This is a genomic window from uncultured Psychrosphaera sp., from assembly GCF_947500655.1.
Classification (GTDB): Bacteria; Pseudomonadota; Gammaproteobacteria; order Enterobacterales; family Alteromonadaceae; genus Psychrosphaera.
Window position 1 is genome coordinate 57,672 of record NZ_CANMSK010000010.1, and the last position, 57,671, is coordinate 115,342.

The following is a 57,671-nucleotide window of genomic DNA, read 5'->3' on the forward strand; positions in this document are numbered from 1 at the left end:
TCAATTAATATAACGCTTAAGCCTTGAGTGTCTTCATTGATAAATAACATTTCATCTGCAATGACAGACGTATTGATGTTGTATGGCGTGTAATCTTCATTATCCATAAATACATGCTGATCACCATCTACATAAGAAAACATAGATGCACGACGTGTAAGATCTGCAAAATTTAACATATCACTGTCTTTAAATGTTTCGTCAACCTTACCACCGGTAACTACATCGTACATACGCATACGGTATAAACTACCACCGGCTCTACCTTGTGGTACTGAGCGTTCAATATCTCTGACAATCATTACTCGACCGTTAAAATCGATCGCTGCATTCTTTTTTATATCACTAGCCTTTGGCATATCACTACTTCCTAAAAAATTTGCGAAAATTTACCACGAACTAAAGTTGACGCCAAACTTTTTAACCAACTCTAGCTAAAAATTTATTATAACCAGTGTTAGGTTTCGCTTTAAATTGATATTTTGAGACGATTCACTAATTTTAAGAGATGAGTTACTCATAAACTAAATTTTAGGTCTAGTAGTATAGTGCTATAGACTTTACTAATTACAATCAGGCAATGTAAATTGAGCGAACCAGAATTGTTTAAAAATCGCTTACTTACGACAACGGAGATAAACCATGATTACGTTTACCGTCAATAATGAAGTACGTGAGTTTTCTGGAGATCCTAGTACTCCCGTGCTTTGGTATTTAAGAGATGAATTGCAACTTACTGGACCTAAATTTGGCTGTGGCATGGCGCAATGTGGAGCTTGTACTATTCATCTTAACGGCGTTGCACAGCGATCGTGTATATTACCGATTGCCGCCATTTCAGGCCAAAAAATAACGACTATTGAAGGACTAAGTGAAGACGGTGAACATCCGGTACAGCAAGCATGGGTAGAACATAAAGTTCCTCAATGCGGTTTCTGTCAATGTGGTCAAATGATGCAAGCCGCTAGTTTACTCGCAAGTAACCCAACGCCTAGCGATGAAGAGATTGTACAAAGTATGTCGGGCAATATTTGTCGATGTGGTACTTATCCTCGCATTCACAAAGCCATTAAGTCTGCATCAAAAAGCATTGCTGGTGTTGAATATTACGTTCCTGAAAAAACAGGTGAAAAAGCATGAGCCAATATTTTGATTTAACTCGTCGTCGGTTTTTAAAATCTAGCGCTACAGTTGGTGCTTTAGTTCTTGGAACTTGTTTTGTAGGTGCGGTTCCTAGAGCAATGGCTGGAGTATTAGCAAAACCATCTGAGTCTGCAAAGGAAGCTAATTTATTTGTCGCTTTGCGTCCTGATGGTATCGTTGAAATTACTTGTCATCGCTCTGAAATGGGTCAACAAATTCGTACTGCCATTGCACAAATTGTAGCTGATGAAATGGAAGCAGCCTGGGATAAAGTGGTGGTTATTCAAGGTAAAGGCGACCTTAAATATGGTGACCAAAACACCGATGGATCTCGAAGTATTCGTTACAATATGCAACGCTTACGTGAAATGGGTGCAAGTGTTCGTTACCTTATGCGACAAGCCGCTGCAACCCGTTGGGGCGTATCTTTAGATTCATGTTCAGCAGTGCAGCATATTGTTAGCCATAGCTCAGGTAAAACGCTAACGTACGCAGAATTAGTAAATGATGTGTTAAACATTACCCCACCAGAGACAGATAAAGTCCCACTTAAAAAACGCAGTGAATGGCGTTACATTAATACTGCTATGGAACATATTGATTTAAAAGATATTGTGACAGGCAAAGCCACATTTGCAGCCGATGTATTAGAGCCTAAAGCACTGATTGCAATGATTGTTCGACCGCCCGTTGTCGGAGGAAAAGTTAAAAACTTTGATGCTAAAGCCGCAAAAGCGATAGACGGTGTAGTTGATGTAGTCGAGATCCCAGCGCCAAAAGGCGCGCCTTTCTTTCAACCTAAAGGTGGTATCGCTATTATTGCTAATAATACTTGGGCCGCTATGAAAGGTCGTAAAGCATTAAGCGTTAGTTGGGACGACGGTAAAAACGGCGACTATAATTCAGAAACGTTTAAAGAAAGCTTGTTAGCGACCGTATCTTCTCCGCAAACATCCATAAGAGAAGTAGGAAATGCTGCGGCTATCCTGGCCAAATCCACTGATAAACTAGTGGCAGATTATTATGCACCGCATTTAGCACAGGCGCCAATGGAGCCACCTTGTGCAACCGCGATGTATTACAAAGATCACGTAGATGTTTGGGCAGCAACGCAAAATCCTCAAGCGGATATGCAAACCGTTGCAGCTATGGTGGGGTTGCCAAAAGAGCAAATTAACGTTCACGTTACTATGTTAGGTGGTGGTTTTGGTCGTAAGTCCAAGCCAGACTTCTCAGCAGAAGCGGCTTACCTTTCGATGAAAACAGGCAAAGCCATTCGTGTTCAATGGACCCGTGAAGACGACATACAACATGGTTTCTATCATGCAGTTTCGGCTCAACACATTGAAGCCACGCTGGATGAAAATGGTGCTATTGAAGCCTATTTACACCGTACTGCGTTTTCGCCTATTACTTCTACGTTTCAAGAAGGCGCAACCAAAGCTGGTAGCTTTGAATTACGTTTAGGTTTTACCGACAATCCTATTAACACTCCTAACATGAAGTTAGAAAATGGTGAAGCGCCAGCCAAAGCAAGAATTGGTTGGATGCGTTCCGTATCCAATATTTTCCATGCCTTTGCCGTTCAATCATTTATTGCTGAAGCGGCGCATAAAGCCGGACGTGATCAAAAAGATTATTTGTTAGAAACGATAGGCCCTGACCGCATCTTAGATGTAACTGAGGAACATGCCGATTACGATAATTACGGTGGTGACAAAGCGGTTTATCCGTTAGATATAGCTAGATTACGTCATGCTATTGAGAAAGTAGCCCAAATGAGTAAATGGGGAAGAAAACTCCCTAAAGGTAGAGGCTTAGGAATAGCAGCACACAGAAGCTTCTTAACTTACGTAGCAACAGTGGTTGAGGTAGAAGTATCAGACTCTGGTGAGTTAAACATCATTAAATCATGGGCAAGTATTGATGCTGGAACGGTAGTTAATACCGACACTGTGATCAACCAAGTACAAGGTGGTTCTATTTATGGAATTACCGCAGCCATTAGTGGCGGCATAACGTTTGATAAAGGCCGTGTTCAGCAAAGTAATTTCCATGATTACCGCGTACCGCGCATGAGTGATAGCCCATTAGAAGTGGACGTAGAGATCATTCAAAGTGAAGCTCCTCCTGCAGGTGTTGGTGAGCCTGCTACTCCGGTTTACGCCCCAGCTCTATGTAATGCTATTTTTGCCGCATGTGGTAAACGTATTAGACAGTTACCTATTGGTGACCAGTTAAAAGCTTAAGCCATTAAAAACGATTGTGATGATCACCTCTGAGCTTGCATAAAGCTCAAAGGTGGTTTTATTTTTATATCTATTCATACATTTACGAGCAATCCCATACCATGCAATTAGCTAATACCCTCGACACTCATGATGTACTGTCTGCTTGGCAAAATTATAGCCACAACAGCAGATGGGCTATGGCCATTATTGTCGATTGCCAAGGTCATAGTTACCGTAAACGCGGCGCTTTTTCCCTTGTGAACCAAGATGGTGAACAATTAGGCATACTAAGTGGCGGATGTCTTGAAGCCGATATAAGGTTAATGGCAAGAAAATGTATTTCCTTAAACAAAGTTTTGACCAAAGAATATGATGGCAGAGATGAAACCGATAGCTCATACCAAATGGGCTGTGGCGGTATAGTTTGGGTTAAATTCATTCCTCTTAATGATGCAAACAATCATTTAAACCTAACTGAAGTACTCAAGGTTTTAGAGCAACGAGAAAGTGTACGTTATGGATTAGATCACAGCAGTGATAACAATCAGAAAAACCTACCAGCAGCTATTCGCAGTTATGTAAATAGTAGTCGTGACGCGCAATTAACCATTAAAATCACGCCCAAAATTCATTTGTTAATTTGTGGCGGTGGTAAAGATGTCACGCCAGTATGTCAGTTTGCTAAACAACTGGGCTGGAAGGTGTCGGTTTGGGATCCCAGAGCCGCTTATGCTAATAAAAACGACTTAATGGATGCCGATACCATTTTAAAAGAACCCTTCTCTGTATTATCTAATTATGCAACTGAGATGAAAGTTAATTTTGCAGTACTTATGTCACATAATGTCGAGTTAGATACACAAGCGTTAAGTAGCTTAGCTAGTAGTGAAATTAACCATATAGCATTGTTAGGTCCTAAAAAGCGATTTGAAGATGTAGTAGCTGGCTGTGACGTAGATAGGTCTAATATTAAACCTAATCTATCTGGACCTGCTGGACTAGATATAGGAGGCGATTTACCCACGAGTATTGCTTTATCTATTGTTGCTAAGTTTCACGGAATTGCTTTTAACAAGTTTTAGGTAAAGGCTTTTATTTTTTAGGGATGGAGATGAAGATCATTTAACTCATTCAATTGCTCTACGGTATCAATATCAAGCTCTGCATTAGGTAACGAAAGCACCTTAACATTAGCTGACGATTTAATTAGGTTTCTGGCTCCTTTATCATTTTGTAACTCAAGAAGTTTGGGGAAATATTGTTTAGGAAATATCGCTGGGATACCTCTGTGGTCTGCATATTCTGCACAAACAATAGAAGATATGTCTTTGTGCCAATGATCTATTAATGACTGAATATCCCCTTGCGTTATATTTACCTGATCTACGGTTATAAACATTATTCCTGCACTATTTATTCCTGCACTATCTTCACCGCAATGACGAACCTCAGAGCAGTAATTAACCGCAGCTTTTATTGAACTCGACATACCTTGTTGCCAATTTTGATTAAAAACCACATAGCTGTCTTTCGATACACTGGCTAGATATTCGTTAATAACAGTATGGTGCGCACCGGTAATAATTAAAGGTTCACACTCTATTGAATCCAATAAGGCAATACTTCGTTCAATAAAGGTTTTCCCTTGATATTTGGCTAACTGCTTAGGAGAGCCAAAGCGAGAAGCCTGACCTGCGGCAAGTAAAGCTATCGTAAGCTTAGGTTGGGTTTTATTCATGTTATCCACTTTTATTGCCGCTTAAATTCATTACATAGACTAAGCACAGTTTAAGTGCTCTGTTATAAGAAACTGCTTAAGACATTATTGTTTTTCTGTTAGTTTTAGTCTTGCCACTGGCCTTAATATTTCCCCAGTTTCGTTTTGATTTACCTTTGCTTTTGCCTTTAAAAGGCACGTTAGGTAAGCCTGAAAAGTCTTGCTGTTTTGCTTGACCAACCATAGTATTCAATACTGACAACAAAGGCTGCATAAAACTTTGATAATTTACTTTTTGTTCGCAAATATCGTTAAGTGTCGCTTCCCATTGGGCGGTCATATCTGGCGTAGTCGCTTTGTCCGGCAATGCTTTTATTAAGGTCTTACCTACTGCCGTAGACTTTATCGCCTTACCTTCTCTGACTAAAAAACCGCGATTAAATAATAAATCAATAATACCTGCACGTGTGGCCTCGGTGCCAAGTCCATCGGTTTCTTTCAGTACTTTTTTAATTTCAGCGTCCGTTACATATCTCGAGATCCCTGTCATTGCTGACAACAAACTTGCATCGGTAAACGATTTTGGTGGTTGAGTTTGTTTTTGTAACACTTCACCTTTTTCGCAGTGCAACACATCGTTCATAGCAAGCACTGGAATATGCTGTTCTTGCTCATCTGTTTTATTAGAGCTGCTACTGGATTTACCCTTGTTTTGAAATAACACCTTCCAGCCAAGTTGCTGAACTTCGTTTGCATTAACTACAAATATTCCACCAGCAATGGTTAGTTCTAAATGACAATGTAAATACTGATAGGCCGAATAAAATTGAGCGATGTATTGGCGACAGATCAAGAAATAAATGTTTTTCTCCATCTGGTTTAAGTTGATATTAGCGGCCGACTTTTCTGTGGGAATAATAGCGTGATGAGCCGTTACTTTTGAGTTATTCCAAGCTTTACTTTTTAAACCTATGTCAGCATTACGAGCCATCTGTGCAATGTTTTCATCACCAGAGATTAAATGTTTCATGATGCTAGGAACTTGCGATAACTGCTCTGTTGGTAAATAGCGACTATCTGAACGCGGGTAGGTAATAAGCTTATGTCTTTCATACAAACTTTGGCAAACATCTAACACCATTTTGGCATTTAGCGAAAACTGCTTAGCCGCATCTATTTGTAAATTAGACAAGTTATAAGGCAGCGGCGCGTTTTGTTTTTTATTTTGTTTGGTGAGTTCGGTTACCAGTGCGTCTTGATTAGTGATACGTGTAGCCACGTTATTAGCTAGTTCTTGATTTGTAACACGCTTTTCATCATCACAATGGGGTAAACAAGCTGCACTTGGTTTCCACTTAGCTTTGAAAATTTGATTTGTTTGTGTGTCGTCTTGATATTGAATATGAGCATCAACTTCAAAATAGTCGTGTGGTGTAAAATTATCTATCTCATTATCACGGTTCACCACTAAACCTAAAATAGGTGTTTGCACACGTCCTACCGACAGTACGCTGTTATAACCGCTTTTCTGACCTTGTAAGGTGTAAGCACGTGTTAGATTTATACCATACAGCCAATCCGCTCTAGAGCGCGCTAGTGCCGATATAGACAATGGCATAAAGCTCATATTAGATTTTAAGTTATTTAACGAACGTTTAACTGCTGAAGTATTTAAGTCGCTAATTAATAAACGCTGAACTTGCTGTTTTTTGGTTTTACTTACTTTTAAATAATCAATAACTTCATCAACAAGTAACTGACCTTCGCGGTCTGGGTCTCCAGCATGAATAATTTGACTGGCATTTTTAACTAGCGCTTTAATCGCGGTTAATTGTGAGCGGGTTTGTGATTTAGGTTTTAACACCCATTTCTCTGGAATAATAGGTAAATGTTCAGCGTTCCATTTTTTATAGTGGGCTTGATACACTTCTGGGTCGGCCTGCTCTAATATATGACCAATACACCAAGTTACAATATCACCGTTACCCACTTCAATATGAGTTTTAAGATTTTTATGAGGTTTTGGTAATGCCGCAGCTATCGCCCGGCCTAAACTTGGTTTCTCAGCTATATAAAGTTTCATAAGATTTACTCTTAATATACTAACTTAGTGAGATATTAGTACAGTTAACTGTTTATGTATACAGTACCCATAACTGTTTTTATAATTAATTTGTATAAGAGCATTAAACTTTAGATTCGGGCGGCTAAACAAACGATTAATCAATAACGATATATTTAATTAAAATACCTAAAAGATCAGCCTGCTTGAAAGGCTTATTGATAAAATCGAAAATACCTAATGCTGACGCTTTATCTCTGTCTTCCTTACCAACACTAGCACTTAAAATCACAATAGGAATATGCTTTAGTCTAGAGTCATGTTTAATTCTATGAGATGCGGTAAATCCATCCATATTGGGCATTTGGATGTCCATTAAAATAATATCCGGCATATTGTCAGTTAAATAATCCAACGCTTCTTGCCCGTCCCCTACCAACTCAGACTTAACGCCTAAAGAGGAAAGTTGTTTTTGAACTATCATTTGATTTACCTTGTTGTCTTCTACGACAAGGATATTCATATTAGAAAAATCAATATTTTGATTATCTGACCCATTTTTTATTGGCAGATTTTGCTTATCTACGGGGGTAGATTTACCTAATTTTAACCTTATGATGAATTCACTGCCTTGGCCTACTTCACTTATCAATTGAATATCACCATGCATCAATGCACATAGCTGCTTTACAATTGATAAACCTAAACCTGTCCCGCCATATTTTCTGGTCGTAGAGCTTTCTGCTTGGGCAAATGAAGTAAACAAACGTTCCTGATCCTCAAGCTTAATGCCAATTCCAGTATCGATAACTTTAACAATTAAGCATCGGGTATCATCAGAGTCGTCTATGCATTCCCCCCAAACTTTAACACCACCAGATGATGTGAATTTAATTGCATTATTAATTAGGTTAATAATGATCTGCTTAAATCTTAATTCATCCCCGTTAACCCATAGGTCAAACGACGAACAAAACTCACAAGTTAAAGTAATCGACTTCTCATTGGCATTTTTATTTAACATTTCAATAACTGACTTAGTCACTTCAGAGGGTTGAAACGCAATACTCTCCAAAGTAAATTCACCAGCCTGCATTTTTGACAGGTCTAATACATCATTCACGATGTTTAATAAAATATTGGAGGCATTATCAATTTTAGTTAAATAATCTTTAGCAACTTCATCATTTGTTTCACGTTTGGCTATTTCGGTAAAGCCCATAATGGCGTTTAGCGGTGTTCTATATTCATGGCTAATGTTTGCTAAAAACAAATTCTTTGCTTCATTTGCAGCTTGTAACTCATTATTTTTATTTAATAACTCGGCTGTACCTTCGTTTACTTTACGGGTTAAACTTGATTTGAAGGTCACAATAAAAAATACAAACATCACGCATATAACACCAATAATACAACCGGCGACCATAATGCTTAAATACCCCCAATTTATTAAGTTGCGTTCGAAACCCGGCGTACTAGAAAAAGACAACTTGCCTTTTTTATCAAACATCTCTACATCGACTGAATGACTGAATAAACTGTGTCGGCTTTGATCATTTTGAGTGTAAACACTATTTTTACCGTAGTTTAATTGGTAGGTGAATTCATCCACACCGTATTGGTTATAAATATCAGACAGTAAAATATCAACTTCAAAAACAACCTCAACGACACCTATAAAATCTTCGATATCCTGAACGTCGGTTGTATAAATAGGATAGTAGACGAGCATTGATGTTAATTTTTTTGGCTGTTGCGCCAATGAGGTCAATGGTGATAATGCATAACTTTTAGTATTAATAGCGTTAATAACGGTTTCGCTTACTATTGGGTGGGTCGATACATCTAAACCAATTGCAGCTTTATTAATCTCTAACGGCTCAACAAAATAAATAGGTATATATAAACTTTGTTCTGGAGCGGTCACCATTCCTTTGTCTGTTAACTTTTTAATAGATATGTTCATTAACATTTCTTTTTTTAAGGTAGACTCAAACACTTCCCTATCTTCACCTTTCACATAAGGTAACCAAGCTAACGCTCTTATTTTAGTATCAGTATTGCTAATTATATTTGTGAATTTATTAAAATCATCTCTAGTCACATCAGTACTGGCTTGGAATAAACCATCTAATGACTTTAGATGATGTTTTATTCTTGCTTGAGTAATATTAAATTGTTCAATAAAAGGTTGTGTTGTACGAACAAAATTTACTTTCTTATTTTCGTAATCATCATTTGTTACAAATGAAAATATAAAGCTCACCAATAAAAAGCAGCACACGCTGGTTAATATTGACGGCAATGCGTCCCTGGCTTTTTTAACAAACTCATTCTTATATAAAAACAAGAAAATAGGTGTAAAAAATACCACACTCATAATGTCGCCAATCCACTTAACCACACCAATATAGGATAATGTAGTTATATCGATATCAACGATAAACCATAAGCTCGCGACAAAGACTAAGTTAGACCCTAGGCTTGCAATTGGCCCAGTAAGGAGTAAAAATTTCAGAGTTTGTTTGGGTTTATTAATATTAATAGGTAGTTTACAAAAGCGTATGACCAAGAATTTACTAAAGACTGGTTGCAAAAGACTTATGATAGAAAAAAGAAAAATTGAATAACTAGGTAATGAATCAAAATCTGCATCTTGAGTCATAGTAAATATCGTAGAAAGCAATATCCCTAAAAGAACCGAACGACCAAATAAAAGGTACATTCCGAGTATGACACCTGATGCAGGCCAAATAATACTGACATAACCAAATGGTAAGGTAAAACTTGTACCTAACTTAACGAGTAAGAAGTGAATACAAAAAGAAATAAGAACTAACAATATTTGTTTCAAATTAAACTACTCATTATTAACCTACTGGCTATATTAATTGGGTTTTATTCATAGACTGCTATTTAAATTTAGTTTAATAGCAAAATAAAGTGACGCTATATTGTTATGTTTAACAAATGTAATCAAGCTGCTTTATTCATTAGTTTGAAACTACATTATTATTTTCATAAAAACACCATAAATCAAAGACTAACAAAACTGGTAACCAAAATGACACTTTAGTGTTACTGAACCAACATAAATATGAAACAAAATTGTCAAATTTCATTGTTAACTTAAGTCAAACCTTACAATGAGATTATTTATGAACGAACAATGGATCTTATATTTATTATTATGTGTTGCCACGACGTTAGTACTACGAAAAGTAGCTATTAGATTACGGTTATCAAAAGCCAAACATAAATCTATGCGAGGACACAGCAAATGGTCTCGTCGTATAGCGGGCTGGATTAAATTTTTTGATTATTCACCACAACAGTACTTTAGTATTGACGATGCTCCTCTAGATATTGTAAACCAACGCATTAAAGCTTTTGATGAGCTGACTAGCAAAGCCAAAACACAATCATCTAAAACCCTTGAACAATACAAACAAATTTCAAACGACATCTCAGATGTGCAATTTACCAGTATGTATCGTGTTCCCTTTCCGTTTAGAACTCATTTACCAGAAGTCTTTAAACTTGGTTCCATGATCAATGAAAGCCAAGGCGTTAAAGTCAAAGATCTTGATGACAATTGGCGCTATGACTTATCAGGCTCTTATGGCGTTAATGTCTTTGGCTATGAGTTTTATAAAAGCTGTATTAAACAAGGATCTGAAAAAGTAGAAGCCCTTGGTCCTGCTCTTGGTTCATATCATCCATTAATTGCAGATAATGTTAGTAAGATAAAAGCAATATCGCAATTAGATGAAGTATCTTTTCACATGTCAGGTACAGAAGCTGTAATGCAAGCGGTTAGAATGGCGCGTTACCACACTAAACGAACTCACTTAGTTAGATTGTGTGGTGCCTACCATGGTTGGTGGGACGGTGTACAACCAGGTATTGGTAATCGTCGTCAAACCAACGATGTATATACTCTTGCTGACTTAAGTGAACAAACATTAAAAGTGTTATCAACTCGTAATGATATCGCCTGCGTATTAATAAACCCTCTACAAGCATTTCATCCTAATGCCGACTCAGCATCAGATGCATCACTTATAGCCAGTGACCGAGCAACTCACTTTGATAAAGCCGCTTATACAACTTGGTTAAAACGTATTAGAAAAATATGCACAGACAGAAACATAGTGCTTATATTTGATGAAGTCTTTACTGGATTTAGACTCTCTTACCGCGGTGCTCAAGGTTATTTTGGTATTCAAGCAGACATGGTTACTTATGGAAAAACCTTAGGTGGCGGCTTACCGGTTGGAGTATTGGCAGGTAAACACGAATTAATGAAACGCTTTAAAGACTCACACCCTGTGGATGTGTCTTTAGCTCGCGGAACCTTTAATTCACACCCTTATGTATTAGGCGCTATGAACGTATTCCTTGAGCGCATTGCACAGCCTGAAATACAAAAACTATACACAAGTATCGAACAAACATGGCAGCAAAGAACCTCTAACTTTAACCAACGTCTTAGCGAAGCTGACTTACCAATTAAAGTCAGTAACATGCATAGCATACTGTCTATCAGTTATACCCAACCTTCGGCTTATAACTGGATGCTGCAATTCTACTTACGTGCTAACGGCTTAGAATTGAGTTGGTTGGGCACTGGTCGTTTTATTATGAGTTTTGATTATACCGATGCTGATTTTGATCAAGTCATTGAGTTATTTATTCAAGCTGCTGAGCAAATGCAAAAGGATGGATGGTGGTGGATCTCGCCAGAACTAACCAACCAATCTATTAAACAAAAGTTCTTAAAAAACATGTTAAACGCAAGTTTTCCACGTATTAACAATTTATTTGGCAAAAAAGCAGTCGGTGTAACCACACCAATTCACAATCAAACGACAGATAGCGATAAGGTGTACTAATAATGGATAAATTAAACTCCAACGCAGCGTCATATCTTGATTTAACAAACTCTTTTAGCGACTCACATATGTCGGAAAAAGGATTTAGACAATCATTACAAGATGAGTTTAGCCAGTTCATCTCAAAGCAAGAAGAGCGTTTTCCCATTGAAGATTGCTTAAAGATTGACTTACATTGCCACGATCATAACAGTGACATTCCAGATGAACTTTGGGGACGTATTTTACGTTTGCCTGAGACTTGGTTAAAAACCAAAAAATTAGTCAAAAATTTAAAAGCGAATGATTGTGACGCCATTACTATTACCAACCATAATAACGCACGTTCTTGCTGGGCATTACAAGAAAAAAATGTAGACGTATTAGTTGCGGCTGAATTCACTTGTTACTTTCCAGAGTACGAATTGTACATACATATTTTGACCTATGGTTTTAACCAAAAGCAAGAAAACATGCTTAACAAAAAACGTCAAAATGTTTATGAATTTGTTAAGTATGCAGCCGAACAAGACATTCCATTAATTGTGCCGCATCCATTATATTTCTATACCAAGAACGACAAGATAGATATTACTCTGTTTGAAAAAATGGCGGTTATGTTCACCCGTTTTGAAGTGTTAAACGGCCAAAGAGATCTTTGGCAAAGTGTATTAACGCTAAATTGGGTAGAGAGTTTAAATGCAGAAAAAATTAATCAGTACGCTAAAAAGCATGACTTAAATCTGGCTGACTACAATGTAGATCCAAACCAAGCCAAAATACTTACAGGTGGTTCAGACGATCACACGGGTATTTTTGCTGGCTTATGTGGCTCTTATTTATATATTCCAAACTTAAAAGAAAGATTAAAAACAGAAATGCAATCTGACTTAGCTTTGGAAGCTATTAAAAAAGGGAATATCCGCCCTTTTGGCACTGTTGGTGAAAACGAAAAATTAAGTATTTCGTTATTAGATTATTTTGCTCAAGTCGCCACAAAAATAAAAGACCCTGGTTTGTTGCGTATTCTACTACATCGTGGTGGAACCTGGGACAAGGTTGGTTGTTTTGTATTAAGTAACGCCTTGCTTGAGATGCAAAAGAACAAAAAAACCATGAAATTTTTTGAATGCGTACATGACGCCCTACAAGGCAAAAAGCCTAACTTATTAGTAAAGTGGAAAGTATCTAAAGACTATCGCTTTTGTATCGACTACTTAGAGCGTATTGCCGAAAGCAGACAAAGCTCTAACGAGGTATTTGTTAAAACCGTAACTGAGTCGATTAACGAACTATTCACCTTTTTAAATCAGCTTATTAAAGACCGTATTGCAAAAGGCATTAAAAAGAATGAAGGCTTTATACCAACAGGCTTAACTACGGAAGAATTAACTCGTAAGTTCGAAATGCCAAGTCAACTTACCGCCCTATTTTTTGGTGATGGTAAAAAACAAGACAACATCAGTAACGTTCAAATAGGACAAGTGTTGGATAATTTATCTTTCCCTGTACTTATCTCTTCTATCCTTGCTGGCGCGTCATTAGCCTCTACCCGTGCTTTGTATCAAAACCGTGACTTATTAAATGAATTTGCTCACTACGTTGGCAAAAATGCACATCAAAAACGTGCTTTATATTTAACCGATACATTAAAAGACAAAAATGGCGTATCAAATTCATTAAGTGGCAAGCTAGCTGAAGTACAACGAGCTAATTTACCGGTGGATTTTTTAATCTGTCATCCAGATGCACAATCAGAGTCACATCTACATGTAGTAAAACCTGTCGCCACTTTTGATATCCCTAAATACGGTGAGCAAGAAATACGTATTCCAGATTTGATGGAAATCTCCCGAATTTTCTACAAAGGCGGATACGACAGAATTGTATGCTCAACTGAAGGACCAATGGCTGCGGTGTCTTTGTTTATTCAGCAAATGTTTAACGTACCTAATTACTTCTTTATGCATACAGATTGGATAGATTTCATAAAATGCACCACCAATTTAAGTCAATATGAACGTGACCGAGTTCGCCGTGTACTAAGAGCCTTATACGAACAATACAAGGGTGTATTTGTGTTAAACAATGAACACAAAGATTGGCTAACTAGCTTTGAAATGCAGTTAAAACCAGAACAAGTACATTTAACTGCTCACCATGCACAAAAGCGTGATCATTCAATCTTGCCAGTCGCTAAATCAAGTATTGTTGAAGGCGCGACAGAAGACACTCCAATACTGTTAGTGGCCTGTCGTGTAAGCAAAGAAAAAGGCTTGTTTGATTTACCTGAGATATTAACTGCGGCTAAAAAACAAATTCCAAACTTAAAAATAGTGGTTGCTGGCACAGGACCTGCGACCGACGAACTTAAGCTTGCTTTACCAGATGCAACCTTTGTTGGCTGGCAAAATAAAACTCAGTTAGCGCAACTGTATTTAAGCTTAGATTTATTTATTTTCCCTTCTAAGTTCGACACCTTTGGTAATGTCATTCTTGAGTCATTTACCCATGGCATGCCAGTTCTTGCTTATAACTGTAAAGGGCCAAAGGACATAATAAATCACGATATTAATGGTTACCTAGTTGATGATATTAAACAGATGAGCGAAAAGCTTGTTGAGTATTTTTCTGATACTGATCAGCAAGAAAATATGAAAGCAGAAGCACTTAAACGTTCAAAACAATATCAAGCAGAACCCATTATGCATGAATTTTTATCTAATATGGGATTAGAGCTACCACAAGGTTATAACCAAAATGTTAGAAGCAAAGAGCTTAGTCCAAGCCAAAGTCACAGTAAAAAGCAAAATCAACCAGAACCTACTCTGGCAAAGGCTTAGATAATGAAAACGACTATGGATAAACCAACAGATAAACTCACGTTTGCCGAACAAATGAACTTCTTAGTCACTAATCGTTTACCAAGACGTTGGTTAACTTTGTTTATTGGCCGTTTTAGTAAAATTGAGAATCCAATTATCACTAAGTTGTCATTAACAATATGGCAATGGTTTGCTGAGGACTTACGTCTTAATGAAGCTAAAAAAGATAAATTCACTAGCTTACATGACTGTTTTACCCGTGAACTAAAAGATGGAGCGAGGAGCATTGACCACACAGCTGATGTTGTGACGAGTCCGTGTGATGCCATTGTTGGCGAATTTGGCGAGATTAAAGATGGCCAGCTATTTCAAGCTAAAGGCTTTCCGTATCAGCTTAATGAGTTGATACCAAACACTAACATCAGTAACAAATACAAAAACGGCAAGTTTATCACTCTGCGTTTAAAGTCCAGCATGTATCACAGATTTCATAGTCCAATTAACTGTGACGTAAACAAAGTGACTTACATTTCTGGCGATACTTGGAACGTAAATCCAATCGCATTAAAAAAGGTAGAACGTTTGTTTTGTAAAAATGAACGCGCGGTTATCGACTTACATACAGGCTCTGACCAGCACCATATAACCTTAGTGCCTGTTGCAGCAATATTGGTGGCATCAATGAAATTTAACTTCATAAAACCGACCTTAGATTTGTTGTATCAAGGACCCAACGAGATTGACTGCCAACAAAGTTTCACCAAGGGCGATGAAATGGGTTACTTCCAACATGGGTCAACCATCATTTTATTTGCAAGTAGCAATTACAAATTTTGTAATGAAGTAAAACAAGGAGCGCGTGTAAATGTCGGAAATGCATTACTCGAAGGACACCTAGTTTAAACATTTGAAGAATTAACAAAAATTTACTTTAACTTTAACAACCAGCTTAAAGCAGGACTTACTTTTAATTAGGAATAACTATGACATTTTTAGAAGAGTTAAAAAAACAACGTTGGGATGACCACCGTTTCTATCACCATAATCGTATTAACCAATTTTTACACTTGCTTAGCGCAATGTGTTTTATGGTGAGTTACGCATTAGTATTTTATTACCCAGCTGCTGCCGCCTTAGTTGGTTGGTTATTATCAATGATATTAAGACAGTCTGGACACTTCTTTTTTGAACCTTTGACTTACGATAAAGTAAATCAAGTATCTCATGAACATAAAGAAGAGATTAAAGTGGGTTACAACTTACGCCGTAAAGTTGTACTGCTGTCAATTTGGGCGCTAGTCCCTGTTGTATTGTTTTTTGAACCTACTTTATTTGGTGCATTTGAAGCCCACACAAACATTTATGACTTTATTAATAACATGGCAATCACTTGGTTATTTATTGGTATAGGTGCGGTTTTATTTAGAACCTTACATTTATTTAAACTTATGGGTGTTCAGTCTGGTTTAGTTTGGTTTACTAAAATATTAACCGACCCATTCCATGACTTTAAAATCTACCGTAAATCGCCATTACACCTGTTAAAAGGTGAAATGTATGACGATATGACTGACTGGTATGAAGAAGTCCCTGTTAGCAACTAGACGACTTATTAATAAAACGTCTGGACAATAAAACAAAAACGGCAACTTAATTTAAGTTGCCGTTTTTATTTACGTTATTACTTACGCTTTGGACGTTCACTATTCAAAAAGAAGTATTTATAGAGTGATTGCCGTTATCCATCCTTCAGCTTTTAAGGCTTCAATAATAAATTCAACAGACAAGGCGGCTAAAATCATTCCCATAATACGAACAAGAATAGAAGCTCCACCAGTACCTATTACATTAAGTATTTTACCTGATAACAGCATAAATATAAGCGTTATCAATAAAACTGAAAGCATAACCAAACCAGTTGTCACTTGCTCTGTAATAGTGTGAGCATGATTATCAGTCAGTAAAATCACCGCTAATATAGCTCCAGGCGTAGCAGTAGCCGGAATAGCTAAAGGAAATACTGCAATATCATGTTCGGCATCAACTTCAACCTCTGAAGATCCAGATGAAAATACCATTTGCAGACCAAATAAAAATAAGATTATTCCACCTGATAGCTGAAATGATAATAAACTTATTCCCATAGAAGTTAATAGTATTTGGCCAATACCAATAGAACCAATTAGAACTAATGATGCATAAGCAATCGCTTTAAATGCTGTTTTACGGCGAGCTTCCACTGTCATTTTAGCCGTTAATCCAGTAAATAAAGCCATAGTACCAATAGGGTCAATTGTCGCCCAAAGGATCATAAAATCTTGTAGTAGTTTGTCTAACATTGATGAGTTTCTCTTCGTTATAGGCCATGTAGCTGGCTGAAAAAGGATTTTGAGTAAAAGAACTAAAGAAAAGGATCCGTTAACTTTTCAGTTTTTGCATTGGAAATTTAACCATTGAGATTAAATTTTTATAATTACGAATAATATGAATTTATATCCTCCTGCAAATTATCCCTGACTAACTAATAGTACGTTAGTTACTTTATCCGTCAAACTAGAATTAATAGGTTAATGAACAATTAAACACAAATACAGCACAAATTAGAAATAATGAGTTGTATTTCAGGAACATACATTGTTTAATCTAAACAAGCATTATTTAAATGATTGTTAATTATGAGTTTTTTAAGTCGCTATTTTGTACTTTCAGATCATCATACTCCCCAAACACAAGTACCCAATTGGCGAGTAAGCACATTACGTATCATTATAACTTCCGGCATTCTTCTGTGCCTGATGGTTTTCGCCCATGCCTCTAGCACAATAGTTGAATTTAAACTTGCCTACCCAAGCCTGATTATTATTGGCTTTTTAGCTACCATGTTCTTACTTTTACTGACCAGCTATAGGTTTTATACTTTTAGTGCTCATGGTTTGCTACTTTCCATTATTGCCGGCTCCGCATTAATAAACCTATTTGTCAGTAACTTAGAGTTAGCACAAGTCGGCTCTATGTACATGTATGCCTGCCCTATTCTTGCACTAATGTTACTTGGCTTTAGAACAGCACTATTTTATTCACTGCTTAATATTGTGCCGTTTTACATAATTATCAATGATATTAACCTGTTAAATTTAATAAATACCACAGAACGGCTACCAAATGACGACTTATATGTCACCGGATTAATATTTTTACTGTTTAATATTTGTATACCTTTAGCTCTCGCTCGTACTATTTTAGCCGCCAAACATTTAAATAAAGCCGTACTCAGTTCTAACACTTACCTCAAAGATAAAAATGCTCTTTACCGAACTTTTTTTGCTGAATCAAACAAAGCTAAAGTGATTATCAATAACAAATCTATTATTACCGACTTTAACCAACTTGCCGCTAGTACATTTAAATTCACTGACAAAATTAAGGAATCCAATTCAAAGCTTCATCGTTTTTTTCCTGAATTAGATCAAGTGAAATGTAAAAAATCTAAGCATTTAATCAAATATAAAAACGCAAACTTTTATGTTACTTGCGAATCATTACCTGACTCAAATTATGAAGTTTATGAGTTTACCGATTGCACTGAAGAGCTCGAGATAAGAAAAACCCTTATTAATATGGAGCAAGAGAATAAACGTTTACGTTACTATGACAATTACACTAACTTACCCAACAGGGATTGGTTTGAATTGCAATGTGAACGAGTCATGGCTAAATACAACAAAGATTTTTATGTTGTCCTTACTCACAGCGCCAGTAATGAATATTTTAATTTAAAGTTTAATAAAAAAGACGCTAACTTTTTATTAACCTCTGCATATAAACGCCTGAAAAGTAATACTGAAGGCCCATTATTATGCGCTCATATAGGGCCTGGTCGACTTGCCTTTATTATTAGAGCTCAGTCGATAAAAGAGCTCAAAACCAAATTATTAACTGAAATAAAACAAACCTTAGACGAGGCTTACCCTTTATCAGGTTCAAAGTGTCATCAGTCATTTTTGTTTGGTTTTGCCAAATACGACGATAGCGTTAAAAACAGTGCGAAAGTTATTTCCAATGCAAATACCGCATTAAAACAGGCGAACATAAACACCCCATTTAGCGGTTACAGTGAAACATTTTCAAAAGAGTTTTTAGAAAAATATGAAATTTCAATGTTACTTGATGAAGCTCTACAAAATGCTGAAGTTGATGTTGCTTATCAACCTAAAGTTACCGCCAGTGGAGAGTGTATAGGTTTAGAAGCGCTTGCCAGATGGAACAGTCCAATATTGGGCAGTGTTGAACCAAGTAGTTTTGTCGCCATAGCAGAAGAATATAAGCTGATCAGTCGGCTAACAGATTTGGTGATCCAAAAAGTATGCTCTCAAATTTCATATTGGGCACAAGCTGGCGTTACCACAGTCCCTGTAGCAATCAATATTTCGTTGGTTGACTTTAATCAAGCTGATTTCCTACCTAGATTAGTTAAGTATTTAGCCGACTTTAATGTGAAACCAGAGCAGATTGAACTCGAACTCACTGAAACATCTCTTGATGCTAATCCAGCTCACTCTTTAAAACTTATGCGAATTTTACAGTCTTGGGGCTTTATTATATCGGTGGATGACTTTGGTGTTGGTTATTCGAATATTGCACGATTAGCAGACTACCCAATTAATAAATTAAAACTAGATCGCTCTTTGATAAAACAAATTACCAAATCTTCCAGACAAAAAAGTTTAGTTAAAGCCATTCATGTTATGTGTAAAGAACTTGATATTAAATGTGTAGCTGAAGGTGTAGAAACACTTGAGCAAGTTACTATTATGAATGAAATGGGCTGTAAGGAATACCAAGGTTTTTACTTCGCAAAAGCCATGTCCGCCGGTGCTTTTTCCAAACATGTTAAAAAGTTTGGCTTAACATTTAACAACAAAAAACAAACCGTTAAAGAGTCTCTAAACTAGAGACTCTTTATCTACTAGAAAATATAAATAAATTCACAGCTGAGGTGAGCTAGCCTCACAGCTTTTATCACTTAACTGTTTATCAAAAAACAAAGTTATCTCAGCCACTTCAACACCAAATTTACTCATAGCGGTTTTGTTAAATACTCTATATTCATCCAACATATACATCCAGTCATCCATAGTAAAATGATAAGTAGAGTCGTCTATAGGAACCGCTAATTGGTATTGCCATTGGAATGCAAAACCTGATTGCTGGCCATTAGCAATGCCAATCACATCTTCTGCCGAGCCTGTATAAGCACCATTTTCTAATTGAGTTAAACTCCAAGTACGGTAAGTTATCTCACCGTCGTCAAAGTAGAACTTCTCTTTTAGCGTGCCTTGTTCTTGTTGCCAACTAGCATCAATTTCCACACAAAACCGACGAGTCACTTCGTTAGAATAATCTTGGATCATGCCCCAAGCAATCATGTCACCATTGAAGTATTGTTTAATATCAAACTTTGGGTTTTGATCTTTGTAATGTGAAATATCGGTACTGCAACTTATTAGAGTTACTGATAAAAATACAGATACGCACACCATTACTAGGGTATTTAATGCTGTTTTCATTGCTCTTCCTTTCTTATTCATTACTTATGATTTATAGCTGATCACGAGTTCATCTATTAACAACTATTTACTGACAACTCCAATTAAGCTCTGTCTTAATTCTGGTTCACTGGTATCTGGTGATAACCATATTGCTAAAAACAGTTTATAAAATTCTTCATTATCAATGACACCAATATTCATATTGTTAAAATAAAACTCGGTACTTTGATTATTTCTGTATAAGGTTAATGAATCACCTGCACTTATATTTGGCCAAAGACTCTTAAGCCGTGGGATAAATGCCTCATAATCAGATTTTTTATACTTAAGGTGCTGCCACTGCTCTACCGTGCGCTTGATTAATTCATCCGCGCTAATGTCTTTTAAATATTCAATTTTAAAAATCACATCTTGATCTGAATTTTCTTCATAACGACCAGATTTAGTAAACAAATGGCTATTGTAAATATCCCAAAATAAAACTGAAAACTGTGCTGAGCCGACTTTATTAAACGCCAAAGTTTCTAACTCTTCAGGCAACTGGTCTTGTAATAGTCGTGCTAGTTGCTTTTGAGTTTCTATGTCCTTATTTGCTAGCGGTTTTTCTTCGGCTGCATTAATCCCAAATGGACTTAACGTTGCAGCTATAAAGCATATAAAAATAAATCGTCTAGTTAACATAGTTATCTCCTTTGCGTTTTATAAAAGTCCAACACTGATAAAACAGCAGCATTAATATTGACCAAATAGGTGCTAAAACAAAATAGGTTATATAAGGACCATAAGGTAATTCGACAGCTAAAAATGAAGCACCAGCCAAATAACTAAACGGTGGAAAAACAAAGCCAATGAGTAGTTGTAATCGTTTTGATTTAGCTAAAAATTGTAAACTATGGGCAATAGTTGCTGCAAAGGAAGCCCATAACATAACTAACCAAAGTGGGATAATGTGATGTTCTGGGAACTGGAATATTCCCGAAAGTGTCAGTACTGAATCAACCAAGATACCCGTTGCGGTAACCAAGCTAATTAACACAATTTCAGTACGCCATTGCTTATTTCCAGAGCGTTGACCTTGATACAAATGATATATAAGCCAACAAAGTGTTACCGGTATAAAATCATTACCGAGTAATACTAAGCCAAACCAAGACAGATTAAATCCAATTATATTTATTAACATACATCTACATTTTTTGGTGTTTTCATGAATTTGTAGATAATACGAAGCAAAAGCCAATTTAGATTAGATTTATATAAAAATAATAACAACTAAGCCCAGAAGCTGAGTTAAGCTGCAAAATCAAGACATATATTAAATTTAACTACCATTTATTTGCTGACGCAGCTTGCCAGTCATCCAAAAATATTTCAGGCACAGTGTCATTTTCTAATAAGCACCCTGGTGTTATTACTGGATATAATTTCTCATAGGTAGTGGCATTGGTTCTATCGAGTCGTCGATAAACATGGCTCATATTGAGCTCACTTTGCGAATGAAGACCACAAGCGCCCATTAATTCAGTTAAGTTAACCAAGGTTGCTTTATGAAAGTTAAACACGCGTTCGCCTTTGCTTTCTATGTCTAGAAATTTGTAGCGTCTTGGATCTTGTGTGGCTATGCCGGTAGGACATTTGTCCGTATTACAACTGCGAGATTGAATACAGCCCAACGCTAGCATCATGCCTCGTGCTGAGTTTACTGTATCGGCACCTAGAGCAATAATACGGGCAACGTGGAAGGCCGAGAATATTTTAGCCGATGCAATAACACGAACTTTTTCACGTAAACCAACACCAATAAGCGCGCGATTTACAAATACTACAGCTTCATTTAACGGCATACCTACAGAGTTAGTAAACTCGATTGGCGCAGCCCCCGTTCCCCCTTCAGAGCCATCAACCGTAATAAAGTCAGGTGTGATCCTGGTTTCTAACATCGCTTTACAAATCGATAAAAACTCACGTTTATTACCTATACATAATTTAAAACCAACTGGTTTGCCGCCCGATAATTCGCGTAACCTTTTTACAAAATACAATAATTCAGTAGGGGTATTAAATGCAGAGTGAGCCGGTGGAGAAACAACATCTTGGCCTAAAGGCACATGACGTATTTCAGCAATTTCAGGTGTTAACTTAGCCGCAGGTAGAATCCCGCCATGACCAGGTTTTGCACCTTGGCTTAATTTAATCTCAATCATTTTCACAACATCAAATTGAGACTTAGTGGTAAATTTTTCAGCATCAAAATTACCATCGTCATTACGACAGCCAAAATACCCTGTGCCTATTTGCCAGATAATATCGCCACCGTATTTAAGATGATGAGGACTTAAACCGCCCTCTCCCGTATTGTGAGCAAAGCCACCTAATTGCGCACCTTTGTTTAATGCCATAATCGCGTGTTTGCTTAACGCGCCATAACTCATGGCTGAAATGTTAAGTACTGACGCTGAATAAGGTTTCTCACAATCAGCACCAAACAACACTCTAGGGTCTTTATTTTCAATATGTACTGGCGACAACGAATGAGTGATCCATTCATAACCGGACTCGTAGACGTCAAATTGAGTACCAAATGGGCGGGTATCTTGTACTTTTTTGGCTCGCTGATACACCAACTCTCTAAACTCACGATTAATTGGGCTGCCACTGAGATTAGACTCAACAAAGTACTGTTGAATTTCAGGACGAATTGACTCAAATATATATCGAAAATGCCCAACTAACGGGTATATGTTTAATAAGGTATGTTTTGACTGCGCTAGGTCATATAAAAGAACAAGTAAGATGGGAGATAAAAGCAATGCTAGCCAATATAGCTCGGTCAGCAATAATGCTGAGAAAGTAAAAACACAGATAAATATAATTGAATTGCGAACGCCCATATTGGTTCCTGCCTGATCCGGTAGATAATAAATAAAATTACTTTTAACAACTTTACCCCATCAATGTAGATTTATCTTTGTTTAAAACGTTTTCCCTTAGTAATTGACTATAAATAAAACACGACAACCGAATACAATTGCAAACTAACAAGCAACCGAATTAAGTTGCATATTAAAATACAACCATATATGGTTGCATAAAGTGACTTTATTAATATATTGTGATTAACAGCTATAAATAATGGGTAAATACTAATGATCGCGGTCTTAACTGGAGATATCGTCAACTCGACTAAGATGTCTAAGCTAATCTATGCCGATGTAATAAAAAGCCTTAAAGGCTTTTTGCATGACGCACATAAAAACTACGGAGCCACTGGTGAAATTTATCGTGGTGATGAATTTCAAATTCAGTACCCTACTCCTATTCATGCGCTAAAAAGCACATTACTAATTAAGCTAGCCCTGCATTTATCCGAATATTCAACAAAACCAATACAGTGCACATTATCTCTCGCTTATGGCGATTATGAAACCTACGACGAAAAACCTAATACCTCATCAGGTCCTGTTTTTATTGAGTCTGGCCGTGGATTGAGTAAAACTCAAAGGGGTGAATTATCTATACACTTTCAGCAACAAAAGGCTCAGAGAAAAGAGCAGGATGATATTCTAGCGTTAACTAAATTATTAACTGACTTTTTAAACCACCTGCTCAACAGACTCACCAAAAGCCAAGCCCAGTTATTGTATCAATACATAGAACATGACTTTGCAGAACACCAAAAAATGGCTGAATTCACAGGAACTTCACGTCAGAATATAAGCAATAGGCTCGGCAATATTGGGGCTTATTTAGTTAGGGATTACATGGCGATCATCAACAATAAAATAGCTCTACTTGGAGGAAATAGCTAATGGAACTACTTTTACTCTTGTTAACCGCACACTTTGTTGCTGATTTTTATTTACCAGCACATAACGGGAATAAAGCACTTAAAGCCAATTCGTTAACGTCTAGCTTTAACTGGAAACATGCCTCCATACATGGCTTGATTAACATTGTTGTGTTTGTCTTTGCCTCTTTAGCATTGCCTGACTCTGTTATGGTAAATGTCAGCTTTTTAGCAATGCTTACCTTTGTCGTTATTACTTGTGCATCACATTTATTAACCGACAATTTGAAGTTGCATCAAAACCTGCATCAAAATAACGAACTGGTTCATTTATTGGCCGTTCAAACCATCCATATTCTACTTATCTGTCTGCTTTGGTCCTGTATTTCGGATTTCACATTACAGCAAGTTAACGTATTTTTTAGTCATATTTTAACGGCTAAAAATATGGTTCTTGCGGTTTCCTACCTACTAATTTGTAAACCAGCGTCAGTCATTATTGCACTGGCTTTAAAAAAGCACACCGATAGTTTAAACGACAGTGACAATGCAATTGAGCACAAAAAAGCTCAAGGAAGCGAGCTGAAAAGCGAAGAAAACAGCATAAATGTAGATTTAAGCACTCCAAATAAGAAAACGACAGGCTTACTCTCAGCTGGTGCATGGATTGGTTATATTGAACGTTGTTTAGCTATCTCGTTTATTTTTATGGGACAGTTTGCTGGTATCGGTTTCTTGGTTGCCACCAAGACCATATTTAGGTTTGGCGATTTAACCAAAAACAAAGACATGAAACTTACCGAATATATGATGCTAGGAACTTTGTTAAGTTACGCTATTGCTATCTTTGTTGGTTGGAATGCTCTGCAGATTTACAAAACTCTGTAGTCAAAAAGTAAAAGTATGACATAAAAACACGAAGCCCTTTTTTAGTTAAAGAGCTTATCTACCAGGAATTAGAACAGAGGACTTAGCGCGTTGCAGCTGTACTTAACTTACTCAGCACTGTCGATATTTTATTAACAACTTTATCGCAGCCTTCAATGCTATGACGCTGCTTAAGGTACTCTGGGTTGTTATATGAAAGCCAAACGTTTTGCTCTGCATCCTGCATAATTAAAACCTTTTGAGGCAAATCAATAGCAGTTTGTTGCGCACATTGCATCAATGGCGTACCTACTTTAGGATTACCAAATATAATAACCTCAGTTGGCCTTAATTCTAAATTAACACTTTCTGCATTTTTCTGATGATTAATTCTGGCAAAGATAGTCAACCCTTTATCTTTTAGTATCGACTCAAACTTATCCGCTGTTTCTTTAACTGAATAATGACTTTGGTATGTAACTAAGCCGTCTCCGCTTATCTTATCTGGTGTAATATTATTAGAGTCACCATCATAAGAGCTAAAGTCAGCAACCGCATAGCAGGATACAAATAGAAAAAGCGCTGTCACACAAATATTTTTGTTCATAAATCCACCTAGCTAGTTATTTTGTTAGTTATTTGAAATCACACTTCTGTTAGCCTTAAGCTAAAGCATAGTTCAAACTAAATCAACTTTACCAATGAATAGGATCAACCTTGTAATACTGTTTTAATTGCTGATAAAGCATTGGGTATTTATGGTGAAACTTTTCTGACTTTTCAAAAAATACTTCACTGGCTACCGCAAAAAATTCTGCTGGATTAGTCGCCCCATAATAATCAAACAAAGATGGGATCCCAGCTTTAGCTTGTTTTCTTAATAGCTCGTATTGACTAGAAAAAACGTCGGACCAATCTTTATAATTTTGTCCTTTACCTAATATTGGTGCACCGTTGGCACTGCCATTTTCTTGATCCAGTTGATGGGCAAACTCATGAATAACCACATTATGTCCATCGTCTGGTATATGAGCGCCATCTACCGTATCTTGCCAAGATAAGACAACCTTGCCAAAACCCCAGGATTCGCCAGCAAGTGCCGTTCTATGTCGATGCATTACACCACCGGCTTCAATACTTTGCTGCTCTTTAATAAAGGCACTAGGGTAAACTAAAATAGTACCTAGTTTAGGATAATAATCCGTCTTACGATTAAGTAACAACAAGCAAGCTTGTGCTGCTACCGTTATTCTTATTTCATCGGTTATAACTACACCATTACAACCTATAAATCGCTTCTCTGCCAAAAACACCTGAATATGCTGTTTAAGCTGCAACTGCAGATCCGCTGGCATCTGTCTAAAATACGGCATACGCTGTTGAATAATACTCCGCCACTCTTTCTTAAAAGGCAGCGCTCTAACTTTATCGCGCTTATACTCACGCCAATACGGCTTAGCAACAAGAGACCCTATAATTAACACAGCGATAACAAACAAGAGTAAATACGACAAAATAATAAACTTCAGTAATTGGCTTTGTATTGAAATGAGTGCGAGGAAGATGAATATCAAGCGTCAGCTGGTTTTTAATTTATGTTTTAACTTTATCCTTTAACTTAAATGCCACCAGAACAAATTACTAATGATAGAATGATCATTATTGTCCTTTTTAATCTTCATTTTAGGTTTATGTAGTAAATGGAATATATCTCTTCAAGTTTTTTTGGTCGTTGTTTTGGCCGCTTTATTGGTAATCCAACATTTATAGAAGTTAATAACAATGGCTTAACTTTTGAAATCAAGGGGGATTCAACCAGTATCTTATGGGAAGAGCTTATTGTTCCACCTATCTTTCAGCTCAGTTTTTTTGGTCAAATAGTTACATTTATAACCGCAGAGAAAAAACATGTATTTACCATGCAAGCTTACAGCTGTGAGTATATGCAAAAAGCCAACTGTGATAATTTTTGGGCATTAGCCAATATCAAACGTGTTGAAAATATATTAGCCAGCATAAAAAAACTCACCGAAGATCGATACCTACGACAATCTTATATTGACCAAATTAACGCTTTAGTCAGTGCAGAATATACTCGCTGGTTCCCTTGGATTAAATCAAGTAAAGCACTCGCCAAGGTGTATCAAAAAGTAAAACAATTATCCTATTACCAAAACTGGGATCAACAAGCTATAAGCGAGCAACGCGAAAGTTATATCAATCAACAACTACAAGAACATAAAACCTTTTTTGATACTGTCGAAACTAACCCTTTAACACCTAGCCAGCGTAGAGCCTGTGTTATCGATAACGACAATAATTTATTACTCGCAGGAGCTGGCACAGGAAAAACCAGTGTTATGGTTGGTCGTTCTGGTTATTTAGTCAATAGCTCACAGGCAACACACGATGAGATATTACTGCTAGCTTATGGTAATAAAGCCGCAGCAGAAATGGATGAAAGAATTAAAGACAAGTTATCAACCGATAAAATCAAAGCCGCTACATTTCATAGCTTAGGTCTTAAAATAATTGCTGAAGTGGAAGGCGGAAAACCAAGTTTGTCGGTCTTTGCCGAAGATGAAAAAACCAAATTCAAATGGATTCAAAGTTATTTTGAAAAACTGATCAGTGAAAGCGCCCACTACCGAAAATTAATTGTCGAATACTTTAGCAGTTACATTGAACTTGAAAAAAGCTACTTTGATTTTAACAATCTTGGTGAATATCACCAGTACTTTAATGACAACGACATTCGTACTTTTAAAGGCGAAAAAGTAAAAAGCTTTGGTGAGCTTTATATTGCCAATGAGTTATTTTCTGAAGGTATAGAATACGAGTATGAAGCTAAATATATTCATGATGTTAAAACCATAGAACGTAGACAATACCAACCCGACTTTTTTCTTCCTGAACTAAACATTTACATAGAGTACTACGGCACCGATGAAAACGGTGACACCGCGCCTTATATAAATAAAGACGAGTACCACCAAGGTATTGAATGGAAACGAGATATTCATCAGCAATTTGATACCGTATGTATTGAGCTTACTTACGCTCAACATAAGCAAGGTGAATTACTTACTTCATTACATGACTCGTTAAAGACATTACTCGCGGAGCAAAAGATTGAGTCCACACCAGTCTCAACTGAATTTAAACTGGCACAATTAAGTGAAAGTGGCCGAGTTACCGAACTTGCTACTACCTTTGGTAAAATGGTTGGGCTTTATAAATCAGCTTGTCTAGATGAAACATTAGAGAGCAAGGTTATTGCTAACTCCGCATCCCCAAAGCAAACAGAAAAAGCTTTGGTTCTACTCAAACCTATTTTAGAAGCTTACCAACTGCATTTAACATCCCATGCTGAAATTGATTTTGACGACATGATCAACAAAGCATTAAGTTATGTTCAAGCAGGAAAATTTCAATCTCCGTGGCGCTATATCATGGTAGATGAATTTCAAGATATATCTGAGCCTAGAGCACGCTTAGTCAAAGCATTGCGTGATAACAATCAAGGTTGTTCTGTTTTTGCGGTCGGTGATGACTGGCAAGCTATCTACCGATTTAGTGGTGCGGATTTCACGTTAACCACTGAGTTTGCCAAGTACTTTGGACCAACATCTCAATCGACATTAGACTTAACCTTTCGATTTAATAACCAAATAGGTAAAGTGGCCACCGACTTTATTAGTAAAAATCCAGCGCAAATTAACAAAACAATCGAGTCGTTAAAACAACTTGATGCGCCTGCGGTTTCACTGTTAATGAGAGACACCATAAAACCAAGTGGCGCAAATAAAGACCTGGTAGATGAAATAGAAAACGGCGCAATAAATGATGTATTAGGCGCTATTATATCATCACAAATAGACAAACCAACAAGCGTCTACCTACTGGCAAGAACCTGGGCTCTTTTACCTAATAAACTAGAACTTAATAAAATAAATCTGCAATACCCATTGTTAACCATTGAGTCTCAAACCTTTCATGCATCCAAAGGTAAAGAAGCCGATTATGTGGTCATTTTAGGAATGAAAAAAGGCAAACATGGCTTCCCTTCTGAAAAAGTGACTCCTGCACTTTTGGATGCCCTGCTAGCAAAACAAGAGAATTTTGAACACGCTGAAGAAAGACGATTATTTTATGTTGCATTAACCCGAGCCAAACATCGCGCTTACATCATTACCGATATGGCTAACGCGAGTCCATTTGTAACGGAATTAATCAATGAGCATGAAATTGAACAGAACGAGTTTCCCACCACCGTAAATCAAACCTATGTTGATGATATAAACTGCCTCGTTTGTGAAACTGGCATATTAAAAAAGCGCACCGGCAACTTTACTTCATTTTATTCTTGTTCCCACTTTCCACGTTGTGATCACCAAGAAAAACCTTGTGTTAAATGCGAAAGTCCAATGACACGTAAACGCTATCTAGGTTTTAAATATTGCATAAACGACATCTGTCAAAATGTAATTCCCACCTGTGAAAAATGTAATGCCGAAATGGTGTTGCGTTCAGGTGCAAATGGAGAGTTTTGGGGATGTAAAAACTATAAAGGCAATGAGCCAACAAGTTGTAAGAACAGTATCAATGAAGCTAATATTAACTGGCCTGAGTCCGTGGCATAGCTCGTGGCGAGTAATAGTCCGTAACATAGCCTTGCGCTTTATTATGCGCACTCACTTACATCAAGATAACGCCCCATAAAGTTGAGCACAATGGCTCATTCAACTTTAGGGGCACTAAATAGCTAATCCGTCTTTTCTAGTTTTTGATACCAGAACGACGCGCCCAAAATAAACACACCTATCCCCATAAACAAAATAACTTTTTGCCATAACAAGGCATATTCGGCATCAATTAACGCAAGTTTCACTATACCTAAAGATATTAACCCAAAGCTAAATTTTACTGTGGTTAACCGACGATCTTTAAGGAATAAAATTAGCGCTCCGTGTACTGCAAGTACAGGGGCAATTAATAAGTCCAATCGATAATGGTTTAAGCTTTCTAGCAAAATAAGGTAAGTAACCGCCCCAATAACATGAAGAATTAATTCACTGTTTTTACCTAAAACCACATTTATTATCGACAGCTTAAACCTTTGTTCTTTTTTATATAAAGCCGCGGCTATATAGATAACAGCGATTGAAGCATAAAAAGGATTTTTGGTTATTAACAACCAAGACGCCAAAAGAGTCATACCGCTAATTAAGTAGACCACAGTCTTAATCTCTTTATCTAACGTCCAAATATTAGAAAGATTAAATAAAGCGCCCCAATAAAAAGCCGCGAAAATAAGCGGGAATAAAGCGTCATTATAAATACTTGCGAGCCAAATAGGCACAGCCACCCCAATTGCCAGCAATCCGCAATTACACACATATTGATATAAGGCGCTGGCTTTTCGTTTATTTAATTGTTGTGCTAATACATAACAGCTAATAAACAAAACTAAGGTGATCGCACTGGCTAAAATAGGTAACGTACCAAGCCCAAACACTAAAGCTACACTGGCTAAGCCAATCAATACTTTAGCTTCTAATACGATAAAATTATGTTTGATTTTTTGTGCAAAAAATACAGCAATCATAGGTGGAAACCACAATATCATTAACACATATTGGTCAAGATTTCGTAGCGCTGAGCCTAACCAACAGACTGGAATAATTAAATAAAAGGCAATTCTTGCACCCTCTGCAATTGGTACCATTTTACTGTCTGGTTGATAACGACGATAGTATTCAGCAAATAACCATAACTGCGCAATAATTAAAACTACAGCCGATTTTATCGCTAACGGAAATGCATAAAAATGATAATTATTCGTTGCGATGCCAACCTGTAAAATATACAAAATAGGCACTAATACCAATAAAGCCGAGAATATTTCAATACTGGTTTGTTTGCAGGCTTTTGCCCGTAGCAACAGCGTAAATTGAATTAAAATAACCAGAGGCGCAGTCCAAATACCAAGCCACAAATGCGCACAAGCCAAAATTAAAACACTTAACCATATTGACTCAATAAGCATTAACAGAGGTTTGATTTTTTTTATTGTCAGCTGATTAAACAATTCACTGTCATTTATAAAACGCGACCAAATACCTATGATTAATACCAAGCTTAAACATAAGGTCCAGCCATCAATAGAAGTAAGCGCAGGTACAGGAAAATAAGGTACTAATATCGCAGCGCCATATAATAATGAAAGTCCAGTAAGTGACTGACCTTGGTTGATCACACTAGGTAAAGCCAAATGGCGACCAATGTAAAGTAAAAACAAACCTTCCACCGCCCAAGCTATTCCCCAATAGGCTTGACCAATAACACTAATAATTGCAAACACGCCCCAAATTGCCGCGACCAATACCATAATGTGAGTAAGGGGGTGCCTGATTTTATAAAACACATAACTGGCGCCAATAGATACTAAACAGTTGAACGCAAAAATAACGCTGAGTGAGTCAGAAAATAATGACGTAGTTTGGATAAACAGATACAGGTTGGTTCCCACCAGTCCAGCCCAAAATAGCAGTGATTGTTTATGTGTATCATCACGGTTTATTAAACTGAGTCCAACATAAGCAAAAAAGATCAGATAGAACGCATCAATAAAAAATGCCGACAAGTTAGCGGTATCTATATTAACCACCCACTCAAGGGCGAAAAATACAAAAATCAAACTTATGTTAGCCAACCATCTTCCAACATAACGGTAACTAATCACTAAGCTGCTAATGGTGACAAATGCCAAAGACAGTAAATAGTAATTTGGTTGCTCTACGATAATATTAGATAACATTGGCATCAAAGAAATACCAATAATGCCTAAAGCCGCAACAACTTTAGTATCGAGCCACAAGGCAATCGCGTGTGATGATAGCGCAATAAACAGATACAATACGGCAACAAGCATGTAAGGAATGACGTGATAGACACTACCGGCAAAATAAACGGTGCTATAAAGTAACAATAAACCTAATGAAACAATGGCGGTTGAAAACTCATGAAACGATGTTTTCCTTTTAACCACAATCCCTAAAGTCATAACCAATAGCGCAGCGACAAACATCAATAACGACTTCGCCCCAGCTCCCATCTGATCAATTAATAGCTGCATTAAATAACCAAAGCCAGCCAGTGTAAGTCCAATACCTAATATAGTTAGAGTAAAGATCCCTAACATGCCACGCTCTTTATAAGATTGATAAATCTTAGCGACCGGTTTAAACCATTCAAACAGAGTCGACACTATTACATTAAGGAGTGCAGTAAAGTATGTGCTGAAGAACTTAGAAATAACATCTACTTTTACTGGTTCATCAGAAACTGAGGTTTTGATATTTGAACGAGTGCTCGCATCTAGAGTTGGGCGAGATAACCAAGCTGATGGAATTTTTGTCGAGCTAGCTGACGGCTGTACTTTCGCTGATGGCTCTTCTTTCGCTGACGGCTCTTTTTTATCAGAGGCCTTTGATGATCCTTGTGTAACAGAGCTTTGTATAGCTGGACCGTTTATAAGCCTGCCATCGGGACCCGTTATAAATGTCTCATTTGTATGAGCCGCATTAAACGATGCAGAAGCTATAAGTGAATTATCATCCAATAAAGGATCTTGGGTGGTAGATGGGTTGGACAACTCATTGATCTTATTTTCAAGGCGATCAATGCGCTGTGTAAACTCGGCTTTTAATTGGCCAAGTTCAGACTTAAGCGTGTCTATGTCAGTTTTTGCCAAAAGTTACGTCCTAGTATTCAACAAGTTAGGCTGAGTATGCCATAAATACCCTAATAATTTCACTAGAATTGAGATTATTCAAGTGAATAATAATTCGGTCGTTACTTGTTTTAGCTTGCTCCTAATTTGACTATAACTTGATTAGAATTTTACTTAAAAAACATTAGATCATTTTATTAAGAATTAGATCCTACATTTAATATTTTATTTATTTATTTATTTATTTATTTATTTATTTATTTATTTATTTAAAACATTGCACAACATTTAAAGAACCATTGGTCATTTTAATTAAAAACCAACGGTCACATTGATTATAAAATTAACGTGAATTTAAGCTAAACCATCTAAAACACAAACTATAACGCTAAATCTTATTTAAATAGGATCTAAATTCAGGATCTTTTTCCCATTTGAAAACTATGCGTTATTCACCTTATATCACTCTACTATTAACAGCCCTTTGTACATTTGCATCTGACAATGAAATGGATATTCACCAGCTACCATAGCAGGAAGTTCAATCAACTTACTTTGCTTAAGTGATAACTCTTCACTGATTTCAAAGTCAGGAAATAACACCATGGCTCCACAAGGGCTTGTATCTTCTCTTACAAACTCAATTAATGCAGGTGTCCCTGCTTTAACTTTTATTCTAGCGGGTTGATAAATTCCGTTATTCACCACGACTTTAATTCGGTTTTCTTTGGTCGCTTCTGTCTCTGCAGGTTTGTATAACCAGAACCACCAAACAATTAATCCAATAAATAAAAATCCTACAATATTAATGATCATCATAATTGCTCTCCTAGTGATCTTTGGCTTTAAATAAGCGTAATCGGTTAGCATTACTTACAACAGTTAATGAGGAAAAGGCCATCGCCGCGCCTGCAATAACTGGGTTGAGTAGAATACCAAAAAATGGGTATAACACGCCGGCAGCAAGTGGAACGCCAGCAGCGTTGTAAATGAAAGCACCAAATAGATTCTGTTTAATATTACTCAATGTCGCTTTGCTTATAGCAATGGCATCTGCAAGCCCGTGCAAAGAGCCGCGCATTAAGGTTATATCGGCACTTTCAATTGCTACATCCGTACCTGTGCCTATGGCAAAACCAACATTTGCTAATGCCAATGCTGGTGCATCGTTAATACCATCCCCTGTCATACCAACAATTTCGCCTTGAGCTTGTAGTTCGGCTACCTTTCTAGATTTATCTTCCGGTAATACCTCAGAATACACTTGGCTAATTCCAACTTTTTTAGCAACCGCATTGGCAGTCGCACTATTATCTCCGGTGATCATCACCACTTGAATCCCACTCATTTGTAGACGTTTTATCGCCGCTATCGAGTCTTGCTTTATAGGATCAGCTACCGCAACTATCGCGACCAATTTTTTATTAATGGCAAAGTACATAGGCGTTTTTGCCTCATCTGCAAGATCTTGGGCTTGTGACACATAATCATTAAGGGCAACTTCATTTGTTAGCATCAACTTCTTATTACCAAAAAGTAAATGCTTATCATCAATATTGGCCTGCACCCCCATTCCAGTAATAGCCTGAAAGTCACTTACCTCGCCTAATTCTAATTTCCGTTCAACGGCTGAATCAACAATGGCCTGTGCCAAAGGATGTTCAGAGCCTTTTTCTAAACTGGCAAGTGTGGTTAAGATTTGATTTTCAGTGTAACTATCATCTGCAATAACAACATCCGTTACCTTAGGTGCGCCTTCTGTAATGGTGCCGGTTTTATCCAGTATCATAGATGTAATTTTAGAGGCCGTTTGTAATGCTTCACCATTACGAATAAGCACGCCCGCTTCAGCCGCTTTACCAATACCAACCATAACGGACATAGGTGTTGCTAACCCCAATGCACATGGGCAAGCAATAATTAATACTGTTGTTGCCGATATTACAGCAAATGCCACGGTAGGATCTGGCCCCCAATTAAGCCAAATTAACGCACTGGCAATCGAGATGATCATAATAGTAGGCACAAAATACGCGGCTATCACATCCGCTAAGCGGCCAATAGGCGGTTTGGAATTTTGCGCACGCTTCACCATATTAATGATTTGAGCTAAAGCCGTGTCTTTACCTATGTGAGTCGCTTTAAATAAAATAGAGCCTGACTTATTTAATGTTCCAGCAACCACCTTATCTCCCGTTACTTTTTCAACGGGCATAGGCTCTCCAGTTAACATTGACTCATCAATGGTGGAATGCCCTTGCATGACAATGCCATCTACTGGAATTTTTCCACCTGGGCGAATTCGAACAATATCGTTAAGTAAAACCTGCTCAATGGCGATATCAATTTCTTTATTGTCACGTACCACTCGCGCGGTTTTTTCTTGTAAACCAATCAAACGCTTAATCGCTTCGCTAGTTCGGCCTTTGGCTTTTACTTCCAGTGCTAGGCCCAAATTAATTAAACCTATGATCATTGCCGTTGCTTCAAAATACACATGGCGAGCCATTTCTGGTAAAGCCATCGGAAATAGCACAACTATCATGGAATAAAGCCAAGCGGTTCCTGTACCTAAGGCAATTAACGTATCCATATTCGCGTTATGGTTAACTAGTGACTTCCAAGCACCGACATAAAAATGCTTACCTGAAAAATACATAATACCGGCACATAACACACCAATGAATAACCAGACCACGCGCTCAAGGTTGGTTTCAACTGTCATTGGCCCACCTAACATACCGTAAAGCATCATTGGAATACCAAGGCCTAATGCAATCCACACCTTATTCATTAAACCTGAATAGTACTTTTGATCGGCTATTTCTTTTTCATCTAATAATTCGTCATCACTGGCGTCATTCGTACTTTTTGCTTTATAGCCTACAGCTTCAATCGCCTTAATAAGCACATCAGTAGCGACTGAACCATCAACAGAAACCGTTTGTAGTGCCAAATTCATTTCTGCACGGTTAACGCCATTAATATTCTTTAACGCGGTTTCAATTTTGCCGACACAACTTGCACAGCTAGCCCCTTCTATCACTAACTCTGTGGTGTCTTGCTTATTTGTTTTCATGCATTTCTCCATTGTTATCAGTTTCAGTCAGATTTGCTTTTGTACTCTTCAATGTTTCGGTTAAAGACTTAGCTGGGTTGATTTCTGACTGTATTGCCGAGAACGAGTCCATTAAGTGGCAGATACTTTGGCTAGTTGGGGTTTTATCCGGTAAATGATCCCACTCACCAATGGCTTGTTTCATTAACTTCATCAGAGCCTGAGCATCCAGAAATTGTTGCTCAACTTCAACCAGACGTTGTTTAATAATATCTCTGACTAATTTACAGCCTGTATGATTGTTGTCAGTTTCGTGGAAAATATTGGTAATGTCTTTGACTGAAAAGCCTAAATGTCGAGCCGTAAGAATAAATGACAAACGCTGCTGTTGCTGTGCGTTATAAAACATATAACCGTTAAGCTGGCTTTTTTGTGGATGAAGTAGTCCAATTTTAGTGTAATACCTCACAGTATCAGCCGTTGTGTTTAACGCTTTGGCTAAATTACTCACTTTCATTTTCGACTCCTGTTTTATACTGCTTTTTTAGACTGTATTTAACATCTGGACTTAAGCATAAACCTAAGTGTAACACCTAGGTCAACACTTGATTTTAACTTTTATTATTGGTGTGGGGAATTAGGACTTAGACAAAAACAAAAAAAGCCGATTAACGTTAATTAATCGGCTTTTGTGGACTCAAATGTAGTCAACTGAAGCTAAGTATGCACTTAAATGTAGCTCACTTAATATTTGAGTCTAAATTTAATCTAGCTTATTTCGCATCAATTACTTTTTGATAGTATTCTTCTTTTGCAATTTCCACACACTCTTCAAGTGTTTCTTTACTTGATGTGCTTTCTTTACATTTTTTATAGTCAGCATCGGCTCTTAATTCATAAATGCGGTATGCGGTATGAATTTTTTTTCCAGCTTTCATCGCACAATCAGTCGCACTCTGTTTACTGTCTTTATCAGTTTCAGGTAAAGCTGCAATACACTGCTTTGTAAGCGCTTCGCTATACTTAGCGGTAGAAGATCCAGAGTCAGTTGCACTACAACCAGCAAGAGCTGATAACAACAATAAAACACTTACTTTTTTCATACTAATTAATTCCTATTGATTATAATTTGTGTAATCGCCTTTTAGCTGCCAAAAGCCTAGTCGGGAGATTGAAATCTAGCAAGGTTAAACCTGACTTTATTTGCATTTAGTTCAATTTTTATTCCATAAATTCAATTAATTACAAAGTAAATCTGAAATACATTATTTATAACAACAGTACCTTGAATTACATATCAGCTAGAGCCATATATAAAAGTAATTACCAAAAGTATTTAGAGGCGCTATTTTGTTATCAAACATTCCTTTCTCATTATTAGAACTTGCCCCAATGCAACAAGGCGCAACGGTTTCTGAAACATTAAATAGAAGTACTCAATACGCACAAAAAGCAGATGAGCTAGGATTTAACCGATTCTGGTTAGCTGAACATCACAATATGGAAGGCATTGTATGCGCCGCCACGTCCATTTTAATTGGTCATATTGCAGGGAAAACTAAACGTATTCGAGTTGGTTCTGGTGGCATCATGTTACCCAATCACTCGACGTTAGTAGTTGCTGAGCAATTTGGAACATTAGAAAGTTTATATCCAAACCGAATCGACTTAGGCTTAGGACGAGCACCGGGTAGCGACCAAGTAACTAGCCATGCATTAAACAGCGACATGCGCCGCGCCGAACGATTCCCAGAAGAAGTTAGTGAATTACAAAAACTGTTAGGCCCTTATGACGGCACACATCCAGTACGAGCTATACCTGGAGAAAACACCAATGTGCCTATTTGGTTATTAGGATCAAGTTTATTTAGCGCACAATTGGCTGCAGAAAAAGGCTTACCATATGTATTTGCTGGGCACTTTGCGCCGCACTTTTTACAAGATGCGGTAGCTCTATATAGACGCGAGTTTAAACCGTCAGCTACACTTGCCAAACCATACTTTATGCTCGCCTTGCCGGTTGTGGCCGCAGACACGGACGAAGAAGCTCAATACTTATCCACGACATCAAAACAAAGAGTATTAGCACTTATGCGAGGCCAAGCATTATGGTTACAACCGCCTGTTGAAAGTATGGATGGAAAATGGAGCCCACAAGAAAAAGCTCAAGTTGATAACTTTTTAGCCTTAAGTGTGATTGGAAGCCCAACGACAATTAAGCAAAAGTTAGAAACGGTAGTAAATGATCTTGGTGTGGACGAGTTTATATTCACCAATGATTTATACGACAGTGAAAAACGCCATCACGCATTAGAGATACTAATGTCCGTAAAATCGTAAATTTGAATGATCTTAAGAAAAATATTCTTAAGACGAAGCTTCTTAAGCCCTTGTTTAATAAACAAGGGCTTAGCTAAATTTGTTCCCAATACTCCTTGGACGCCATTTCCACCAATCGGCTTTTGGTACGCTCAAATTCAAACATTAACGTACCACTATTATAAAGCTCACTTTGTGGCACATAAGCGCTAATAACTAGATTAACATTACCGTCATAACATTCATCCACCAGCGCGATAAATCGTCTAGCGGCATCATCCATTGGCGCTAAGACTACCTCGCGTTCACCCGTTGTAGCCGATGAAATATTAATGTTAGACCCATTATCTTCTGTGCCTCTAGCTTTAATTCGTTCATAAGACTGTCCACTCATAGGCGGGACATTAAACAGTAATATAGTTGAGAACTGTTTCGCTATTTCTACATAATCAAAATGGCTGCGGGCACCTTGGCATAACTCACCAAATTCAAAACAAATAGCGTGAACTTTAGCCTCATCGTCTTCTGGCTTAGTTATCGCAACGTAGTTTATCTGCCTACCTAAAACAGTGATTTGATTGTCAGTCGTGTTAAGCGGATCTTGCTCATTAGGTTTTTCTACTTTGCGGCTCACAGCTTTTAAATCCGATCCATTTAAGTAAAAGCGAGTTAATAAGTCCTGATGCAAAGCAATTTGTTCATACTCTGTCTTAGCTAAAACAAAATAATTTTGCTGATAGGTTAATGCGCGATGCCTGTGATCTTGCTCACCAGATAAGTGTAAGATCTGAGTATGTTGTTCTATTGCAGCAATAGCAGGTAAAAATCGCTCACGTTGCAAACCATTTTTATAGAGTTCTTGCGGCACACAATTACTGGTGCAAATGACAACCACATTTAACTCAAACAAATACTGTAGTAAATTCCCCAACAACATGGCATCACCAATGTCAGAAACAAAAAATTCGTCAAAACATAACACCTTATATTGTTTAGCAAATTGTTCGGCTATCAGTTTTAATGGGTTCTGTTTAGCGCTGGGCTTCTTACTACTGAGCTTTACGCTGCTTAGCCTGTTCAGCTGAGTGTGTACATCTTGCATAAAATGATGAAAATGCTGGCGCTTACCTATTTTTGCATCAAACGAACTTGATAGACTATTAACAAACAAGTCCATTAAAAACGTTTTACCGCGCCCTACCTTGCCCCACAAATAAATGCCTTTTGGTATAGCTAACTTGTTTTCACTCTTACTTTTGCTTATAGGTTTTTTCTCAGCTGATAACAAGCTCACATACAATTGCTGTAACAACTCCACAGCCTGTTGCTGTGCAACATCAAAGCTTATTTGATTTGCACTAACTAATGCTTGGTATTGGGCAAGTGGCGATTTATTTGGCATAGTCTTTTGCATACTCTTTTTGATTAGCCTTTTTGCTTACTCTATTTTGGTCTTTTTAGTTTTTTTTGGCATAAATCGTATTGAGGTAAATTTTAGGGTTATCAATTTCCTTTAACAAAACCGCATTAGGTAAGCAGTCGTCGTCCACGTGATCAGAAAAATCCGATTGACTGTCAAACACCAAAATATCAAAGGCCAAACGGTCTAGGCCATAAATACCACGGTGGATCATATCTGCTGAAAAAACTAAAACGTCTCCAGCCGCTAATTTAATTTTTGTGCCGTTAGGTAAGTTTTCATTACTTAAGCGGCCGTTTTCTTCATTACGCACATCAAGCTCTTCTGGTGTATCCCAACGTTTATGAGTTTCTGGAATTAACTCCATACCAGGCTCATCAAACAAAGGCACACGTAAATGCATAACTTGGGTTTCGGTTATGGCTTTCTTTTGATTTTCAATATCATGATCGTACTGACAATCACGATGCCAAAAATCTTTTAACTCGCTATTTGGCGGATCAAAAAACAACTGGGTATTCATAAAAGATGCATTAACGGGTATCACAGTATCTATTAACGTCATCATTTTAGGAGAGCTAATAAAGTTAAACAGCTTTACTCTGTTGTCGTCGGTTAAATACTCACTACCAGTGATTAAAGAGGAATTAAACGCCACCTCCTTATAAAACTCTAAATTGTCAGACTTCCAAGCATTATGAAAAGTTAAAATGACTTCCCTTAACGCCGCCATTTCTGCTGCACTAAAATAATCTCGCACCACAAAATAGCCAAGCTCATCGTACTGGCTTTTTAACTGCTGTGGTTTTAGCTGCTGTGGTTTTAGGTGATTAGTTGAAGGAGAGTTATCGGACATGTGTGGCATTAACTGATTTAACCTGTTTACTAATATAAGTTCTAATAATTTAAACTTTGCTAATTTAAACTTTGATAATTTAAGCTCTGTGCGCATTCTAGCAATTTATAGACAGATTGAGTATCTACCTATTAAATGCTTGCAAATGGAAGACTCACCTATTAAAGATTCACAGAGCATGAATTCATAAGGTATACTTTTAACTCGCCTTACTTAGTGATCCTAGGTGTTAGTTATTACAAGTCATCAACCTAGAGTAAATACCATCGACCAATTATTTCCCACTGTTGCCGTTTCAAACCTGCAACTTAAAATTGCTACATTCAACTTGTTTAATTATTTAGAACCACCTTATGCTTATTATGAATTTGAGCGTATTTACAGTGCAGAACAATGGCGCAAAAAACAAAAATGGATCTGTGACTATTTAACCGAGCATGAGCCAGACATTATTGGTTTTCAAGAAGTATTTAGCCCAGAGTCTCTGCAAGCATTGGTTAAAAGCCAAGGTTACCCGTATTTTGCAGTAATCGACTCTCCAGAGGTTATTGACGACTTTATTTACCGAAGCCCAGTTGTTGCCATTGCATCACGTTATCCGATTGTAGAAGCCGTTGCAGTAACACCAAATACTGAGCTGATGGAAACCTTAGCGATAGACAAAGACTTCTCCTTTAGCCGTAACGTTCTCAGAGCAACAATAGACGCACCGCACATAGGTAATTGTGACTGTTACGTTGTGCACTTTAAATCTAAACGTTCAATGATTGAATTTGATGATAAAAACTCAGATCTCGCGCCAGAAAAAAATATAATCGAAAGCTTAAAAGCACAAGTTGCCGGTAGTTGGGGCTCAACGGTACAACGCGGTAATGAAGCAAGCTTGTTAATGATTGCTATGATTGAGCGACGAGAAGCCACAAACAATCCCATGGTATTAATGGGTGACTTTAATAACACCTTACAAGATGGCGTATTAAGCCACTTACTCACCAACTCACTACGCTTTATCTCCACCTTCGACCAAGAAGCTTATCTAGCTAAATATACCTTAAATGATGCATGGGATTTATTTGAAAGCGTTATCAAAAATGAAGTAGTGGATGATCTTGTAGATGATAAAAAACCAGAAATTCAACGCACACCAACCCATTACTTTGGCGGTAGTGGCTCAGTATTAGATTACATATTATTATCCTGTGAGTTCGACGCCAGTTATCACAGCAGTCTTTACCAAGTAAGCCATTATGAAACTTATGATAATCACCTAATCAATCCTATTTTTGAACACGACGGTGAAAGTACTGATCATGGAGTAGTTATGGTGACGTTGGCACTCAGGACATAAGTGCGGGATGTTTTTTTTAGATCTAAATCAAGAGCTAGAAATCTGAGTTGCAGATACTGACATTTACTTAATTTTAATTCTGTTTTTACTCAATAGATCTTATTTCGCCCCTCGGCGGTCATCAAGTAAACATCCCTGTATTGGTGACCGCCGAGGGGCGAAACCTTATAGTTCAGAAAAATACGATATCAAAATTAATAGATTAAATAACTGTCAAATTAAGGTGGGCTGGCTTTTTATTTTACACTGACGAGAAGCTACAACACAAAATACGTAGCTACATATTTGTACAAGTTAACAGACTTGTTAGCACTTTACGATTTTGCCAATATAAGCCAGCTTTCCTTAGCTCCACCAGTTAGTTTTTCTTCGGCTTTTTCCGCTGCTTTCTTATGGCCTAAATATACGCTCTGATATATAAGATCGCCAATCTCACTAGCTCTTAAATGCTCGGGAAGTTCATCAAATATTTTATGTTTTCCTTTAGAGTTTTTATTTGATGAAGCTAGAATTGCATGCTTCAAAATATGCCAATCTGATTCTTCGTAGCCAGAGTTGTACATTTGATTTCCCATATGAGTGCTAACGCCCGCCTAATCCGCATTTCGCTGGCGGGCTTTTTGCGTTGTTTGCTAAAAGCGTGACTGCATAGCATTGTCGCTTTAAGGCGTTTGTTATGTGTATTTTAGCTAACAAACCGTTTAAAAGTTATTGGTGTAACTAACATGAAAATAGTTATCAAAAAGCATGTTACTAGACCAATACTTTGTAATAAATTAATGCCTGAAAAAAACATTATAATAGACAAAGCCAAAATTAATATTTGAGTAAATCCAATTCTTCGTCTTTTAGTTAAATCCCCTGAGCCTTTATAGACCCATAAAAGCAAAATCGGTAATGATAATATTAAGAGAATTAAAATTGGAAATATGATTCCTGAGCCACCGTGAGTCACCACATTCTCCTATACACATAACGTCGCAAATCACCGGCTGTTACAAAGTGGTGTGGTTCTTGCGTAGCGGAAACCGCGCCGCTTTTAGCCGTCCGAGTGCATTTGCCTTGTTATGCTTTTTGTATATTTTGATAGATGTCTTCCATTACACAGTTGTTGTGATCTTGAACAATAGTCTGTGATTTGAACAGTTCATAAAGTTCAAAGATGCTGATTGCAATGATAATAATCACTCCCATTCCAGTGAAATCAGTAAACAACAGTATTACACCTGTCCAAAAAACCACAATATTCATTAGGCCACGCCCCCATTTACCTAAATAGAAATGATGCAGTCCAGCAATGAATATATAGTTAAGAGTTGCATATGTATCTGGATCTTTCAGCTTCTTTTCCGATTCTTTAAAAAACGCCAGCCTTCTGTCGTCTGGTAATTCTCTGACTAATTTCCGAATCTTTTCTTCTTTTTCTTGAACTTCTTCTTTAGATGACATTTTCATTTCCCATTCATTCTGAACAGAGACATCTCCCTGTCAGAATTGGTTTCATTAGCGACCTAACGTAATAATCACGGCTTCGCGTTTCCAGAATAGCAAAAAACGCTTTTGCTCTATTATTTGGAAAGCTAATGTCCAGCCGTCAGCGGCCTCTTTGTTGAGAGCTATTTCCATCTTCTTTACTGGTATGCCTGATGCTCCTAGAAATATCGTGCCTAAACCACCTTCCACGATATGAAGAACTTTATACTCTTTGAAAGCCATTTTGCTTCCTCCTTATTTGTGCCTCATGGGTAAATATACTTCGTTCGTGAGAGGCATTTCACTTTGAAGCATAACGAGGCTGTAGAATTTCTCATTCTCAGCCAATCTTTTAAATAAAAACTACAATATTTCACATTCCTCTAAGATTCAATAACTTATTCTATTTTCAATGTCTATTACATAATTATTACATTGCCACCCACTTTAAATTAAATCACTAGACTTTGTAAAATTAAAATAAACTTATGCACTTTCTGACGTTATTATCTTAGTGCTTTAGTCTAAATTAGCGGTCTAAACTGAAAATTTCAGATGTACTTACGTTTTGGTTGAATGCCGGGCACCTAACGATTTCAGAGCATTCTGATGTGGTTTATGTCGTTGTTTTTTCAATTGTAGATTTATTAAGCCAGCAACCTTCTGCAACTCGATAAGTTTGGTCGTCGTTTTAGTTGTAAGTTCTCACTGAAGTTTTGCAATACATGCTCATTACCTACTGCACCATGGAATACTTTGGTGAATTGCTTGGTCATAATTAACCAATTGTCAGGCTCTATGTTTAGCCTATCCAGTAGAGTCGGTAAGTTGTTGTCTATATGTCCTGCTTTGTCTTCTCTTATGCAACGTCCTGTCATCTCTACTAATTCTATGTATTCTTTTAATTCAAATGGAATACCATTAAGTCTGTCTTTTCTTGGGTTACCAACGAATGGTTTTAATGTGTTTGGTTGGGTTTGATTAACTGCATGATGAATGCGTTGTTTTATGCTGGTGTAGCTTGAGGTTTCTGGTGTGGTTGCCATTTTTGCTCTTATTGGGTTTAAATCGACATATGCCATGCAGGCAAGTAAAGCGGGCTCATCTAACAAGGCTTGGCATTTGAAACGTCCTTCCCAGAACCTCCCTGTGCAGTTATCTTCTTTATTGGCTTGTCTTGCTATACCTTCATTTAACACACGCATAAACCAACTTATGTCCATTAGACGCTTTCTGTAAATAACCGTAGTTTGCTCTATGGCTAGAAGCTCTGATTTACTTAACGTATCAAGTTCATTTTCTGCCAAAGATAGGTACTTTTTTGTCAGTAATGTGCCTTTAAATACTTTATGCCATCTTTTTAATACTTCAGTTGTATTCCAACTAAGTGCTTGTTGTACATTCACATGTAATACAAGGTGAGTGTGGTTGCTCATGACGGCATAAGCACAGGCTTCAATAGAAATTAAAGTGGGTGGCCTTGTTATTCTTCTATATTTTATTTGATCACATACTCAGAGTAATTTTGATGGATTGATAAGGAAGAGTTGTGATAGTTCTTTAACCATAAAAATTTGTCTATGACTTTTTGCAATTTCTCAAGTTTTTCAGCATTTAGTCCAGTCTTCCTTGCTTCCAACTCAGTCAGTTTGTCTTCAACAGCTTTAGCATGTTTTTCAAAAAATAACTTTATATGCTGTACCGATAATAAATATTGATGTGGATTTTTCGCAACTAGTCCAGCAACCATTGGGATCCTCATATCAACTGTAGATAAATTGTATCCCAAATAATCAAGGTAATGCACTCCATCGCTATCTAGCTTAATTATATTATTTCCTCCGTACATAATTTTCGATAAGTCAGTTACGCTGTCTTTTAATTGTTTGTCCTTTAATACCTCTGGGCTGAAAGCAATTCGTGGGTAAATTGCTAAAGAACTTTCGGCTTTATAAGCACTTATCAACCCCTCACCTACAGCAAATTCATCTTTTATATAGCAGTACTTAGTCGAGATACCACCGCGAAGAAAAAGCCCTTTTTGCGAAAAGCAACTAAAGATAATTGCTTGCAATCTCATCAAAATAATGAAAAGAGCATTAGCCGAATGCATATATTTCATTTTGATTTTTTTTAAGGTCCGAACTTCTTTAGGGCTAAAAGTTATAATCAGAGAGTCTGATACAAAAGCATGTTTGACGTCATAATACTCATATAAATTAAACGCTTTATCTTTCTTATATTGTTCTTTGACTTCTGTCCGATTGGTGAAGTTTAATCCAGCTTTGTTTTCTTCCATGAACGCAATGAATTCTTTGGCTTTAGCTTCAGAATTAATAGCACCATTGATATCTCTATACCCCAACATATCAATAAATAACGTCCATTGTACTAATTTCACATTATTTCTCCGAATATAAAATATAACGCCCAAAGCATCCGCTAACTTTGTTTGTTATTTCTTATTCTCCGACTTACCTTCAACATAATTTATAAACGCAGAACAAACTACCAACATAAATTTTGCATCATGATAGTCATTATTATCTTTTTCCATTAAAGCATGACGAATCCCGCCTTCATCGGAGCTGAAACCGTACAAACTGCTAAATGCTGTTTTTAAGGCAGGATGCAACTCGATTTCACTTTCTAGCTTCTTAATCAGCTGACCAAGAGTCCCAGTCTCGACCCCAAGTATTTGTGCAACCAAACTTTCAACTGCAGAAACAGATTCTTTAATAGAATTTCGATAGTCAGGTTGATTCCTATCAGACAAAAGCTCGAGCGAACGACGAATATGCGTTGTTACCGGACCGAATTTGCTTTCCAAGGCATCTTCAATTTCTTGTATTTCTTGTTGCTCAGTAATTCTAGTTATAACTCCGTCAACGAAGCGATAAGCCGACATTTCTTTCTCAAAAAGATCGTTACAGGCTTTATAAAATGCATCCTTAAATTGATAGCGGTTATAATTGTTGGCAATAAATTCTATGAAGTCATATGCTTCATACCATTCACTCTCGAAAAAATGATGCCTGAGCTGAGATAAGACTTTACTCCAGTCATTATCAAGGTTATCTAATGGCTTCTTAAAATAATTAAACCAAAGCTTTGTACTGAGATAATAAAGCTCTTTATTGGAAGACTCTGAAATATAATAGCCGCCATGCATAGCAGATGAGTTGCTTGCGTCATCCCAGCAATAAAGTTTAAGAAGACTCCATAGTCCGCTCCTCAGAGGATCATCCATTGATTCAATTTGAATTATTTCCCTAACTGGCTTATATCCATATCTTTCAGAAAAGCTCATTCATTCTCCTTGAGAGATAACGAGGCTGTAGAATAACTCCTACAACCAAATTTAATTAAAAAGCGAGTCCCTAAAATAAACCATTTAAGGAATTAGGTAATGCATTTGGAATCCAAAAAACAGGCTGTTTTTCTTAATAAAGAGTTATTCTACGACCTTAACAGCTTGTTATAACTCATTCCATATATGTGTACTCTCTGCCTGATAGAAATGAACGGTACATGTACTAAAAGATGAAAGTGCATTTGCTTTTGTTCTTCTGTTCTCCCAAGAATTAGCGTCTCCATATATGCTTACGTATACATCTCTAATCCCACTTCGATCAACTTTATCAAAGATGTGTGTATCTGTTTCATCCATTGAATGTCCGTAAATCACAAGTGAATCACTAATTTTACCTAATTGGGTATAGCAATAATTTAAATATGGATTGTGCAATATTTTATCTAGTTTTTTGTGATGATTTGGTTCCGCAACAAAAATCGGAAAATTATTTTTATCCAAATTAGCTTTCACTTGATCGATGATGGTTTCGCCATACTCAGTATAAGTATGCTTTTTGATTACTCCTCCCTCATCGTAAAGATGAAGGCCGCCATGAAGAAAAAACACATTTTGATCAGTTTCTTCACCGGTCCATGTACGATTACCTCGAAATCCATCATCAGTTGTAAAGTTATCAGGTTCCAATTCATTCATGTTTCTAGCCCAGTACATCAGCAAGTCGTAATTTAAAGTAAAAATATTATTAAATGAATTTAAGAAGTTTCTGGCTAATTCATATTGTTCATTAGTTATATTATTTGGAACACTTGGGTGTGTATCTGCAATAGTAGTAACAAGTGTTGATTTCAGTTTTTCAGCATCAAGTTGAATACCTTCTACAAAAGCTGGATATTCATTAAATGATTGGCTGACATAGATACTAGAAATCATTGTTTGCATGACAGTTTCAAAGTCGTAAGTACCCAACTTATGAAAAATACTTTTTATTGCTTGATCTCTAGAGCCAAAATTTGCTGATGCAAGGAGGTTTTTATAATTGAAGATATTGTAATCCCAGGCTTGAGAAAAACCATTGCCCAATAAAAGACTCACCTCTTTATCCTCAATTTCTTCGAGGACTTGCGCAAATAATTTCAATTTGACTCCTTGAGTTATAACGCCCTGTTAACAGGCAAAAAATAGTTGGTTAAAATTAGCGACGAAGGAGCAAAACCAACTGTTTTTTGTCCTTGTTTAACAGCTTGTTATACATCATTGCTCGACACTTAGTTTAGTGGTGGTAATTTATTGTCACACCTTTGAGCATTTGAGTGAGCTAGAACCTTTCCTGCAGAAGTTATTGTCAGAAGTGTTGGTATGTTATCCCACCACTCTTTTAAAACCATTAAGCTTTGTCTTTTATCCCATTCAGCCATGAACGACTCGATATTTTTTTGCTTCAGAGTTCCGTCTTGAGAATAAAGATCATATACAGAGTTAATAGCTTTAATCTGCTCTTTAGTTAATTCTACAGGAACAAGAACTAATTGCCCCTCGTGTAAAACCCGTTGATGCAATGTGATAGATTCAATCTGTCTTCTATTAGAAACTATAAGCCTTTGAAAGCCAGCATTGAAACTATGGTCGGTTAGCAAATCTAGAGGTAACTGATTTGAATTTAGTATTTCAATTGCCTTTGTATAACTATCGGAATTTTTTTCAATTCCTACATCAGTGTAACCAGATAAAATTTCAGGGTAATACTGTTGAATCTTTTTTAGGCTACCAAATGAATTTAATCTTACTGCGCTCAATATATCCAGATGATCTAGCCACTCTTGGCCTACAGGTAGTTCACCATAAAGAATCTTCCCGAATAAGTCATTAAGTACATCTAATCCTTGAGTAATATTACCAGTTACTGGAAAGAAACTATTAACTGCATGGGCTACAGTTAAACCAAGTAAAGCGTCATCGGCAACTTTATCTACAATTCCCACCGCAAGGCTAATACCAGCACGAGCAATACGGTTTTCACCTTTTTGAAACCTATGAACAAGTAATTCGGATAATAAGTCGTAGTCAGCGGTTCTTTCAGTTGATGCTGCCGTTTTCTGAGCTTCAATAACTAGCAGTTGGAAACTTGGATCTGCAAAAGCCTCTAATGCACCATCGACCTGTTCCATTTTAGGCATGAGACTATTTTCGAATTCTGAAACTCTTGAGTTTGCAATTTCTAATGCTTCTTGGGTATATTCCTTTCTCAACTGCAAGTTCATTTCCTGAAAAACCTCACGTGCACGCTTTTCATCAATACCAAGTTGCATCACCATATTCTCAGCTTGGATATTCGTCGAGTTATCACCACCTTTTTGGCTCTGCCTACTCATCATCCTTTTTACCACCCAAACTTAAATTTCCACCGACTTGTATATTGGTTGAGTTATCACCACCTTTTTGAACTTGCTTGTTTCTTCGAGAAGAAATGAACCATCCGATGATCGCAATAGGTATGGCAATAGCAACCCCACTAAAAAGCCAGTCTTTATTTTCCGCAATCCATTCCATATGCACATACTCCTATGATGTATAACAATTTAATCAGAGGACGATTGCCTAAGTTTCTGACAACGCGGTTCCTCTTATTTATTTTCAACTATTAATATCAAACCTCTACAACATTTACCACACCTTTGTTACGTAACGACTCGGGTTTTTGTGATCCCCCAAGGATGGGCATTATTCCTGTTTTCTTGACTTGGTAGGAAACCCACCAACACTGTATATAAACGCAGCCATCAAGTGAGAGTGTAATGAAAACAAGATCGCCACTTTTAAACTTCTAACAAAAAGCGAACCGTCAGGTTCGTCCTGCTTTTAATCTTTGTTATTTTTCAGCTTTTTGCTCTTGCTTTTCCTCTCCATCTAAATATTCCCGAAATAAAATAAGTTTTCCAAAATATGAGACATTAATCCATGGATGGATGTAATTAGAACAACGCAGGACGCAGTTGTCGGGGACGTCGAATAAGGGATGGTGTTCAGGGACGAATGTACATCCCGTTTTTGAGGATGAAACTTAGTTTTATTGAGGATAAGAATATTGATAGGAGCGGCGCACTGTTTCATTATAAGAGCGCCTACCTTTTTGGCTGTTGAAAAAGGTATGGTCGAGTACAGGGATGTATTATTGATGGCCGCCATGGATGTACTCGCTTAGGTTGTCTATCTATTCATAAATACTAAAACTGACGACCTGCCACATCAGGGATGATGGGATGTCATCAATACAGGGATGTTTACTTGATGACCGCCGAGAGGTGAAACGGCTGTAGTCACGAGCTTTGAGTAAAAAAACCAATTAAGCCCTTAAAAATATTAAACCGATTATATCTAATCGCCCTAACCTTTAATCGCCTTTATATTTATGCAACGTCTTCTTAGGGATATGGCAATAATCATTGGGGAAACGGGTTAGTCTTTCCTGGTGTTCTTCATCGCTTTTTACATAATTAGTAAGCGGTAGAACTTCAACAACTATCTTATCGGCGTCATCACGGTTGGTTATGTAGTCAGTGGCGATTTCTAGATGGCGTGGTTGCTTACTGTATATGCCGGTTCTATATTTTTCGCCAACATCTTCCCCTTGTTTATTGACGCTGTAAGGGTCAATTATTTCAAACAAGTAACCGATAAGTTGATTTAGGTTAACTTGGTTTGTATCAAAGCTTACTTTTACGCACTCGGTATAACCGTCATAGCTGCTATTAGTTGTGTTGCTTGAACCATTAGCTCGGCCTGCTTCTGTTGCCTGTACACCAGGTAAGTGCTTCATAAACTCTTGCACTCCCCAAAGGCATCCGCCGGCAAAATAGATAGTTTCACGCTGGGAGTTGGTATTGTTACTCTGTGGTTTTATTGTCATATTTTTTATTATTTTTTATTATTTTTTATTAGCGATATTTAGCGTGAAGAAAATCTATTTAAGATGGCGCGTCGATAGATAAGAGTTGCGAATAATTATCATGTGTAATGTTTCTTCGCAGTAATATACAATGCCGATCATTACATATCAACCAGACTAAATTTTATCTTACGATAGCCTAGTTTGGTTGCTCAGACCGCCGAATTCATATACTAAGTGCTCTATGGATTTAGTAGAAGGATCACAGTTAAAGTAGTTGTTAAAAGTACAACTGCCACGATTCATTTACCGATAGAGCACACTGCCTAAAAGAGAAGATCTCAATGACCCGAGTTATACCAACCGCTTTGCTTACTTTATCATGCAGCATAGCCACTTATTCAGCTGCATCTGAAGAGACGAATGACGTAAATGAAATTGAAAAAATTACCATTGAAAGCTCTGTCACTGCCAATAAAGATGCGGTAGGTACGTTTGTTTCATTAGTGTCAAACCTAGAATATGATCCGCGTGTTGATTTACAATCTCGCAATATGGCAGAAGCTCAAGCCGATGTAACTATCCGTGGTGGTATTTTTGAAAATACCGGATTTCGTGTAGGTAGCGCGACATTACTCGACCCACAAACCGGACATTACTTTTCAGAAATTCCTATTGCACCAGAAATGCTGAGCGAACCTTATGTTCTAGCAGGAGCCGACAACGCCCTTTATGGAATGAACAGCTCTGTAGGTACTGTCTCTTTTGGTTGGAAAGCTATTGAAACTGCAGGTAGCGTTTCAATTGGTGCAGGTAATAACAACTTTAATTTACACCGAATTCACAGTGGTATCAGTATGCCAATGGGTGATACTAACGACTGGACTCTCGGTTTTGAAGGTGAATACTCTTTCTCTGAAAGTGACGGCACCATTGACAATGGCGACCATGATTTCAAACGCTTATCTGGCCGCGTTCAACTTGTTAGCACAACATCACAAACAGATTTATTTTTTGGCTCGCAAGATAAGTTTTTGGGTTGGCCGAATATGTACACGCCATTTAATGTTAATGAAACTGAAGATCTGACTACACAACTGTTAATGCTTAATCACAAACAAGATTACGGCACAGAGAGTACATTTGAGGTTTCAGCTTACACTCGTGATCACAAAGATCATTATATTTTCTCTCGTGAAAACCCAGCCGCATTTGAAGCTTTTCACGAAACTAAGGTGAACTCCATCGCCTTTTCTGGTCGTCATCATTTATCAAACCTGGACTCTCAATATAAGTCGTTTGCGCTTAATTACTCTTCGCAATATATGGAAGACGAGATTGAATCGACCACACTTGAAAACAATTTCACGTCTCGTAAATATTATAAAGTGAGTGTATTGCCTGAATACACAATGAGCTTACAAGACGATCAACAGCTAACCTTCCGCCTTGGTGCAGCTTATGACGATACCAACAGAGATGATTCTGCGGTGTCATTAATTGGTGACATCATCTGGAATTCAATTAATGGTTACGGCACAGCTCAAACGATTTACTTTTCTTATGCTGAAGCCAGTCAAGTTGCAGGTTATACCGCGATTGGTGGCAGTAACACAAGCGGCTTATTTAGAAGTAATTACGACCTTGAAAGAGAAACCACTGAAAACCTTGAACTTGGCTTTATTTTAGATGGCCAAAATTGGGATTTTGATTCTGCCATTTTTTATCGTAAAGATAATGACTTAACGGATTGGACTTATAGCTTAAATTCAACCTCTGCTCGTTCGGCAAACCCAGTAGATATTGAAACCTCAGGTTTGGAATTACTTGGCACAAAACGTTTAGAAAGTGCAGAGTTTATAGCGAGTTACACCTTCCTGAGTAAATCGGAAGATTATGGAATTACTGATGCGGACGCTAGCTTTTACGCATTAAATTACCCAGATCATCGCATAACATTAGGGGCTATTTGGCATCCTACCGGCATGCTTGAATTCCGTGTAGACAATGAATGGCGCAAGCAAGAAGAGAATATTTTACGCAATGGTGATGATGAAGCTTTATTCACTCACCTAACGTTAAAAGTTTCGCCTCCACAGGTTCAAGGTTTAGAAGTGATTTTTGCAGCAGATAATCTTTGGAATGAATCCTTTGAAGAAATACCAGGTACGCCAGGCCGTGGACAACAATTTACTGCTACCCTCAGCTATAACTGGTAGCGACTAACATCAATTATAAGTAGATAACCAAGACAACTATGTCTATGTTATCTACTTATGGTTAATTGCTGTTACAGCTTAGCTGTTTGTTTTCATATATTCACTTTTTAGCGTCGAGCATTTTTAGCCTCTTCACTTTTGAACCTCTTCTTTTTTTAGATCCGACCAAGAACGCCATAAATAAAATAGTGCAGGCAATACTAATAAGGTCAATATCACCGCGCTTAACATGCCGCCCACCATTGGTGCTGCGATTCTACTCATGACTTCTGAGCCTGTCCCTGTGCCATATAAAATTGGTAATAAACCAACAATTATCGCAGCGGCGGTCATCATGACAGGTCTAACTCGCATTCCGGCACCATGTAGCACAGCTTGCAAGATGTCGGCTTTAGTGGTGCTTATGTTTTTCTGTTTATGTTCATTGAGCATCTCTTGGTAAGCCTGGTTTAAGTACACCAACATGATGACGCCAATCTCTACCGCCACGCCAGCTAAAGCAATAAAACCAACCCCTACCGCAACCGAAAAGTTAAATCCTTGTAAGTACATTAACCAAATACTACCAACCATAGCAAATGGTAACGTGCCCATGATCATGGCAACTTCAATCACATTTCTAAAATTTAGATACAGTAGAAATATGATAATAAATAACGTTAATGGCACAACATACATCAACTTGGCTTTTGCCCTTTGCATATATTCATATTGCCCAGCCCAAGTAATCGAGTAACCCGCAGGTAAATCCAGTTTGTCGGCAAGGATTTTTTGCGCCGCCGATACATAACTACCTATGTCAACTGCACCCTCGCCTTCACTTTCAATGTCGATAAACGTCCAACCATTGAGTCGAGCATTTTCAGACTTTATGCCTGGTGGTCCATCTTCAATAAAGACATGCGCCACATCACCCAATGAAATACGCTGACCATTAGGTGTTACTATTGGCAATAACGACAAGGCCTCTGGCGAGTCACGGTGATCCTGCGAGTAACGTAAATTAACCGGATAACGTTCCAAACCTTCAACCGTTTTTGTTAGGTTAACGCCACCTATGGCACTGGCGACAACTTGCTGAATTTCAGCAATGTTTAAACCGTATCTGGCTGCTTTTTGACGTTGAATATCAACCTTAATATAACGACCACCAACAACCCGTTCAGAGTATACGGATGCGGTTCCGGGCACGTCTTTTAATAACACTTCCAGTTGTTTACCTATTTCTTGAATAACGGTTAAATCGGCTCCCGCGACTTTAATCCCGACTGGTGTTTTAATTCCTGTTGCCAACATATCTATGCGGGTTTTAATTGGCATAACCCAGGCGTTAGTCACTCCAGGTAATTTAACTAAGGCATCCAATTCTTGTTTTAAGCTCTCAAGCGTTACCCCTTCTCGCCATTGATCTTTAGGCTTAAATTGAATAAAGGTTTCAATCATAGTCAGTGGTGCTGGGTCTGTGGCGGTTTCCGCTCGGCCTACTTTACCAAACACGGTTTTCACCTCAGGTACGGTTTTGATCAATTTGTCCGTTTGTTGCAATAACTGCCTAGCTTGCCCTATGGATATACCGGGATAAGTGGTTGGCATATACATAAGACTACCCTCATCAAGAGGTGGAATAAACTCGCTACCAATTTTATTAAGGGGATATAAACCGATAAGTAAAACAACAAACGCTGTTAACAAAGTCATTTTAGGAAAACGTAAAACCGTTTTTAACGCGGGCATATAAACATAAGTTAACAAACGATTGACTGGATTTTTATGCTCAGCAAGTACTTTACCTCGAATAAAATAGCCCATTAATACCGGCACCAAAGTAATGGCTAACGCTGCAGATGCAGCCATTGCATAGGTTTTGGTAAATGCCAATGGCGCAAACATTTTTCCCTCTTGCGCTTCCAAGGTAAATACAGGCACAAAGCTCACTGTGATGATCAACAAACTAAAGAATAACGCAGGCCCCACTTCTGACGCTGACTCTATCACTACTTTCCAGCGCTGCTCGTTGCTTATTTTATTACTTGTTCCGTTGCTTATTTTGTTGCTTAGCTCGTTAGCTGACGTTTTACCATCTAGACTTAGCTCTTGAGATGACAGCTTCTCCATGTGTTTATGCATGTTTTCAATCATCACAATAGCACCATCAATCATGGCACCAATGGCAATAGCAATACCGCCCAAAGACATAATGTTAGCGTTTAGCCCTTGCAGATGCATAACAATAAACGCCGTTAAAATCCCAACTGGCAAGGTGATAATTGCGACCAAGGAAGAACGAACATGAAACAAAAATAATAGACATACTAAGGCCACAACCGCGAACTCTTCTAACAACTTAAAGGTTAAGTTATTTACTGCGCTTTCTATTAACGCCGATCTGTCATAAACAGGCACTATTTCTACGCCATCAGGCAAGCCTTTTTTAATTTGTTCTAATTTGGTTTTTACTCGCTCTATGACTTGTTGGGCATTCTCACCATAACGCATCACCACTATGCCACCTACGGTTTCTCCCTCTCCGTTAAGCTCGGCAATGCCTCGGCGCATTTGTGGTCCTGTGCCAATATCGGCAACGTCTTTTAACAATAATGGAATGCCGTTGTTGTTTACCCCTAGCGGAATATGCTCTAAATCCTCAATACTTTTGATATAACCTGTAGCCCTAACTATGTATTCGGCTTCAGCCATTTCAATAACAGACGCACCAATTTCTTGATTACCTTGTTTTATCGCCCTTTCAATATGAGATAACGGAATACCAAAAGCTCGTAATTTGTCGGGATTTATAGTGATCTGATATTGTTTAACCATGCCGCCAAGAACCGACACTTCCGAGACACCAGATACTGTTTGCAGTTCGTATTTTAAAAACCAGTCTTGAATGCTGCGCAATTGGCTTAAGTCATGTTGGCCAGTTTTATCCACTAACGCGTATAAATAAACCCAGCCCACACCAGTGGCATCAGGGCCTAATTGCGGTTTAGCGTCATTCGGTAAATTTGGGGTAACTTGCGATAAATACTCAAGCACTCTTGAACGGGCCCAATACAAGTCGGTGTCATCATCAAAAATAACGTACACGTAAGAGTCACCAAAAAACGAATAACCACGTACGGTCACAGCCCCTGGCACTGACAACATGGCTGTGGTTAGCGGGTAAGTCACTTGCTGCTCCACCACTTGCGGTGCTTGTCCTGGGTAATTGGTTTTGATTATGACTTGTACATCAGATAAATCTGGTAGCGCGTCAATTGGCGTTTTATTAACGGAATAAATGCCAGCCCCAACTAAAATACAAGTCGCCAATAATACAAAGAAACGATTGTGTACTGACCATTTAATAATAGAAGCAATCATATTTTAAACTCCTAAATTAGTTCTTTGAGTGGTTGGAATGATTTGAGCTTTTTGAGCTATCGGAGCCTTCAACTGAGCCTTCAACTGAATCATCATCGCTAGCTAATTCAGTCGCAAGAGTCGCTATTTTGGTAATAACAAAATTGCCATCGTGAACCTCAAAGGTAAATTCAACCTTGTCATTAATGTTAATTCCCACAAAGCTGACATTTTCCGCGGCGGTAAAGTCAACAGTAGCAGCGGCTCGCCCCCACTTTTTGATAGCAGAGCGACTTATATTGATCATGCCATGTTCAGCCATTAACGAATTAACTTTACCCGTTGCGGTTGCAGACAATACGTTAGGCATTTCCGTTTCAATTTCCATATCATGGTCTTGCATGCTGCTAGCCATCACTGTTGTGTCAGAATTCATATTAACCGGATCCATGCGCTTAAAATCAGATGACTTACTGGACTCTGAATCCAATAAAAATTGAGCCGAACTCACCACTTCATCACTTTGATTAAGCCCGCTTAATATCTCAACATAATCAGCACCATAACGGCCAACCTGAACGGCAATAGATTTAAAACGGCCTTGACCTAACGCCAATACTACTCGGTCTTGTCTGCCCGTTCGTATTAATGCTTCTTTCGGTATTTGTAATGTGTTGCCATCATCTTGATTATGTAAAACCAATTGCGCGAACATGTTAGGTTTAAAGTCATTGTTGTGGTTTTTAATCCTTATCCGTACTTTAACCGTACGGGTTTGCGGATTTAAAATAGGATAAATGTAATCCACGTTTCCTTGCCATACATTACCGGGTAAATAATCCAACGTGATAGTTGCAGGCATACCAATGGCCACTTGTCCGGCTTGACGTTCAAATACTTCCCCTTCTAGCCAAACCTCAGATAAGTCAGCAATAGACATAAGGCTTGAACCGGGTTTAACATATGCCCCCTCCCTGATACTTAAACTCTCCACCACACCATTTTGCGGTGCAAAAAAGGTAATACGTTGCTGTACTTGTTTAGTTTTTCTAAGCTCAGTAATGGCAGATATTGGTAATTGCAGCGCCATCAATCTATTTTGAGCGGCTTGTATCAGCCTGTTATTGTCACGTTCTAGTGCTAATAAAAACTCTTCCTGAGCATTCACAAGCTCCGGTGAATAAATGTCATATAACGCTTGGCCTTTTTTGACTTGTTCACCCACTGACTTCATATGCAGTTTTTCAATCCACCCTTCTACTCTTGGCTGAATATCCACTAATCTCTCTTTGTCATAGGTAATATAACCAACAGTATTAATTTCTGAATTCAGCGGTTTATAACTAACTTGTACCGTGCGTACACCTAAATTGTTAATGACATTGGAAGAGACTTTTATCGTTCCAGTTCCTTCATCTCGTCCTTCGCTTTCCCCTTTATTTTCATAAACAGGGACTAAGTCCATGCCCATTGGCGATTTACCCGGTTTATCACGACGATAATTAGCATCCATAGGGGCAGCCCAATACGCTGGCGCTTTTTCTGCGTTCTCTGCTTTATCATTACCGTTTCTATTGTTATTGATATTGTTAGTGTTATTGCCAGCAGACATATTTTGCATTGAAGAGTCTGAAGTGTGAAACA

At 37.6% G+C, this 57,671-nt stretch carries 43 protein-coding genes and 1 pseudogene (2 of these 44 cut by a window edge); 14 read left to right on the top strand and 30 right to left on the bottom strand.

Going from position 1 to position 57,671, the window contains the following annotated elements; genetic code table 11:
• A protein-coding gene (gene yeiP / locus Q0940_RS10070) for an elongation factor P-like protein YeiP (protein ID WP_299267807.1) crosses the window boundary here: on the bottom strand, positions 1-359 show its 5' portion. The gene continues 217 nt to the left of window position 1, outside the view; the window shows 359 of its 576 coding nt (coding positions 1-359); the start codon lies at positions 357-359; the stop codon falls past the left edge of the window.
• 283 nt (positions 360-642) lie between these two features.
• On the opposite strand from yeiP, the gene Q0940_RS10075 reads away from it, so the two are divergent.
• The 3 genes from Q0940_RS10075 (at position 643) to Q0940_RS10085 (ending at position 4,456) form a co-directional block, all read left to right on the top strand.
• On the top strand, positions 643-1,140 hold the full coding sequence (locus tag Q0940_RS10075; RefSeq protein ID WP_299267810.1) for a (2Fe-2S)-binding protein: 498 nt from the start codon (positions 643-645) through the stop codon (positions 1,138-1,140).
• Positions 1,137-3,392, top strand: a complete 2,256-nt coding sequence (locus tag Q0940_RS10080; RefSeq protein WP_299267812.1) for a molybdopterin cofactor-binding domain-containing protein — start codon at positions 1,137-1,139, stop codon at positions 3,390-3,392. The genes Q0940_RS10075 and Q0940_RS10080 overlap by 4 nt, the downstream gene beginning before the upstream one ends.
• A gap of 101 nt (positions 3,393-3,493) precedes the next feature.
• Positions 3,494-4,456 (top strand): XdhC/CoxI family protein, encoded by a 963-nt coding sequence (locus Q0940_RS10085; protein WP_299267815.1) that lies wholly within the window; start codon positions 3,494-3,496, stop codon positions 4,454-4,456.
• 17 nt (positions 4,457-4,473) lie between these two features.
• On the opposite strand, the gene Q0940_RS10090 is transcribed toward Q0940_RS10085, so the two are convergent.
• The 3 genes from Q0940_RS10090 to Q0940_RS10100 form a co-directional block, all read right to left on the bottom strand.
• A complete protein-coding gene (locus Q0940_RS10090; protein WP_299267818.1) occupies positions 4,474-5,112 on the bottom strand; it encodes a nucleotidyltransferase family protein in 639 nt (212 codons plus the stop codon).
• Positions 5,113-5,188: 76 nt separating this feature from the next.
• Complete coding sequence (locus Q0940_RS10095; protein WP_299267820.1) at positions 5,189-7,174, bottom strand: DNA topoisomerase III; 1,986 nt, start codon at positions 7,172-7,174, stop codon at positions 5,189-5,191.
• Positions 7,175-7,310: 136 nt separating this feature from the next.
• Positions 7,311-10,007, bottom strand: coding sequence for a CHASE domain-containing protein (locus tag Q0940_RS10100; RefSeq protein WP_299267823.1), 2,697 nt, complete (start codon positions 10,005-10,007; stop codon positions 7,311-7,313).
• Positions 10,008-10,311: 304 nt separating this feature from the next.
• Between Q0940_RS10100 and Q0940_RS10105 the strand changes: the two genes are divergently transcribed.
• From Q0940_RS10105 to Q0940_RS10120, 4 genes are all read left to right on the top strand, one after another.
• Positions 10,312-12,048 (top strand): aminotransferase class III-fold pyridoxal phosphate-dependent enzyme, encoded by a 1,737-nt coding sequence (locus Q0940_RS10105; protein ID WP_299267825.1) that lies wholly within the window; start codon positions 10,312-10,314, stop codon positions 12,046-12,048.
• 2 nt (positions 12,049-12,050) lie between these two features.
• Positions 12,051-14,870 carry a glycosyltransferase gene (locus tag Q0940_RS10110; RefSeq protein ID WP_299267828.1) on the top strand — a complete coding sequence of 940 codons (2,820 nt, stop codon included), beginning with the start codon at positions 12,051-12,053 and terminating at the stop codon, positions 14,868-14,870.
• 3 nt (positions 14,871-14,873) lie between these two features.
• Complete coding sequence (gene asd, locus Q0940_RS10115) at positions 14,874-15,755, top strand: archaetidylserine decarboxylase (protein WP_299267831.1); 882 nt, start codon at positions 14,874-14,876, stop codon at positions 15,753-15,755.
• A gap of 80 nt (positions 15,756-15,835) precedes the next feature.
• Positions 15,836-16,456 (top strand): hypothetical protein, encoded by a 621-nt coding sequence (locus Q0940_RS10120; protein ID WP_299267834.1) that lies wholly within the window; start codon positions 15,836-15,838, stop codon positions 16,454-16,456.
• A 117-nt stretch (positions 16,457-16,573) separates the two neighbouring features.
• On the opposite strand, the gene Q0940_RS10125 is transcribed toward Q0940_RS10120, so the two are convergent.
• Positions 16,574-17,191 carry a MarC family protein gene (locus Q0940_RS10125; RefSeq protein ID WP_299267837.1) on the bottom strand — a complete coding sequence of 206 codons (618 nt, stop codon included), beginning with the start codon at positions 17,189-17,191 and terminating at the stop codon, positions 16,574-16,576.
• Between the two features lie 336 nt (positions 17,192-17,527).
• Between Q0940_RS10125 and Q0940_RS10130 the strand changes: the two genes are divergently transcribed.
• Positions 17,528-19,804 carry a GGDEF domain-containing phosphodiesterase gene (locus tag Q0940_RS10130; RefSeq protein WP_299267840.1) on the top strand — a complete coding sequence of 759 codons (2,277 nt, stop codon included), beginning with the start codon at positions 17,528-17,530 and terminating at the stop codon, positions 19,802-19,804.
• Between the two features lie 33 nt (positions 19,805-19,837).
• Here the strand turns inward: Q0940_RS10130 and Q0940_RS10135 are convergent, their stop codons facing one another.
• The 4 genes from Q0940_RS10135 to Q0940_RS10150 all read right to left on the bottom strand — a co-directional run bounded on the left by Q0940_RS10135 (position 19,838) and on the right by Q0940_RS10150 (position 23,292).
• Positions 19,838-20,419: a DUF3833 domain-containing protein gene (locus Q0940_RS10135; RefSeq protein WP_299267843.1), complete on the bottom strand. Its 582-nt coding sequence runs from the start codon at positions 20,417-20,419 to the stop codon at positions 19,838-19,840.
• 63 nt (positions 20,420-20,482) lie between these two features.
• Positions 20,483-21,082 carry a chalcone isomerase family protein gene (locus Q0940_RS10140; protein ID WP_299267846.1) on the bottom strand — a complete coding sequence of 200 codons (600 nt, stop codon included), beginning with the start codon at positions 21,080-21,082 and terminating at the stop codon, positions 20,483-20,485.
• Positions 21,072-21,584 (bottom strand): DUF2878 domain-containing protein, encoded by a 513-nt coding sequence (locus tag Q0940_RS10145; RefSeq protein ID WP_299267848.1) that lies wholly within the window; start codon positions 21,582-21,584, stop codon positions 21,072-21,074. Before Q0940_RS10145 ends, Q0940_RS10140 begins: the two co-directional genes overlap by 11 nt.
• Positions 21,585-21,726: 142 nt before the next feature.
• Positions 21,727-23,292, bottom strand: coding sequence for an FMN-binding glutamate synthase family protein (locus Q0940_RS10150; RefSeq protein WP_299267850.1), 1,566 nt, complete (start codon positions 23,290-23,292; stop codon positions 21,727-21,729).
• Positions 23,293-23,547: 255 nt separating this feature from the next.
• On the opposite strand from Q0940_RS10150, the gene Q0940_RS10155 reads away from it, so the two are divergent.
• Both Q0940_RS10155 and Q0940_RS10160 read left to right on the top strand, forming a co-directional pair.
• Positions 23,548-24,210: a hypothetical protein gene (locus Q0940_RS10155; RefSeq protein ID WP_299267854.1), complete on the top strand. Its 663-nt coding sequence runs from the start codon at positions 23,548-23,550 to the stop codon at positions 24,208-24,210.
• A complete protein-coding gene (locus Q0940_RS10160; RefSeq protein WP_299267857.1) occupies positions 24,210-25,076 on the top strand; it encodes a DUF3307 domain-containing protein in 867 nt (288 codons plus the stop codon). Before Q0940_RS10155 ends, Q0940_RS10160 begins: the two co-directional genes overlap by 1 nt.
• An 82-nt stretch (positions 25,077-25,158) precedes the next feature.
• Here Q0940_RS10160 and Q0940_RS10165 read toward each other — a convergent pair whose 3' ends face one another.
• Both Q0940_RS10165 and Q0940_RS10170 read right to left on the bottom strand, forming a co-directional pair.
• Positions 25,159-25,662, bottom strand: a complete 504-nt coding sequence (locus Q0940_RS10165) for a DUF302 domain-containing protein (protein WP_299267860.1) — start codon at positions 25,660-25,662, stop codon at positions 25,159-25,161.
• Positions 25,663-25,750: 88 nt separating this feature from the next.
• Positions 25,751-26,572: a M90 family metallopeptidase gene (locus Q0940_RS10170; protein ID WP_299268015.1), complete on the bottom strand. Its 822-nt coding sequence runs from the start codon at positions 26,570-26,572 to the stop codon at positions 25,751-25,753.
• 183 nt (positions 26,573-26,755) lie between these two features.
• Here Q0940_RS10170 and Q0940_RS10175 point away from each other — a divergent pair, with 183 nt between their 5' ends.
• Positions 26,756-29,698: a UvrD-helicase domain-containing protein gene (locus tag Q0940_RS10175; RefSeq protein WP_299267863.1), complete on the top strand. Its 2,943-nt coding sequence runs from the start codon at positions 26,756-26,758 to the stop codon at positions 29,696-29,698.
• A gap of 122 nt (positions 29,699-29,820) precedes the next feature.
• On the opposite strand, the gene Q0940_RS10180 is transcribed toward Q0940_RS10175, so the two are convergent.
• The 5 genes from Q0940_RS10180 to Q0940_RS10200 form a co-directional block, all read right to left on the bottom strand.
• The gene (locus Q0940_RS10180) at positions 29,821-32,811 is read right to left on the bottom strand and encodes a DUF2339 domain-containing protein (protein WP_299267866.1); all 2,991 of its coding nucleotides are present in this window, start codon (positions 32,809-32,811) and stop codon (positions 29,821-29,823) included.
• 441 nt (positions 32,812-33,252) lie between these two features.
• Positions 33,253-33,609, bottom strand: coding sequence for a cupredoxin domain-containing protein (locus Q0940_RS10185; RefSeq protein ID WP_299267869.1), 357 nt, complete (start codon positions 33,607-33,609; stop codon positions 33,253-33,255).
• A 10-nt stretch (positions 33,610-33,619) separates the two neighbouring features.
• The gene (locus Q0940_RS10190) at positions 33,620-35,881 is read right to left on the bottom strand and encodes a heavy metal translocating P-type ATPase (protein ID WP_299267871.1); all 2,262 of its coding nucleotides are present in this window, start codon (positions 35,879-35,881) and stop codon (positions 33,620-33,622) included.
• Positions 35,856-36,365 (bottom strand): MerR family transcriptional regulator, encoded by a 510-nt coding sequence (locus Q0940_RS10195; protein ID WP_299267879.1) that lies wholly within the window; start codon positions 36,363-36,365, stop codon positions 35,856-35,858. The genes Q0940_RS10190 and Q0940_RS10195 overlap by 26 nt, the downstream gene beginning before the upstream one ends.
• A 256-nt stretch (positions 36,366-36,621) precedes the next feature.
• Positions 36,622-36,951 (bottom strand): hypothetical protein, encoded by a 330-nt coding sequence (locus Q0940_RS10200; RefSeq protein ID WP_299267882.1) that lies wholly within the window; start codon positions 36,949-36,951, stop codon positions 36,622-36,624.
• Positions 36,952-37,198: 247 nt separating this feature from the next.
• Between Q0940_RS10200 and Q0940_RS10205 the strand changes: the two genes are divergently transcribed.
• Positions 37,199-38,188 (top strand): LLM class flavin-dependent oxidoreductase, encoded by a 990-nt coding sequence (locus tag Q0940_RS10205; protein WP_299267885.1) that lies wholly within the window; start codon positions 37,199-37,201, stop codon positions 38,186-38,188.
• Positions 38,189-38,261: 73 nt separating this feature from the next.
• On the opposite strand, the gene zapE is transcribed toward Q0940_RS10205, so the two are convergent.
• Together zapE and Q0940_RS10215 are read right to left on the bottom strand one after the other, a co-directional pair.
• Positions 38,262-39,569, bottom strand: coding sequence for a cell division protein ZapE (gene zapE / locus Q0940_RS10210; RefSeq protein ID WP_299267887.1), 1,308 nt, complete (start codon positions 39,567-39,569; stop codon positions 38,262-38,264).
• A 55-nt stretch (positions 39,570-39,624) separates the two neighbouring features.
• On the bottom strand, positions 39,625-40,443 hold the full coding sequence (locus Q0940_RS10215) for a phytanoyl-CoA dioxygenase family protein (RefSeq protein WP_299268018.1): 819 nt from the start codon (positions 40,441-40,443) through the stop codon (positions 39,625-39,627).
• A gap of 265 nt (positions 40,444-40,708) precedes the next feature.
• Here Q0940_RS10215 and Q0940_RS10220 point away from each other — a divergent pair, with 265 nt between their 5' ends.
• Positions 40,709-41,791, top strand: coding sequence for an endonuclease/exonuclease/phosphatase family protein (locus Q0940_RS10220; RefSeq protein ID WP_299268021.1), 1,083 nt, complete (start codon positions 40,709-40,711; stop codon positions 41,789-41,791).
• Positions 41,792-42,105: 314 nt separating this feature from the next.
• On the opposite strand, the gene Q0940_RS10225 is transcribed toward Q0940_RS10220, so the two are convergent.
• The 10 genes and pseudogenes from Q0940_RS10225 to Q0940_RS10270 form a co-directional block, all read right to left on the bottom strand.
• Positions 42,106-42,354, bottom strand: a complete 249-nt coding sequence (locus Q0940_RS10225; protein WP_299267890.1) for a hypothetical protein — start codon at positions 42,352-42,354, stop codon at positions 42,106-42,108.
• Positions 42,355-42,856: 502 nt separating this feature from the next.
• Positions 42,857-43,240 (bottom strand): TM2 domain-containing protein, encoded by a 384-nt coding sequence (locus Q0940_RS10230; protein WP_299267893.1) that lies wholly within the window; start codon positions 43,238-43,240, stop codon positions 42,857-42,859.
• 54 nt (positions 43,241-43,294) lie between these two features.
• Positions 43,295-43,507 (bottom strand): DUF4177 domain-containing protein, encoded by a 213-nt coding sequence (locus Q0940_RS10235; RefSeq protein WP_299267901.1) that lies wholly within the window; start codon positions 43,505-43,507, stop codon positions 43,295-43,297.
• Between the two features lie 404 nt (positions 43,508-43,911).
• Positions 43,912-44,721, bottom strand: a pseudogene (locus Q0940_RS10240) (transposase); the annotation flags it as partial.
• A gap of 41 nt (positions 44,722-44,762) precedes the next feature.
• On the bottom strand, positions 44,763-45,665 hold the full coding sequence (locus tag Q0940_RS10245) for a hypothetical protein (RefSeq protein WP_299267906.1): 903 nt from the start codon (positions 45,663-45,665) through the stop codon (positions 44,763-44,765).
• Positions 45,666-45,719: 54 nt separating this feature from the next.
• Positions 45,720-46,574, bottom strand: coding sequence for an AbiJ-NTD4 domain-containing protein (locus Q0940_RS10250; protein ID WP_299267908.1), 855 nt, complete (start codon positions 46,572-46,574; stop codon positions 45,720-45,722).
• 168 nt (positions 46,575-46,742) lie between these two features.
• On the bottom strand, positions 46,743-47,717 hold the full coding sequence (locus Q0940_RS10255; RefSeq protein WP_299267911.1) for a DUF4917 family protein: 975 nt from the start codon (positions 47,715-47,717) through the stop codon (positions 46,743-46,745).
• Between the two features lie 128 nt (positions 47,718-47,845).
• Entirely contained in the window at positions 47,846-48,952 is a 1,107-nt protein-coding gene (locus tag Q0940_RS10260) for an LPO_1073/Vpar_1526 family protein (RefSeq protein ID WP_299267951.1), read from the bottom strand.
• Positions 48,942-49,127 carry a hypothetical protein gene (locus Q0940_RS10265; RefSeq protein ID WP_299267955.1) on the bottom strand — a complete coding sequence of 62 codons (186 nt, stop codon included), beginning with the start codon at positions 49,125-49,127 and terminating at the stop codon, positions 48,942-48,944. The genes Q0940_RS10260 and Q0940_RS10265 overlap by 11 nt, the downstream gene beginning before the upstream one ends.
• Before the next feature lie 841 nt (positions 49,128-49,968).
• Entirely contained in the window at positions 49,969-50,484 is a 516-nt protein-coding gene (locus tag Q0940_RS10270) for a peptide-methionine (S)-S-oxide reductase (RefSeq protein ID WP_299267958.1), read from the bottom strand.
• 323 nt (positions 50,485-50,807) lie between these two features.
• Between Q0940_RS10270 and Q0940_RS10275 the strand changes: the two genes are divergently transcribed.
• The gene (locus Q0940_RS10275) at positions 50,808-52,682 is read left to right on the top strand and encodes a TonB-dependent receptor (protein ID WP_299267960.1); all 1,875 of its coding nucleotides are present in this window, start codon (positions 50,808-50,810) and stop codon (positions 52,680-52,682) included.
• A 132-nt stretch (positions 52,683-52,814) separates the two neighbouring features.
• On the opposite strand, the gene Q0940_RS10280 is transcribed toward Q0940_RS10275, so the two are convergent.
• Positions 52,815-56,048, bottom strand: coding sequence for an efflux RND transporter permease subunit (locus tag Q0940_RS10280; protein ID WP_299267963.1), 3,234 nt, complete (start codon positions 56,046-56,048; stop codon positions 52,815-52,817).
• 16 nt (positions 56,049-56,064) lie between these two features.
• On the bottom strand, positions 56,065-57,671 hold the 3' portion of the coding sequence (locus Q0940_RS10285; RefSeq protein WP_299267966.1) for an efflux RND transporter periplasmic adaptor subunit. The gene runs 97 nt beyond the window's last position; the window shows 1,607 of its 1,704 coding nt (coding positions 98-1,704); its start codon lies beyond the right edge, outside the window; its stop codon occupies positions 56,065-56,067.

Bases quoted from the DNA above. Each gene is read 5' to 3' on its own strand.
- Q0940_RS10075 (WP_299267810.1), top strand. From the start codon at position 643: ATGATTACGTTTACCGTCAATAATGAAGTACGTGAGTTTTCTGGAGAT.
- Q0940_RS10080 (WP_299267812.1), top strand. From the start codon at position 1,137: ATGAGCCAATATTTTGATTTAACTCGTCGTCGGTTTTTAAAATCTAGC.
- Q0940_RS10085 (WP_299267815.1), top strand. From the start codon at position 3,494: ATGCAATTAGCTAATACCCTCGACACTCATGATGTACTGTCTGCTTGG.
- Q0940_RS10090 (WP_299267818.1), bottom strand. From the start codon at position 5,112: ATGAATAAAACCCAACCTAAGCTTACGATAGCTTTACTTGCCGCAGGT.
- Q0940_RS10095 (WP_299267820.1), bottom strand. From the start codon at position 7,174: ATGAAACTTTATATAGCTGAGAAACCAAGTTTAGGCCGGGCGATAGCT.
- Q0940_RS10105 (WP_299267825.1), top strand. From the start codon at position 10,312: ATGAACGAACAATGGATCTTATATTTATTATTATGTGTTGCCACGACG.
- Q0940_RS10110 (WP_299267828.1), top strand. From the start codon at position 12,051: ATGGATAAATTAAACTCCAACGCAGCGTCATATCTTGATTTAACAAAC.
- asd (WP_299267831.1), top strand. From the start codon at position 14,874: ATGAAAACGACTATGGATAAACCAACAGATAAACTCACGTTTGCCGAA.
- Q0940_RS10120 (WP_299267834.1), top strand. From the start codon at position 15,836: ATGACATTTTTAGAAGAGTTAAAAAAACAACGTTGGGATGACCACCGT.
- Q0940_RS10125 (WP_299267837.1), bottom strand. From the start codon at position 17,191: ATGTTAGACAAACTACTACAAGATTTTATGATCCTTTGGGCGACAATT.
- Q0940_RS10130 (WP_299267840.1), top strand. From the start codon at position 17,528: ATGAGTTTTTTAAGTCGCTATTTTGTACTTTCAGATCATCATACTCCC.
- Q0940_RS10135 (WP_299267843.1), bottom strand. From the start codon at position 20,419: ATGAAAACAGCATTAAATACCCTAGTAATGGTGTGCGTATCTGTATTT.
- Q0940_RS10140 (WP_299267846.1), bottom strand. From the start codon at position 21,082: ATGTTAACTAGACGATTTATTTTTATATGCTTTATAGCTGCAACGTTA.
- Q0940_RS10145 (WP_299267848.1), bottom strand. From the start codon at position 21,584: ATGTTAATAAATATAATTGGATTTAATCTGTCTTGGTTTGGCTTAGTA.
- Q0940_RS10150 (WP_299267850.1), bottom strand. From the start codon at position 23,292: ATGGGCGTTCGCAATTCAATTATATTTATCTGTGTTTTTACTTTCTCA.
- Q0940_RS10155 (WP_299267854.1), top strand. From the start codon at position 23,548: ATGATCGCGGTCTTAACTGGAGATATCGTCAACTCGACTAAGATGTCT.
- Q0940_RS10160 (WP_299267857.1), top strand. From the start codon at position 24,210: ATGGAACTACTTTTACTCTTGTTAACCGCACACTTTGTTGCTGATTTT.
- Q0940_RS10165 (WP_299267860.1), bottom strand. From the start codon at position 25,662: ATGAACAAAAATATTTGTGTGACAGCGCTTTTTCTATTTGTATCCTGC.
- Q0940_RS10175 (WP_299267863.1), top strand. From the start codon at position 26,756: ATGGAATATATCTCTTCAAGTTTTTTTGGTCGTTGTTTTGGCCGCTTT.
- Q0940_RS10185 (WP_299267869.1), bottom strand. From the start codon at position 33,609: ATGATGATCATTAATATTGTAGGATTTTTATTTATTGGATTAATTGTT.
- Q0940_RS10190 (WP_299267871.1), bottom strand. From the start codon at position 35,881: ATGGAGAAATGCATGAAAACAAATAAGCAAGACACCACAGAGTTAGTG.
- Q0940_RS10195 (WP_299267879.1), bottom strand. From the start codon at position 36,365: ATGAAAGTGAGTAATTTAGCCAAAGCGTTAAACACAACGGCTGATACT.
- Q0940_RS10200 (WP_299267882.1), bottom strand. From the start codon at position 36,951: ATGAAAAAAGTAAGTGTTTTATTGTTGTTATCAGCTCTTGCTGGTTGT.
- zapE (WP_299267887.1), bottom strand. From the start codon at position 39,569: ATGCCAAATAAATCGCCACTTGCCCAATACCAAGCATTAGTTAGTGCA.
- Q0940_RS10215 (WP_299268018.1), bottom strand. From the start codon at position 40,443: ATGTCCGATAACTCTCCTTCAACTAATCACCTAAAACCACAGCAGCTA.
- Q0940_RS10225 (WP_299267890.1), bottom strand. From the start codon at position 42,354: ATGTACAACTCTGGCTACGAAGAATCAGATTGGCATATTTTGAAGCAT.
- Q0940_RS10230 (WP_299267893.1), bottom strand. From the start codon at position 43,240: ATGTCATCTAAAGAAGAAGTTCAAGAAAAAGAAGAAAAGATTCGGAAA.
- Q0940_RS10235 (WP_299267901.1), bottom strand. From the start codon at position 43,507: ATGGCTTTCAAAGAGTATAAAGTTCTTCATATCGTGGAAGGTGGTTTA.
- Q0940_RS10250 (WP_299267908.1), bottom strand. From the start codon at position 46,574: ATGAGCTTTTCTGAAAGATATGGATATAAGCCAGTTAGGGAAATAATT.
- Q0940_RS10260 (WP_299267951.1), bottom strand. From the start codon at position 48,952: ATGATGAGTAGGCAGAGCCAAAAAGGTGGTGATAACTCGACGAATATC.
- Q0940_RS10265 (WP_299267955.1), bottom strand. From the start codon at position 49,127: ATGGAATGGATTGCGGAAAATAAAGACTGGCTTTTTAGTGGGGTTGCT.
- Q0940_RS10270 (WP_299267958.1), bottom strand. From the start codon at position 50,484: ATGACAATAAAACCACAGAGTAACAATACCAACTCCCAGCGTGAAACT.
- Q0940_RS10275 (WP_299267960.1), top strand. From the start codon at position 50,808: ATGACCCGAGTTATACCAACCGCTTTGCTTACTTTATCATGCAGCATA.
- Q0940_RS10280 (WP_299267963.1), bottom strand. From the start codon at position 56,048: ATGATTGCTTCTATTATTAAATGGTCAGTACACAATCGTTTCTTTGTA.